Origin of the sequence: Pseudobacteriovorax antillogorgiicola, from assembly GCF_900177345.1 — a bacterium.
Taxonomy (GTDB): Bacteria; Bdellovibrionota_B; Oligoflexia; order Oligoflexales; family Oligoflexaceae; genus Pseudobacteriovorax; species Pseudobacteriovorax antillogorgiicola.
This window is the reverse complement of record NZ_FWZT01000020.1, coordinates 57,672-115,342: the sequence shown is the minus strand read 5'-3', so window position 1 is coordinate 115,342 and position 57,671 is coordinate 57,672. Positions and strand designations below refer to the sequence as shown.

The 57,671-nt window shown below is 45.8% G+C and carries 51 protein-coding genes (2 of these 51 cut by a window edge); 24 read left to right on the top strand and 27 right to left on the bottom strand.

Annotated features, from left to right (window positions below):
• Positions 1 to 270, top strand: partial view of a response regulator transcription factor gene (locus tag B9N89_RS22615; RefSeq protein ID WP_132322815.1) — the 3' portion only. 219 nt of this gene lie to the left of the window's left edge; the window shows 270 of its 489 coding nt (coding positions 220-489); its start codon lies beyond the left edge, outside the window; it ends in the stop codon at positions 268 to 270.
• 27 nt (positions 271 to 297) lie between these two features.
• Here B9N89_RS22615 and B9N89_RS22610 read toward each other — a convergent pair whose 3' ends face one another.
• Together B9N89_RS22610 and B9N89_RS22605 are read right to left on the bottom strand one after the other, a co-directional pair.
• Positions 298 to 744 carry a MarR family winged helix-turn-helix transcriptional regulator gene (locus tag B9N89_RS22610; protein ID WP_200820770.1) on the bottom strand — a complete coding sequence of 149 codons (447 nt, stop codon included), beginning with the start codon at positions 742 to 744 and terminating at the stop codon, positions 298 to 300.
• A gap of 69 nt (positions 745 to 813) precedes the next feature.
• Positions 814 to 1,242, bottom strand: coding sequence for an organic hydroperoxide resistance protein (locus tag B9N89_RS22605; RefSeq protein ID WP_132322817.1), 429 nt, complete (start codon positions 1,240 to 1,242; stop codon positions 814 to 816).
• A 190-nt stretch (positions 1,243 to 1,432) separates the two neighbouring features.
• Here B9N89_RS22605 and B9N89_RS22600 point away from each other — a divergent pair, with 190 nt between their 5' ends.
• Positions 1,433 to 2,437: an NADP-dependent oxidoreductase gene (locus B9N89_RS22600; protein WP_132322819.1), complete on the top strand. Its 1,005-nt coding sequence runs from the start codon at positions 1,433 to 1,435 to the stop codon at positions 2,435 to 2,437.
• Between the two features lie 209 nt (positions 2,438 to 2,646).
• Positions 2,647 to 3,294 carry a hypothetical protein gene (locus B9N89_RS22595; protein WP_132322821.1) on the top strand — a complete coding sequence of 216 codons (648 nt, stop codon included), beginning with the start codon at positions 2,647 to 2,649 and terminating at the stop codon, positions 3,292 to 3,294.
• Between the two features lie 76 nt (positions 3,295 to 3,370).
• Here B9N89_RS22595 and B9N89_RS22590 read toward each other — a convergent pair whose 3' ends face one another.
• Positions 3,371 to 3,772, bottom strand: coding sequence for an ATP-binding protein (locus tag B9N89_RS22590; RefSeq protein WP_234996149.1), 402 nt, complete (start codon positions 3,770 to 3,772; stop codon positions 3,371 to 3,373).
• Positions 3,773 to 3,816: 44 nt separating this feature from the next.
• Positions 3,817 to 4,245, bottom strand: a complete 429-nt coding sequence (locus B9N89_RS22585; RefSeq protein WP_132322825.1) for a hypothetical protein — start codon at positions 4,243 to 4,245, stop codon at positions 3,817 to 3,819.
• Between the two features lie 381 nt (positions 4,246 to 4,626).
• On the opposite strand from B9N89_RS22585, the gene B9N89_RS22580 reads away from it, so the two are divergent.
• On the top strand, positions 4,627 to 4,914 hold the full coding sequence (locus B9N89_RS22580) for a hypothetical protein (RefSeq protein WP_143478246.1): 288 nt from the start codon (positions 4,627 to 4,629) through the stop codon (positions 4,912 to 4,914).
• A 22-nt stretch (positions 4,915 to 4,936) separates the two neighbouring features.
• On the opposite strand, the gene B9N89_RS22575 is transcribed toward B9N89_RS22580, so the two are convergent.
• Together B9N89_RS22575 and B9N89_RS22570 are read right to left on the bottom strand one after the other, a co-directional pair.
• Positions 4,937 to 7,087 carry a TonB-dependent receptor plug domain-containing protein gene (locus B9N89_RS22575; RefSeq protein WP_132322829.1) on the bottom strand — a complete coding sequence of 717 codons (2,151 nt, stop codon included), beginning with the start codon at positions 7,085 to 7,087 and terminating at the stop codon, positions 4,937 to 4,939.
• 205 nt (positions 7,088 to 7,292) lie between these two features.
• The gene (locus tag B9N89_RS22570) at positions 7,293 to 7,733 is read right to left on the bottom strand and encodes a hypothetical protein (RefSeq protein ID WP_132322831.1); all 441 of its coding nucleotides are present in this window, start codon (positions 7,731 to 7,733) and stop codon (positions 7,293 to 7,295) included.
• Between the two features lie 107 nt (positions 7,734 to 7,840).
• On the opposite strand from B9N89_RS22570, the gene B9N89_RS22565 reads away from it, so the two are divergent.
• On the top strand, positions 7,841 to 8,824 hold the full coding sequence (locus tag B9N89_RS22565; protein WP_132322833.1) for a hypothetical protein: 984 nt from the start codon (positions 7,841 to 7,843) through the stop codon (positions 8,822 to 8,824).
• Positions 8,821 to 9,252 carry a hypothetical protein gene (locus B9N89_RS22560; RefSeq protein WP_132322835.1) on the top strand — a complete coding sequence of 144 codons (432 nt, stop codon included), beginning with the start codon at positions 8,821 to 8,823 and terminating at the stop codon, positions 9,250 to 9,252. The genes B9N89_RS22565 and B9N89_RS22560 overlap by 4 nt, the downstream gene beginning before the upstream one ends.
• Here the strand turns inward: B9N89_RS22560 and B9N89_RS22555 are convergent.
• The 5 genes from B9N89_RS22555 to B9N89_RS22535 all read right to left on the bottom strand — a co-directional run bounded on the left by B9N89_RS22555 (position 9,249) and on the right by B9N89_RS22535 (position 14,578).
• The gene (locus B9N89_RS22555; RefSeq protein WP_132322837.1) at positions 9,249 to 9,515 is read right to left on the bottom strand and encodes a hypothetical protein; all 267 of its coding nucleotides are present in this window, start codon (positions 9,513 to 9,515) and stop codon (positions 9,249 to 9,251) included. The two genes, B9N89_RS22560 and B9N89_RS22555, sit on opposite strands and share 4 nt — an antisense overlap.
• 234 nt (positions 9,516 to 9,749) lie before the next feature.
• Entirely contained in the window at positions 9,750 to 11,111 is a 1,362-nt protein-coding gene (locus tag B9N89_RS22550) for an amidase (protein WP_132322839.1), read from the bottom strand.
• 103 nt (positions 11,112 to 11,214) lie between these two features.
• Positions 11,215 to 12,147, bottom strand: coding sequence for an AraC family transcriptional regulator (locus tag B9N89_RS22545; protein ID WP_132322841.1), 933 nt, complete (start codon positions 12,145 to 12,147; stop codon positions 11,215 to 11,217).
• 140 nt (positions 12,148 to 12,287) lie between these two features.
• The gene (locus tag B9N89_RS22540; protein ID WP_159455564.1) at positions 12,288 to 12,773 is read right to left on the bottom strand and encodes a GNAT family N-acetyltransferase; all 486 of its coding nucleotides are present in this window, start codon (positions 12,771 to 12,773) and stop codon (positions 12,288 to 12,290) included.
• A gap of 356 nt (positions 12,774 to 13,129) precedes the next feature.
• Entirely contained in the window at positions 13,130 to 14,578 is a 1,449-nt protein-coding gene (locus B9N89_RS22535) for an aldehyde dehydrogenase family protein (RefSeq protein WP_132322845.1), read from the bottom strand.
• Between the two features lie 342 nt (positions 14,579 to 14,920).
• On the opposite strand from B9N89_RS22535, the gene B9N89_RS22530 reads away from it, so the two are divergent.
• Together B9N89_RS22530 and B9N89_RS22525 are read left to right on the top strand one after the other, a co-directional pair.
• Positions 14,921 to 20,884, top strand: coding sequence for a protein kinase domain-containing protein (locus B9N89_RS22530; protein ID WP_132322847.1), 5,964 nt, complete (start codon positions 14,921 to 14,923; stop codon positions 20,882 to 20,884).
• Between the two features lie 295 nt (positions 20,885 to 21,179).
• Positions 21,180 to 21,845 (top strand): zinc metalloprotease, encoded by a 666-nt coding sequence (locus B9N89_RS22525; protein ID WP_132322849.1) that lies wholly within the window; start codon positions 21,180 to 21,182, stop codon positions 21,843 to 21,845.
• Positions 21,846 to 22,077: 232 nt separating this feature from the next.
• Here the strand turns inward: B9N89_RS22525 and B9N89_RS22520 are convergent, their stop codons facing one another.
• Entirely contained in the window at positions 22,078 to 23,799 is a 1,722-nt protein-coding gene (locus tag B9N89_RS22520; RefSeq protein WP_132322851.1) for a hypothetical protein, read from the bottom strand.
• A gap of 247 nt (positions 23,800 to 24,046) precedes the next feature.
• Between B9N89_RS22520 and B9N89_RS22515 the strand changes: the two genes are divergently transcribed.
• From B9N89_RS22515 to B9N89_RS22505, 3 genes are all read left to right on the top strand, one after another.
• Entirely contained in the window at positions 24,047 to 25,720 is a 1,674-nt protein-coding gene (locus B9N89_RS22515) for a cache domain-containing protein (protein WP_132322853.1), read from the top strand.
• Positions 25,721 to 26,316: 596 nt separating this feature from the next.
• On the top strand, positions 26,317 to 26,886 hold the full coding sequence (locus B9N89_RS22510; RefSeq protein WP_132322855.1) for an ATP-binding protein: 570 nt from the start codon (positions 26,317 to 26,319) through the stop codon (positions 26,884 to 26,886).
• A 249-nt stretch (positions 26,887 to 27,135) separates the two neighbouring features.
• Entirely contained in the window at positions 27,136 to 27,723 is a 588-nt protein-coding gene (locus tag B9N89_RS22505) for a hypothetical protein (protein ID WP_132322857.1), read from the top strand.
• Positions 27,724 to 27,767: 44 nt separating this feature from the next.
• Here B9N89_RS22505 and B9N89_RS22500 read toward each other — a convergent pair whose 3' ends face one another.
• The 5 genes from B9N89_RS22500 to B9N89_RS22480 all read right to left on the bottom strand — a co-directional run bounded on the left by B9N89_RS22500 (position 27,768) and on the right by B9N89_RS22480 (position 32,582).
• The gene (locus B9N89_RS22500; protein ID WP_132322859.1) at positions 27,768 to 28,313 is read right to left on the bottom strand and encodes a 2OG-Fe(II) oxygenase; all 546 of its coding nucleotides are present in this window, start codon (positions 28,311 to 28,313) and stop codon (positions 27,768 to 27,770) included.
• Entirely contained in the window at positions 28,297 to 29,481 is a 1,185-nt protein-coding gene (gene grrM, locus B9N89_RS22495) for a cyclophane-forming radical SAM/SPASM peptide maturase GrrM/OscB (RefSeq protein WP_132322861.1), read from the bottom strand. Before grrM ends, B9N89_RS22500 begins: the two co-directional genes overlap by 17 nt.
• A 42-nt stretch (positions 29,482 to 29,523) precedes the next feature.
• The gene (locus tag B9N89_RS31960) at positions 29,524 to 29,970 is read right to left on the bottom strand and encodes a hypothetical protein (RefSeq protein WP_132322863.1); all 447 of its coding nucleotides are present in this window, start codon (positions 29,968 to 29,970) and stop codon (positions 29,524 to 29,526) included.
• Positions 29,971 to 30,021: 51 nt separating this feature from the next.
• Positions 30,022 to 30,849 (bottom strand): hypothetical protein, encoded by an 828-nt coding sequence (locus B9N89_RS22485; RefSeq protein ID WP_132322865.1) that lies wholly within the window; start codon positions 30,847 to 30,849, stop codon positions 30,022 to 30,024.
• A 278-nt stretch (positions 30,850 to 31,127) separates the two neighbouring features.
• Positions 31,128 to 32,582, bottom strand: coding sequence for a hypothetical protein (locus B9N89_RS22480; RefSeq protein WP_132322867.1), 1,455 nt, complete (start codon positions 32,580 to 32,582; stop codon positions 31,128 to 31,130).
• Positions 32,583 to 32,808: 226 nt separating this feature from the next.
• On the opposite strand from B9N89_RS22480, the gene B9N89_RS22475 reads away from it, so the two are divergent.
• Genes B9N89_RS22475 through B9N89_RS22450 form a run of 6 tightly spaced genes read left to right on the top strand, consistent with a single transcriptional unit; the run spans position 32,809 to position 38,713 of the window.
• Positions 32,809 to 33,888, top strand: coding sequence for an ABC transporter ATP-binding protein (locus B9N89_RS22475; RefSeq protein ID WP_132322869.1), 1,080 nt, complete (start codon positions 32,809 to 32,811; stop codon positions 33,886 to 33,888).
• Positions 33,881 to 34,963 carry an ABC transporter ATP-binding protein gene (locus tag B9N89_RS22470; RefSeq protein ID WP_132322871.1) on the top strand — a complete coding sequence of 361 codons (1,083 nt, stop codon included), beginning with the start codon at positions 33,881 to 33,883 and terminating at the stop codon, positions 34,961 to 34,963. The genes B9N89_RS22475 and B9N89_RS22470 overlap by 8 nt, the downstream gene beginning before the upstream one ends.
• A 1-nt stretch (position 34,964) precedes the next feature.
• Positions 34,965 to 35,858 carry a carbohydrate ABC transporter permease gene (locus B9N89_RS22465; protein ID WP_132322873.1) on the top strand — a complete coding sequence of 298 codons (894 nt, stop codon included), beginning with the start codon at positions 34,965 to 34,967 and terminating at the stop codon, positions 35,856 to 35,858.
• A gap of 54 nt (positions 35,859 to 35,912) precedes the next feature.
• Positions 35,913 to 37,631 carry an ABC transporter substrate-binding protein gene (locus tag B9N89_RS22460; RefSeq protein WP_132322875.1) on the top strand — a complete coding sequence of 573 codons (1,719 nt, stop codon included), beginning with the start codon at positions 35,913 to 35,915 and terminating at the stop codon, positions 37,629 to 37,631.
• Positions 37,628 to 38,428 (top strand): carbohydrate ABC transporter permease, encoded by an 801-nt coding sequence (locus B9N89_RS22455; RefSeq protein ID WP_132322877.1) that lies wholly within the window; start codon positions 37,628 to 37,630, stop codon positions 38,426 to 38,428. Before B9N89_RS22460 ends, B9N89_RS22455 begins: the two co-directional genes overlap by 4 nt.
• A 12-nt stretch (positions 38,429 to 38,440) precedes the next feature.
• The gene (locus B9N89_RS22450; protein ID WP_132322879.1) at positions 38,441 to 38,713 is read left to right on the top strand and encodes a DUF2160 domain-containing protein; all 273 of its coding nucleotides are present in this window, start codon (positions 38,441 to 38,443) and stop codon (positions 38,711 to 38,713) included.
• 58 nt (positions 38,714 to 38,771) lie between these two features.
• On the opposite strand, the gene B9N89_RS22445 is transcribed toward B9N89_RS22450, so the two are convergent.
• Positions 38,772 to 39,197, bottom strand: coding sequence for an Rrf2 family transcriptional regulator (locus tag B9N89_RS22445; protein WP_132322881.1), 426 nt, complete (start codon positions 39,195 to 39,197; stop codon positions 38,772 to 38,774).
• 168 nt (positions 39,198 to 39,365) lie between these two features.
• Between B9N89_RS22445 and B9N89_RS22440 the strand changes: the two genes are divergently transcribed.
• Positions 39,366 to 40,505 (top strand): globin domain-containing protein, encoded by a 1,140-nt coding sequence (locus B9N89_RS22440; RefSeq protein ID WP_132322883.1) that lies wholly within the window; start codon positions 39,366 to 39,368, stop codon positions 40,503 to 40,505.
• 59 nt (positions 40,506 to 40,564) lie between these two features.
• On the opposite strand, the gene B9N89_RS22435 is transcribed toward B9N89_RS22440, so the two are convergent.
• The gene (locus B9N89_RS22435) at positions 40,565 to 40,831 is read right to left on the bottom strand and encodes a hypothetical protein (RefSeq protein ID WP_132322885.1); all 267 of its coding nucleotides are present in this window, start codon (positions 40,829 to 40,831) and stop codon (positions 40,565 to 40,567) included.
• A gap of 213 nt (positions 40,832 to 41,044) precedes the next feature.
• Between B9N89_RS22435 and B9N89_RS22430 the strand changes: the two genes are divergently transcribed.
• Positions 41,045 to 42,367 carry an aspartate kinase gene (locus B9N89_RS22430; RefSeq protein ID WP_132322887.1) on the top strand — a complete coding sequence of 441 codons (1,323 nt, stop codon included), beginning with the start codon at positions 41,045 to 41,047 and terminating at the stop codon, positions 42,365 to 42,367.
• 21 nt (positions 42,368 to 42,388) lie between these two features.
• Here the strand turns inward: B9N89_RS22430 and B9N89_RS22425 are convergent, their stop codons facing one another.
• Genes B9N89_RS22425 through B9N89_RS22390 form a run of 8 tightly spaced genes read right to left on the bottom strand, consistent with a single transcriptional unit; the run spans position 42,389 to position 49,869 of the window.
• Complete coding sequence (locus B9N89_RS22425) at positions 42,389 to 43,045, bottom strand: peptidylprolyl isomerase (RefSeq protein ID WP_132322889.1); 657 nt, start codon at positions 43,043 to 43,045, stop codon at positions 42,389 to 42,391.
• A complete protein-coding gene (locus tag B9N89_RS22420; protein WP_132322891.1) occupies positions 43,042 to 44,397 on the bottom strand; it encodes an FAD-dependent oxidoreductase in 1,356 nt (451 codons plus the stop codon). The genes B9N89_RS22425 and B9N89_RS22420 overlap by 4 nt, the downstream gene beginning before the upstream one ends.
• Positions 44,384 to 45,655, bottom strand: a complete 1,272-nt coding sequence (gene kynU, locus B9N89_RS22415) for a kynureninase (RefSeq protein WP_200820769.1) — start codon at positions 45,653 to 45,655, stop codon at positions 44,384 to 44,386. The genes B9N89_RS22420 and kynU overlap by 14 nt, the downstream gene beginning before the upstream one ends.
• Positions 45,656 to 45,682: 27 nt before the next feature.
• Positions 45,683 to 46,681 carry an amidohydrolase family protein gene (locus B9N89_RS22410; protein ID WP_132322895.1) on the bottom strand — a complete coding sequence of 333 codons (999 nt, stop codon included), beginning with the start codon at positions 46,679 to 46,681 and terminating at the stop codon, positions 45,683 to 45,685.
• A gap of 12 nt (positions 46,682 to 46,693) precedes the next feature.
• The gene (locus tag B9N89_RS22405; RefSeq protein WP_132322897.1) at positions 46,694 to 47,200 is read right to left on the bottom strand and encodes a 3-hydroxyanthranilate 3,4-dioxygenase; all 507 of its coding nucleotides are present in this window, start codon (positions 47,198 to 47,200) and stop codon (positions 46,694 to 46,696) included.
• 10 nt (positions 47,201 to 47,210) lie between these two features.
• Complete coding sequence (locus B9N89_RS22400; RefSeq protein WP_132323009.1) at positions 47,211 to 47,621, bottom strand: RidA family protein; 411 nt, start codon at positions 47,619 to 47,621, stop codon at positions 47,211 to 47,213.
• Between the two features lie 12 nt (positions 47,622 to 47,633).
• Complete coding sequence (locus B9N89_RS22395; RefSeq protein WP_132322899.1) at positions 47,634 to 49,076, bottom strand: aldehyde dehydrogenase; 1,443 nt, start codon at positions 49,074 to 49,076, stop codon at positions 47,634 to 47,636.
• A gap of 13 nt (positions 49,077 to 49,089) precedes the next feature.
• Positions 49,090 to 49,869, bottom strand: a complete 780-nt coding sequence (locus B9N89_RS22390; protein WP_132322901.1) for an SDR family oxidoreductase — start codon at positions 49,867 to 49,869, stop codon at positions 49,090 to 49,092.
• A gap of 224 nt (positions 49,870 to 50,093) precedes the next feature.
• Here B9N89_RS22390 and B9N89_RS22385 point away from each other — a divergent pair, with 224 nt between their 5' ends.
• The 5 genes from B9N89_RS22385 to B9N89_RS22365 form a co-directional block, all read left to right on the top strand.
• The gene (locus tag B9N89_RS22385) at positions 50,094 to 51,884 is read left to right on the top strand and encodes a coiled-coil domain-containing protein (RefSeq protein ID WP_132322903.1); all 1,791 of its coding nucleotides are present in this window, start codon (positions 50,094 to 50,096) and stop codon (positions 51,882 to 51,884) included.
• Between the two features lie 263 nt (positions 51,885 to 52,147).
• On the top strand, positions 52,148 to 52,684 hold the full coding sequence (locus tag B9N89_RS22380; protein ID WP_200820768.1) for an NUDIX hydrolase: 537 nt from the start codon (positions 52,148 to 52,150) through the stop codon (positions 52,682 to 52,684).
• Positions 52,685 to 53,024: 340 nt separating this feature from the next.
• Positions 53,025 to 54,635: an ABC-F family ATP-binding cassette domain-containing protein gene (locus tag B9N89_RS22375; RefSeq protein ID WP_132323013.1), complete on the top strand. Its 1,611-nt coding sequence runs from the start codon at positions 53,025 to 53,027 to the stop codon at positions 54,633 to 54,635.
• 72 nt (positions 54,636 to 54,707) lie between these two features.
• Positions 54,708 to 56,765 carry a hypothetical protein gene (locus tag B9N89_RS22370; RefSeq protein ID WP_132322905.1) on the top strand — a complete coding sequence of 686 codons (2,058 nt, stop codon included), beginning with the start codon at positions 54,708 to 54,710 and terminating at the stop codon, positions 56,763 to 56,765.
• Between the two features lie 382 nt (positions 56,766 to 57,147).
• A protein-coding gene (locus B9N89_RS22365; protein ID WP_132322907.1) for a hypothetical protein crosses the window boundary here: on the top strand, positions 57,148 to 57,671 show its 5' portion. It continues 271 nt past the right edge of the window; 524 of the gene's 795 nt are visible here — the first part of the coding sequence; the start codon lies at positions 57,148 to 57,150; the stop codon falls past the right edge of the window.

Genomic DNA, 57,671 nt, shown 5'->3' with positions numbered 1-57,671 from the left:
GAGGAAACTATCAAAATTTTTGGTGAAGAGTCCATCGACATTGTCGTTCTCGACTATATGCTACCAGGCATGAAAGGCGACGAGGTCGCCCGCCGCTTGATCTCTTCGGGAGCCACATGCCCGATAATCTTTGTCAGTGGTGCTGACCCTGAAATTCTCGCTGCCATTGACTTTAACGGCGAACTCATGGCAAAGCCACTCAGCTTCGATAGACTCGGGGCCGCCATCCGACGCCTCACTCAGACCGATTCTGAGCACCAAGCCTCGTAGCATAGCCGTCGATTCCCGAAACCCAAGTTATGGAGAGCCACAGGTCTTGCTGACAAAGGCTTTCAGAAGCTCTTTCAATTGTTCGATGTAATCTTCGGTAAGTTCCAACTCACAGCTCATGTTGACAGGGATATCTTTGGCAGCATCCTTGAGCTTTTGACCTTGTTCAGTCAGACGAATGCGAATTTCCCGTTCATCGTCCACCGATCGCTCTTTGATTAAAAAGCCCTGTGAGGCGAGACGCTTCAACATGGGGGTTAACGTTCCTGAGTCGAGAAATAAGCGGGAGCCGAGCTGCTTGAGAGGAATATTGTCCTCTTCCCATAAAACAAGCATCACCAAATATTGGGGATAGGTAATGCCAAGCTTGCCAAGAAAAGGTTTATAAGCTTGGACCATACCCTTTGAGCTGGCATAGAGCAGAAAGCAAAGCTGCCGATCAAGTTTAAGGTTTTCGTAGATGTCGTTATCCAAACCCAAGCTCCTTCAACTATGTCCTGCCCTCTTCGAGGATTGCGGACGGGGTTCTAAAACCCCTTTTTATTAAACTATTTTCTCACCTTTATGAAGGATCGATATTCCTATGTTACCCCTGGTGGCGTTTGAATATGGACAAACGACATGGGCTTTCTCGATTAGGTCCTTCGCTTGGGCTGCCTCGATTCCTTCTAGGAATAGGTTTAACGTGATTCCAACGTTAAAGCGACCGTCGTCAAGAGTGTAAAGAGCCACCTCAGCTTCAACCTTACTTTCTGCAATCTTGACCTTTTCTCCTGCCGCCACGTGAAGAACAGCATTTTCGAAGCAAGCGGCATATCCGGCGGCAAAGAGCTGCTCGGGGTTTGTAGCCTTACCACTGCCGCCAAGGCTCTTCGGCAGACTGAGGTCAACCTTCAATAGACCATCTTCGGACTCTACTTTCCCATTTCGGCCACCAGTTGTAAAAACTTTGCTTGAGTAAACGGCTTTCATAACTTTTCTCCTTGAGATTAATATCTGAGGCAATTAAATTGCACACAATATATTCGGACAAAATATAGTTTTGTCCAAGTACTTTTTTGCGAGGTGCCACACTTTTCTTGTAATTGGCCCTTGCGATCTGAGGGCAGACCCCGTAAAACTGCCCATATATCAACAGCTTATTTAGGCGAAGGAGAGATCTATGACGTACCTCAATAAACACTTCAAATTAGCCCGACGGCCCGAAGGCATGGCGAAACAAGACGATTTTGAGATGGCTGAAGCTCCTGTGCCCGAGCTGAAAGACGGCGAATTCTTAATTCAAACGGATTATATCAGCCTCGATCCTACCAACCGCATCTGGATGGCTGATATTGACCAGTACATGCCTCCCGTACAAGTCGGAGAAGTGATGCGAGCTGGTGGCGTGGGTACAGTGATTGAGTCTAAGCACTCTGGCTTTGAAAAAGGCGATATCGTCAGTGGCATCATCGGTTGGCAAACCCATGCGGTCAGCAATGGTGATTTCGTTCAGAAAGTTCCTCCCCTAGGCAATGTTCCAAAATCAGCTTTGCTTGGGCCATTAGGGATGACTGGGACCACAGCCTATTTCGGCCTCCTAGATATCGGTAAACCCAAAGAAGGAGAAACCATCGTTGTCTCTGCGGCGGCAGGAGCTGTAGGAACCGTCGTTTGTCAGATCGCCAAGATCAAAGGCATGCGAGTGGTTGGCATTGCCGGCACTGATGAGAAATGCAAGATGCTGGAAGACGAGCTAGGTGTCGATGGCACCATCAACTACAAGAAGGATGATGTTGCTGGTAAGCTCGACGAGCTTTGCCCCGATGGCATCGATGTCTACTTTGAGAACGTCGGCGGTGAGATCCTGGACGCCGTGCTTCCACGCATGAACTTGTTCAGCCGGATTCCACTTTGTGGTCTCATCTCATCCTATAACGCTGAGAAACCAGTTCCTGGCCCTTATAATTTCTCGCAGCTTTTGATGAAGCGAGTCACGCTCCAGGGTTTTATCATCTTGGATTATCAAGAGCGCATGGGCGAAGCTGTTAAAGAACTTGGCCAGTGGATGATAGAAGGCAAGATCAAGCATAAAGAGACTGTTGTTGAAGGTTTTGAGAAACTACCTGAAGCATTGAACATGCTCTTCACTGGCGACAACGTTGGTAAGTTGATGGTTAAAGTTTAAGATCAATGGCAAGGGAAGCCATTTGGCTTTCCCTTCTCCCACCACTACTGAAGCACCCTTGAGTCCAGTAAAAAATAATGCCACTATTGCATAATTTAATCCATGACTTCATTTCAACAATTCTAAACGAATCTATTAACTAAAGCGTTGAGTTAATCTCCTTAAAGAACTATTTAAAAAATAGATAAATACTAAAGAGGACATTAACAATGAGACGTTTTTCAACACTACTAGCGCTTGTTTTAATTAATTCCTGCGGCGCTGAGACTCAGCACTCAAGCCCAAGTGGCATAGCTGACAACAGTAATCTGTGGCCCAATCCAGGAGCGATTCCTGTCTGCTTCACCAATTCTGCAGATCACCCTGCGGTTGCTTTGGATGTGCAACGTCGTGTCACTCGGAACTACAATCAAACCCAGAACATTCGATTCACGGGTTGGGGAGAATGCGATAACAACACACCTTCACCAGCGATTCGCATCGGTCTCACGCCAGTGGATTTTTGGACACTCATTTTCATTGGCAATGTTACCGGGTGTAGCCAGCTAGGGCCTGGCGTTGATAGTTTTAGTGACTGTACGGACATCACCCCTGCTGATAACTTCAATATGTTTATTGACCCCGCCCAGTACGTGGGTACCGACGTTCACGAGTTTGGTCACGCACTCGGTCTTCGCCACGAGCATGCTCGGACCGATGCCCCAGTAAATTGCCAAACTGGAGAATCAGCCCCTGAAGCGGGGCACATTGTATACTTCGGAGACGACTTCGATAGTGATTCCGTCATGGGATATTGCAATGGCACCAACGACCTCTCAGCTGACGACATTGCGACACTCGACGCCTTGTACCCCTAAAGTGCCACTGGTAGAGGTGAGCCATAGCCCTAGGACATCGCTGTATGCTTAGTCACTAGTCAGTTTGAATCCGGCTTTAGTCCTGCTGGATGACAAAGTAGCCCCTAGGGATAGCTATAACGAAGCTAAAGACCGTAAACTGATCACACCCATAATCCTCTGGGCGAAGCTTTATGTGAATGGAAGCACCGTGACTCTCCAGAGAGTTGCGGACAGCATCCATGCCGATGCCTCGCCCGGAGACATGATTCACTTGGTTTTTTGTCAAAAACCCAGATTGAAAAATAGCATGCGCGAGATCTTTGCTAGTCAACGCAGCGGAACTGGGGTTCATCTTTCGACGAATCTTCTCAATGTTCAAGCCTTGACCATCATCCCAAACCTCAATCACCAGATTCTCCTCCGATGGCCTTAACTTGATGAATATTTCTCCTGTTACGGATTTACCCTTCGAACGTCTACAGTGAGGTGATTCAATACCGTGATCTAAAGAGTTCTTGAAAAGGTGAATAAAGATTTCTCTCAGGAGATGCTAGATCGGTGAATATCAGGAATGACTCCTGGAGGCCCTAAAGAAAATACAGGCTGGCCGCCAATCAGTACTTTGTGAACAATCGCAATTTCACGAAAAACGATCCCAATTTCTGAACTCACATCAGGCAGCAGGACATGCAGCCTGAACGTCGGGACCCCATTCTTAGGCTGGGTAGACGGTGCCAGCGATTGATCCCAGGTATTGGGAATGACTCTGTAGTCCAACCGGTCTGAAATACTTGTTTCGTCATCGTCTCTAGCCCAATAAAATCCATATTCGCCCTTTAGGGTAAGAACTGGTTTTGATAGCAGGTCCCATTCGGTAAGGTCTATGACTCCTTGTTTCGCTGCTAGATTCCCCTGTGCTAAGCTCGACCACCCTGTGATAAACCAGATAAAAATGATTCTAAAAAACATTGCGTGTAGGTCTCCTAGGGCACAACGCATATTAGAAAGCGCTTTCGATCAGACTGATTAAGTAATTAGTCTAAATCGGAGTAGATGGATCAGACTAAAACAGTTGTTCAACATCCACCAATTGATTAATACAATTAATTACTTATGTGATATCTTACTATTAGTAAAAGACTAAAGTATAGAACTGGTCATGCAAAGAGGCCCTGCTTACTTTGACATTTCTTAAACATTCAGCCTTAACGCAATTAGAGACAACGATTTGCTCCAGCTTCAGCCCTAGGGTCAAGCTGCAAGCAAATCCGTTGGCTCAATCCCTATGAGGAATTACCGATAATCTGAGGAAGGTCAAAGAGAACAACATACAGCACAAGGGTGCCTTCGGTGTACACTTCGGCGATACCAGTTTTCATTTTCGTTAAGCAAGCCTTCGACTCCAAAGAAGTGAAGAAGGTCATTGAAGAATGGCGAGTCGAACAAGACGAGCTTAGGCGCCTTGTATGTCGTCGCCTACTAGAAGTTGGAATCTACGATGTAGAGCCGATCGATACCAGACACCTTAAAATGCATATCATTGATATTCTGCTCAATGCCCCAGAAATCATCAAAATCGTCGATGCTGCGGAACGTCGCGAGCGGGCTTTGGCCCGCACGAAGAAGTCCTATGATTGAGAACGTAGCTCGCCACCTTACGCTACCAGCTCCCCCGCAATCCGATAACATATTCACGGCCCTGCAAGGGCCCCCAGGTATGGAAATTATCGAAGTGAGCATGAGTCTCATGCCAGTGCCAGGTAGCTGGGCTATCACCCCAGGATGTCTGAGTAAAATCCAGAAGGTTCGTCACGCGCAGCTTCAGCTCAAAATGAGAGCCCAAAGGCAGTTGATATCCAAGATGGGCCAGAACATAGCCAGGCACCTGGGTCGACTTGGGCTCTGATACTTGGCCAAACTGATCGCTAGTAACGTCGGTGTTATACACGTTGAAGTGCTCATCATAGCCATATCGAGCCAGGTTACGAGGCCCCACATATGTGACCTGACTATCAAATTGACCCCAGTCATGTTTTAAGGAGGCATCCAACGACGCTTGGAACTCAATGGCTGCTGTGGGGAGCTTTTCCGCATAGCTATCACTAAAAAGGAACCTCTCCACTCCTATTTGGACTTCCGTATCATGGCTGGGCTTACCCCCAAAGAACCAATCGAACGCATAAATTTCAAAATTTTCGTCGGCGTTAACAAACAGGATGGGAAGACCCTGCGAGATGCGGTCAATGCCGTAGGACATATTTTTGAGCTTTGTATAGTGAGCACTCCAGGTGCTAAACCATGCAGGATAGTTTAAGCTAAATGCATAGACTGCAGATTCAGCCCGCTCTATTTCATCAATGTCGACCACGAAACCATCATGGCTGTTGCCATGCTCAGACTCGAACAGGGTAAGTGGTGGTCGGTAGCCTAGGCCTATAGCTAGTCGCGAACTAATATGCTCCGTGTGGTCTACCAAGGCCAACATACGGGGTGCCACAACCTGTTCGCTTAACTCCTCTCCAAGCTCACGCCAGCGGACGTCCAGCTGATCAGTTCTGAGTGCCAGATTGATCATAACATCAGAATTTACCTGCCATTCATCCATGAGGTAGACTCCACGACTATAAAACACGAAGTTATCGGCACTCAAAGGAGGGCTGCGATCCACATAGAGTGCCTGAGAAAAAGACGTCATGCGCTGGTCCTTGTAATCGACCCCGAGGGAAAGGAGATGATCCCCTACCAGGTGCCGATAGGTCATGCTAGCAAAGTCAATCTTATCTTCATTATTGTAGTCAAACGCATGGGAGTAGATCCCATCTTGGTTTTGCGTCGTTTGGGAGGCCATCACTGCCAGTGAGGCCTCATTACTAAGGCTAAGGTCCCAGCGCAGGGCCCGCTCTGAGCGCTTCACCTCGATCAGTTCGGTGATGCGATGGATATCGCCGATATAGTCGAGCCTCACATCTCCAGCATCAAAGTCCGTTGTCTCGGCTTGAATTGGTGAATAGGCATTTGGTTTAAACCCTTCGGTATTGCCACCAATGGTTTCAAGGCTTGACTGGGAAACGCGACCACTCAATCGTGAATGACTGCCAAGATCGACTTTAAACTGACCACTCACAGCTCTTGTGCTTCTTTGGGGAGATTCCGCGACGTGGTTGTCATCGATATCCCAGTGAGGGGAAAAGCCATCAAAAACTGTAAGCATCAGGTGTCCGCTCTGCCACACTGCAGACCCAAGGATGCTCGTCTGGCGACTCCCAGCAGAACCCTGTTCAAAATCAAAGCTGATAGAGTCCCGTACCGGTTCCTGGCTGATGAGATTGATCGCCCCACCAATGGACTCCGCAACCTCCAACGAGGCGCCGGCACCGCGATGAACCTCTATCTTTTCGATTCCTATCATAGGAACTGCGTCGATCCCGTAGAATGACGACACTGTAGAATGCATCGGGAAGCCATCGACTAAGATCGTTGTATGCTCTCCCCGAAGACCGTTGATCGAGATTCGCTTCGCCCCGCAGTTCGCGCAAAACATCTGCGTATCAACACCTATGGCCTGACGAATGGCATCAGCCAAGGTTTGTGCTCCGAATTTTCGAAGACCATCCCCGCTTAGCACTTCAGTTTTTGCTGTGGCGTCCTCCTTCAGCTCTTTAGTCAAAGGCTCAATGCGATCACTGACGACTTCGATCACTTCGAGGGGCTCGTCTTTAGGAAAATCCCTTTTATGCTCTTCATCATTTTTTGGATTAGCTATGAGAGGCGGGCAAAATATCAAACTGAACAGAGCTAGAAACTTATTCATGATTCTCCGGAAACTCCCGCCCCATGGAGAGACAGGAGTTGTAGATCAAAGTAAAGATGAAACTGCGAAGGAAAAATTAGTTGCAAATACTGGTATTAATATGCATCCGCCAGTTGCTAGGGAGCCCAATAAATTAAGTCATAAATACACACTACTATTGGCATATATTGAGCCACCTGTTCCTTCGCAGCAGGTCAAAACAAGGTTAGAGTTCCATCAACCCGAGGTTATAGCATCCATCGGTATGAAAGTGATCATCATGGGGCCATCTCACCAGATATTGGCTCGCACCTGAGACGCTGGCATCTTGGTCGAAGAATAGAGCGAACTGACTGCCGTTCTCGTTCGAAGACAAGACTCGCTCTGAACCTTCCGTTAAAACTACCTCAAATTCGCCTGGTACTTCGGTCCCATGAGCAAAGCTAGTCTCAACTAATAATGTAGTATTCCCCTCTTTATCAACAGATTCTTCGATTATTCCTAGGTAACAGGCTTCCCCATCAAAATCTTGGCCCTCCAAAACCAGCGCAAACTCATCAAAGTCAAATTCGCCGCCATGGTCGTGGTCATGATCGTCTGAAGCTAGTGCTCCTGTGCTGAAAGCTAAACTAACACTGCCAATGCACAAAAGATGTCTGATAGACATATAGATCTCCTCGTTTGGTTTTAACCTATGCAAATCAAGATTTGCAAACATTTGCATTAGTGTGTATAACAGTGTTTCTTAAATGACAAGTGGGGAGTAGAAAACTTATGAAAACTTTTGTTCTGGCTTTTGCAGCATTGGCTATTTCATGCGGCAGTGATAACGATTCTAAAGACAGTCCTCCAGCGGAAGTAGGAAACAATGCCGATGCCAATGATAGCGACGAAGATGCCAATAAGAAATTACAAGATGAACCTGAGAAAGGAGAATTGCCACCATCATTTTCAAGCTGGGATCAGGTGAATGAGGTGGACCCTGTTGCCGCAAGTCAGTTCGTCTTCTCAGGAAGCAACCCCGTGTTCGCATCTGGCGAGCAAGGCAACTCCTGCCAAGTCTATCTGATGGGTAAAACCATAAATCCAGTGAGTCAGCAGACTCAATGGATTATTCGCAGTTCATTCAACCACGACGGTGATGGCCACAGCTATTTTCTAGTGGATTTACCAAATGAATTTCAATCGGTGGTAAGTGCAGAGCTTGCCGATGGAAGCCAGATTGCCCTTGGCTTCAACGGAAACGTCTACCATTCAAGCCAGCTTTCTTATGCTAAAATTAAATGGCTTCACGGCAATCACTTTCATACGGACCAGTGCAAAGAGCTTTCCATTAGCAAAGGTCTCATACTACCAGAAAATGTCGATAGTATTGACCAGATCAATGCTCTTGACCCCAGCACCAATCACCTCACACACTTCAAGGGCGAAGATCCTTTTGGTATTTTCAATGGAACAGATCCCGAGTGTCACATCTACCTCGTAGCTCATGAAAAACTAGTCGATGGTGAAGCCTTCTACTTTCGATCTAGCTTTAACCATGAAGGACACTCACATGATAGTTTCAAAGTCACATTGCCACAAGAAAGTGATGAAGATTATCTGCTTGGAGAGGATGAGAAGTCTCCAGGCGCCTGGTTAAAGATATTCGGAGCCGATCAACAACAGCTACTTGACACCATGACAGAGGTTAGAATTAAATACGCTCATGATGATCACTTTGACAATGGTACATGCGAGACGCTAGCTAAACAGTGATTAGAGAATTTGCACTTCAAATAGCATTATATACGATACCTACGGCCATTTCAGCCGCTCAGGTATCGATAAGTGTGTACGACTATCAGCAAAAGGTAAGCTTCCCCTTGCAGCTTAACCTTAAATCTGGTGAAGTACTCGTTGTATTCAAAGAAGACTGTCTTCCTTGCAGGCAGCAGCTTCGCGATCTACGCTGTCTGTCTAGGCAAAGAGTTAAACTTCTTGGCGTAGGCCAGGACAGGTTAAAGTTAAAGCAACTGGCTTCCGTTGCTGACTACATCCGGCTATATAACGCGAGCTTTAAGGCTGCTAGTGATGCTGGCATCACTAGCAGCCCTAGCATTCTGTTTAGAAGCAGAAAGAGGAAGAAAAACTTGATTATCTCCGGTTACATTCCATGTGAAAAGTTAGCTAGAATTCTAGGCTAGCCTTTGTATTCCCAAAACAGCTCCATAGACGAGCCATATGCAGTTGCCTTCCATTGACCGACAAGCCTCTTAAGCCTTTGATCGATACGATCCACGAATGCACGCTCGAACCAGCGCGACTCCGCCCATACAAAGTTTTCCCTTTGCTGATGATATGCCAAGACAATGCTTTCTGCACTTCTCCCTTTCGGCAGTCCTTGAAAAATTGCCACCGCCTTCTCTATCTTTAAGACCTCTGAATCTTCACCAAGGTCCTTTAGCATGCTACTGTCTGACAGTTCAGATAGGGTCTAGCCGCTCGCTAAAGAGCCCCAGAAGCCTTTCTGTGATCCTATCTCAAGCTCAAAGGCGAAATGGGTAAAGTCGTGATAAAGAAGACTTCGGATCTCGCATACCTTAGCTTCTTGACGACCATCATCCCTCTGGATACCAAGCTCATACTCGTAGTTGTTAATCTTCTTAAATGCTATTTTTATCTCAACCTCCTAAAACTATCTTCAAGTAAGCAGTTGATAAGCTAGGTTCAATAGGTCTTCATCCCGCCCTGCAGAACTTGCAAACTGGCTTCCGATAGGTAATCCCGAGCTTCCTACTCCTATTGGTAGAGACATTGCCGGAGCCCCTGCAATATTATAGAGTACAGTAAATCCAGCTAGGCTTTGGGTTCGCGTCATTAGCAGCTCAGGGTCCAAGTCTGGGGATAGATATCCTATTGGTCTAGCTTCGCCGGGCTGTGTTGGACTTAGAACCATATCAACCTGCTGTAAAAAACCCGTCATCATTATGTGGGTTTCCTTTAGAATCTTAGCTAGTGTAACCAATCTTTCTGAACTGGTCCCTTGAAACTTGTTCATCACCCACAATGTAAATGGCTCCAAGAGCTTGTCATCAATCGGTGACGGGAGAAAGGGTGCCATCATCTGTGAGATATTGTCGATAGCAGATCCTGCAAACGCAAAAAAAGCCTCGCCAAGCATCTCTGCGTCCACTTTCGGGCTAGGTAACTCCACAAGTTTGTGCCCCAAGTCTCGACATCGACTGATAGTCTCCTTGAGTACCCGTTGTGCATCCATCGGAGCTGGGTTGCCAGAAGTGTCATCAAGATAGTAGCCAATGGTGTACTGGATCTTGCGAGGCCCACTGACATAACCGATAGGCGCGTAGATGCGACTCTTGCTCGTGTTTTCGGTAATGGCAAGAAATTGCGCACTATCGCGTACTGTTCGGCTAATACAGTGGTCAACCAATAACGGAATAGGATAGGGCTCAGGGGCCATCAAAGCGGACCGACTTCTGCCATGACTGGGCTTAAACCCAAATAATCCGCAGTGGGATGCAGGAATTCGAATCGAACCTCCTCCATCGCTAGCATGAGCCATGGCTACCATACCAGAGGCCACAGCAGCAGCGGCCCCGCCACTAGATCCCCCTGGAGAACGAGACAAGTCTAAAGGATTTTTACAAACCCCCTCTAAAATACTCTCGGTGCTACCGAGCAGACCAAACTCAGAGGCCGCTGTCTTGCCAATACATATCAATCCAGACTGATCAATGGCTGAGACATAGTCTGGAGCTTCTGTCGCCATGTGACTAGCGAACAGCCGTGAGCCAAACGAGTTTCTCATCCCCGGATAAGGCAGCAGATCTTTGATAAGAAATGGAACCCCCGCAAAGGGCCCTTGGAGGCGCTGGCTAGACTTCTCCCAAGCAGTTTCCATAGCTACGGAACAAACTGCATTGATCGTAGGATTTTTTGCTTCAATCACTGCTAGCACAGCAGCCATCAATTCTTTTGGATCAAGATCACCGTTTCTAATGGCTTCGGCCTGCCCTATCGCATCTAATTTTAAAAAGTCCATGAGAATCTCCTAGCTTCAATTTCTTGTCACTAGAAGTTTCGGGGATTCAGTTGAAAAAGTGGTAATCCTAGGCTGCGGACTTGGTGATCCCAGAATGCTATCCCTATACCCTACTGATATGACGCCATAATTCCTGAATATAGGGTGCTCGATCGGGTGGTAGCAGGTGATCAACCACAGGAAAATCTGTTGGTTCGTAGCCACTTCTCGGCAACCATACTTTTGAAAACTCAATATACTGATCAAGCACAGCCTCCGGTGGCCCTTTGCATGAAAAGACTGCAAATCTGCCGCCAGGAATCGTTGTTCTAAGAAATGGCAGAGCCTCTAAGCCAGGTTGATACCTAAGGCAAGCATCGTAACGGCATTTTTCTTTTGGAAATAGCGCAGGATGATCATGGCAAATGGCAAAGCGATCAACTTGCTCACTTGGCAGGTTTAAATCCTGAAGATAGTCTTCAATCTCTTGCCAAAGACCCTGGACTCCTTCTATCTCGTAGCCCTTCCGACTCGATAGAAAAATGACATCAAAGGGCTCTACCATTGTGATCTTAAGGTTATCTTCGACATTTCGAAACCGAACCTTCAAGCCCTCTTCCGTGGGGTGAGGTTCATCGGTAAACATCTCCTTAGAAACAAGCTCTTTGCTGTAGCGATCTTGAAGTTTTCCTGGCTTCTTTGGGGGCTTGACAATGAGATCACGAATTTCGCTTGGTCGAACTCCAAAAAATCTCTCGAATGCCTTCGAGAAGTTAGAGAGAGACGAGTAGCCATATCTGAAAGCGATATCCGTTAGATTTACGTCTCTGCCATAAGCAATTTTTATTGCGGCTGTTTCCAGTTTCTTGCGGGTTACATATGCACCAAAACTTTCACCCACTTCATCTTTAAATAGTCGTTGAAAATGATATTCGCTGTAGCAAGCTATCTTAGCTGCATCCGCTACGGTGATGCTTCGACTGATATTATCTCTGATAAATTCAATTGATTTTTGAATGCGAGCTGAACTTTCTGATATCGGCCTCGACCATTTCATTTATGTTTCTCGATAGTGATATTATTAAGGAGAGCATAACCTTCCGTACTGCGTTACGCTCAAAAAATACTCGTCAGGTACTGATTGTACTATCTCCTCGTATTTTTTAACCATGCCTTGTCCGGAAGGTTATGCTCCCCTTAATAGTTCTGACAACTTTCGTAGAAACAAGTCTCGTCATCCTCTCTCACAAGGCTCATACCGCAGCGCTCCAGAGTCTTCTGAGAGGCAATATTGGTACGATCACATTGAGCTAAAATCTTTTGGAGTTTCAGCTCATGGTGCCCATAGTCGAGTAATGTTCCAGCAATTTCGGATGCAAAACCCTGCTGCCAATACTTCTTTCGAATCATAAAGCCTAACTCAGGGGCCTGATCTTCAACATACCTCATCATAAACCAGCCTACGAGTTCCTTGTCAGCTAAGTGTTCAGCTCCCCAAACCCCTAAATTTCCTTCGAGAGCCTTCCACGCCTCTAACTTCTCGGCAATTATATCCTCGGCCATTGGTTTTCGCCAACCTGTGTGCTTCACGATATCATTGTCCTGCATAAGTTCTATGAGACTGGTAAGGTCTTCTGTGACTAGGCCTCGGAGTCTTGTGCGAGGTGTCTTGATATTGCGCATAAACTGGTTTCCTATTAAGGGGAGCATAACCTTCCGAACTGCGTTACGCTCAAAAAATACTCGTCGCTGTACTTATTGTACTATCTCCTCGTAATTTTTAACCAAGCCTTGCCGGAAGGTTATGCTCCCCTTAATCGATGCGAGCTAAAGCTTCTAAACGACTTGACCCTTCCACCATTAAAACATTGAGACTATAAATGCTAGAGGTATTATGTGCGAAAGCACATTGAAATTTTGACGCAGAAATGGGACTGAAGCGAGATTTCGAAAAAGCAGTGAGCCAGGCAATAATCCGGAATCGCTCACTGCAAGTTATCTATTGTTCATTGATCACATGATTGAACTGCTAAAAGCCTTTACTTAGGCTGTAGAGCCGCCGCAATCACCAGATCCGCAAGCTCGCCATAAGGAGGATAGAATGCAGCTGTGATTCCACCTTCACCCGCCTCAAGCACACCCTTGCCATGAGAAAAGTTTTTGAATCCTTCAAAACCATGATGGCAACCCATGCCACTAGCGCCCACCCCACCAAATGGCAACGATGGGATCGCTGCCTGGAAGGCCGCCGAGTTCACAGCAAAACCACCAGAGCAGGTACTTTTCATAACTTTCTCTGCAATCGCTTCATCTTTTGTAAAAAGATAAGTGGCCAATGGCCGCTCTTTGTCATTGATAAAAGCAATGGCTTCATCGATCGATTTATAGGTCTTAATGGGAAGAATTGGCCCAAACACTTCTTGTTGCATGACCATCATATCATCCGTGGGCTCAATAACCAGTGTGAATGGCATCTGGCACTGGCTACGATCAAGAGGGTTAGCGTCTTTATTCAGTTCGACCACCTTTGCATTTTTCTTTTTCGCATCCGCAACGTAGCCTTGGAGACGATCTAGATGCCTTTCATTAATGATTCCAGGAACCTTTTCTCCTTGCGCAAAGTCAGGAAGCTGCTGGCTGATGTACTTAGTGATAAGGGAAATGAAGCTATCGAGTTTGCTATGAGGAACCAAAGCATAATCAGCCGTCACACATAGTTGACCATTTTTAATCGTCTTGGTTCCTAAGATTTTGTGAACTGTTTCTTCGTTGACACTATCCTCTGTAACGATTGTGGGATTTTTGCCACCTAATTCCAAAGTAAGAGGGGTCAGATTCTGAGCAGCTGATGCCATAATCTTCTTGGCAACCTCTGCACCTCCCGTATAAATGAGATGATCCCAGGGCTGTGACACAAACTGCGCCGCGAGATCGGGGCCCCCAGTGCAAACAGCTACCTGAGACTTATCAAAGGTAGCAGACACCATTTCCTCAATAAGCTCGCTACTTGCGGAAGACAGTTCTGACGGCTTTATCATGCATCGATTGCCAGCAGCGAGAATATCAACGAGTGGTCCGAAGGTCAGATCAAAGGGAAAGTTCCAAGGAGAGACATTAGCGACCACACCGAGAGGCTGGTAAAGAACATAGGCTTTTGAAGCTCCGAAAACATCGGCGTCTAGTTCCCTATAGCTAGGCTTCATCCATTCAGCAAGGTTCTCACGAACATGGCCAATTCTTCCCAGGGTACCAAAGACCTCCACCAACATGGTGAGCTGATGAGGGTGGCACTTACAATCTTCTTTCAGGGCATCGATCACTTTGGGGTGGTACTGAACAAACATGGCTTCCAACGCCCCAAGCAATTCGAGTCGCTCTTCAAGGCTTGGATACATATTCTTTAAGAATTCTTGCCGCTGAAGCTGAAACGTTTGCTCCACTTCACTAGCCTGTCCGTTTTCTTTTCTAAGTGGTACAGCCGAAGACATCTCATTCTCCTTAGGTTAGATTGGTCGATTTTCGCGATTTTACTGCAAAGGATCTCAACAAACGACGTTGAGCTAGGACTCATATTTTGAATGATTTTAACCGAAGCCCAGACTGATCATATCAAATACATCTCTGATGTTTTTGCCTAGTTCGCCTTATGATTTGAAATCAAGACTCCTGCAATTACAAGCCCCAGCCTTGACGGTTACTTCGGACAGAAATCAGAATCAAAATAGCCATAGTAGGGTAATATATTTAATCTTTTTATGGATGCCTCCGATTTTCTAAATATCAATTCATAAGTTCCGAACACCAAGCCAATGGAATAGTTTGGAATCGTTATGCTTAAAATCGAAGGCTTCCAGTTTTTCGAAAAAATATATGAAGGTAGCCAGTCTATCGTTTACCGTGGTCACTCCGACCAAGGTTTACCCGTGGTTTGCAAGACTCCCCTCTTAGAATACCCTAGCGCAGAGGAGATCAAATCTTTTGAGCGTGAGTTTCAAGTGGTAATGAGCCTAGACCACGAAGGAGTCATCAAGCCACTCGATCGAGTGACGTTCTCGAACTCAATTGGTATCATCATGCCTGACCTGGGCGGCTCCACCCTAGCAAAGAAGATAAGTACCAAAACACTCAAGCTGGAAGATAAAATATCCATTGTACGTCAAGTCACTGACGCTTTGAATCATATCCACGGCCGGGGGATCATTCATAAAGATATCAATCCATCAAATATCTTAGTTAGCAATGACTTGAAAGCCACGATCATCGATTTTGGAATCTCTAGCCAGCTAGCTAGTGAAAAAGTAGAGTATTCCGAAGTGAGGGACATTGAAGGCACACTCCACTACCTATCCCCGGAACAAACGGGGCGTATGAACCGCAGCGTCGACCTCCGCTCGGACCTCTATTCCTTAGGAATCACAATGTATGAAATGTTTTCAGGAGAAAAGCCGTTTTTGGGTGAGAACTTGATTGAACTGATTCACTGCCACATTGCAAAGTCAGCCATACCATTGATCCAGCGAAATCAAGATATTCCTGAACCAGTTTCAGCGATCGTCGAGAAATTGATGAATAAAGATGCCGATGATCGCTATCAAACAGCCTGCGGTCTGCTAGCTGATTTAGCTCGCCTACAAGAGCAGTTATCAGCAAAGAAAAAACTAACCGCATTCGAATTAGGCCAAGATGATTCAAAATATCGATTTGAAATCCCACCCAAGCTATACGGACGTGAGGAGGAGATCGAAGCAGTAACACTAGCCTTGGACAAAGCCTTCCAAGGAGCAAGTGAACTATTGCTTGTTTCTGGCTATTCGGGTTCGGGAAAGTCTGCCCTTATAAACGAAACCCATCGTATGATGAGCCATGTTGATAGGTACTATTGCCGTGGTAAATATGACCAATTCAACCAGAACGTTCCTTACTCTGCGTTCGTTGAAGCCCTAAGTTCACTCATCAATCAAGGGATTTTAACTGGCAGTGACGAGGAACTTGCGAAATGGAGGAATCGGCTCACAGAGTCTTTAGCTTCGAATCTAGACCTCATAGCGACTATCATCCCTGAACTTAGGATGGTTGTCGATGTCAAATCAGTCACAGGTAATAATATAAAGGATAGTGAAAAACGGTTTCATTTTGCCCTTCTAAACCTGATTCAATGTGTAACAGAAAATCGCCCCTTAATCCTGTTCTTGGATGATCTCCAGTGGGCAGATTCGTCTTCAATAAATTTAATCAAGGTATTGCTCAGTGATCCAGACTTAAAGTCTGTTTTGCTGGTCGGTGCCTATCGAAGCAATGAAGTCGACTCCCTTCACCCTGTTTCAAAGCTCAGAGAGTCTCTCATGGCCACGGGACGAGCTATTTCAGAACTTTGCCTGCGGGAGCTCGATACCGAAGATGTTTGTAGACTCCTTGTTGATACTTTGGACTCAGACAACGAATCAGTTCGCCCTCTGGCAGATATTCTTATTCAGAGGACCGAGGGAAATCCATTCTACATCAACCAGCTTTTGATAGCTCTCCATGAAGACGACATCATCAAGTTCGACAATCAAAATCGAAAATGGATCTGGGATAATATGCAGATTCAGCAACAATCGGTGACAGATGATGTTGTCGATCTGATGCTGAAAAAAATCAATCGTCTCAGTGCTGATGGCAAAAGCTTACTAACTCTCGCATCATGCATCGGCAATCGATTCGATCTTGAAACCCTGATTATCATTGCAGAATCCTCATTTGACAAAGTCTATAAAACAATCTGGGAAGCTATCGACTTGGGTCTTGTCCTTCCTGCAGACCAAAAATACAGATCTGCTACGGAAGCAAATGCTAGCCAGGTATGGTTCAAGTTTTTGCATGACCGTGTGCAACAAGCTGCGTACACCCTTTTATTGGATCATGACCGAAACCTTGTTCATTTAAAAATCGGTAGGCTTTTAGCCAATCAACTAGATGAGAATAAGAATCTATTTGAAGTGGTAAAGCACCTCAATAAGGGTCGCGACTTGATAGATGATCGCGACGAACGTCATCGTCTCACAAAGCTTAATCATCTTGCTGCCAAGCGTTCCAAGTTGTCGGCTGCCTATCATTCTGCTGTTGATTTTCTACTTATTGCAAAAGAGCTGCTGGGCTCAACTGCATGGAACCGCAGCTATGACGATTTTCTAGCTTTGAACTGTGAACTACTAGAGGCCTTCTATTTAGATGCTCAGTATGATGAGGTTCATCTACTTAGCAAGGAAATCATTCAAAATGCAAAGAGGCCTCTTGATACAGTAGACGTCTACTATATCGAACCCCTCGCCTATGTATCTGAATCCCAGCCATTGGAAGCCATCAAACTTGGCCTATCTGGTCTAGTCAAACTAAAGCTTCTGCCTAAAGAAATCAAAAAGGATCGCTTTGCGATACTGAAGGCGCTAAAAACCACGGGCTGGGCCTGGAAAGGCAAAAAAATAATAGATTTTGTTGATCATCAAGAACTATCCGACCCTAAGAAAGATGCCATTGTAAAAATTCTAGGGCGACTCATGAGCGCTTGCTATTTTGCAGATCCCAAGCAACTTCTTGTAAATACATGTTTGCAGGTAAAAATTGCAATCAAAGATGGAAATAGCATTCATTCTAGTAAGGGCTACGTAACTTACGGAATGATTCTTTCACGCTTGGGTAACCTTAAAGATGGCTACCAATTTGGTAAACTAGCTTTTCAGCTAGCTCAGAAACCTGACTATGATAGCATTGTTGTGGAAATCACATTCCTTTTCAACTGTTTTATACGACATTCTCACGAGCCCTTGCGAGATTTCGTACCTTCTCTTGAAGACAACTATCGACGAGGATTGGAAACCGGGGAGATTGAATTCGCTGCCCATTCATTGCACAACTTAAGCATGTTGCCTTTTATATACGGTGAAAATCTCAATACCCTCGTCAAAAACATGGAAAAATATACCGGAATCATTCAATCCAAACTCCATCAAATAACGTCTAGGGAATTAAACCTTCCCTTCTGGCAAGCCTATCTTAACCTCTTAGGCGACTGTGAGGACCCCTTTATACTTAAAGGCAAGGCCTACGATGAAAATAAAATGATTCCCATCTACAAAGAGAAGAAACACAACGTATGCCTTTACATGACCTATCTGGTCAAAACCATAATTTCCTATCTGCTCCACGATCGAAAGGGAGCCCGGCGAAATGCAGACCTGACCAAAGAATATCTCACATTTTTAGGGCACCCGAATCATCTGATGTTCTATTTTTTTGACTCACTGATTTATATCGACGATATTGATAACACACCATCCAAGTTAATTAAGAAAAACCTTGAAAGACAGGTTCGCTCAAACTTAAAGCTACTCCATCACTGGGCAAAAACAGCCCCCTTCAATTACATGCCAAAAGCTTTGATAGTGGAAGCAGAGCTTGCTCGGGTCAATAAGCGCTACGCGAAGGCAGAGAAGCTTTACGAGCAATCGATGGATATGGCTCACGAAAATCGATTTTTGCTGGACGAAGCCATCGCCACCGAACTTACATCTCGATTCTGGCGCGAGAAGGGCAAGGCTAAGATTGCAAACATGTATCTGCATGATGCCTACACCCTTTATCAGAAATGGGGCAGTCAGTCCAAGCTAAGACAATTGGAAAGCCTGCCATATGAAATAAATTGGCAAAAGAAAACGCCTCACCTCACGATTACGAATCATCGTTCCACAGAGAAAATAGGCTACGCTTCTATCGACACCTCCACTGTAGTAACGGCATCCCATACAATTGCGAGTGAGACTGATTTAAATGAGATCATCAAGCACCTTATGAAACTAACATTAGAAAATGCAGGTGCACAGGAAGGCTATCTGATTTTAAGTGAAGACGGCGACCTAAAGCTTAAATCCGTAGCAAGAACTGGCGAAGAAATTCATGTTGAGAGCCTTGACAAGTCCGTGAAGTTAGTCAGCTACCTCCCTAAATCGATCATCAATTTTGTGTCTCGCTCAGGTAAACATCTTGTCATCAATAATCCTGCTGACGACAGCGATTTTGCCCATGATCCATATATCTTGGAGCATAAGCCCAAGTCTATTCTTTGTCTCCCCATCCTATTTCGAACTGAATTGGTGGGAGTAGTCTATTTAGAGAATAAATTAGCTATAAGGGCGTTCACTGACAGAATGGTCACGGTACTATCGATCTTAGCCACGCAGGGTGCAATTTCAATTACCAACGCCAGACATGTCGAGAATCTTAAAAACATGGTCGAAAATATTCAAGATTTGGTTGATGAAAAAACTCGCCATATCAGTAGTGTAATGAGACATATCCAACAGGGAATCTTCACAATTCTACCCGATATGACAGTCGAAGAATTCTACTCTGATTATCTTGAAGCAATGTTCAACGAGCAAGACCTTAGCGGCAAGAACCCAATTGATTTACTCGCGAGGTCGAGTCTATCAAGCGATGAGATATCTCGGATTGAGACCTGCCTCACAAATAGCTTCGGCGAAGACTCCTTGAGTTTCGAGGTCAATATGAGCCATTTCCCCCGAGAAATTTCCATGGATTCGAAGATTATTGAGCTTGATTGGCAGAACATCGTCGATGAACTTGATAATACCGAGAAAGTCCTTGTGGTGGCACGGGATGTCACCGCTATTAGAATTCTTGAACAGGAGACTCGTCAGCAGAAAGAAGACATGCTCCGTATAGAAGAAATATTGGCCCATCCAAAAGAGAAGGTTAAGAACTTTTTCGATGAAAGTAGAAAATACTTAAAGACTATTCAAACTACGATTTCCAATGAGAGTCTATCAGAAGAAGATGCTCTACGCACAATATCTATAAATTATCACACGCTCAAAGGCCTTTCTCGATCACAGAACTTTAAGTCTATGGTCGATAAGATCCACGAAGCAGAAACGTTTTGCTCCAAGATCATGAATGGCACTCACACTTGGAGCAAGGCTAGACTTTCGGAAGATTTTGAAACTGTTAGCCAAGCGCTGGAGCGCTACATCACTCTATATACAAAAAAACTAGGTAATACGGAAAGCATTCAGACTGGAATTGACCGCAATACAATCGTAAAGGCCCTTGAAATCATTTCCAGCCAACCCTTGGAGCGAAGACTTGAGGCGCAAGACCTTGAGAGAACGCTCCGCTCCTACTGCTATACGTCGTCCCAAGTTCTTTTTTCTGAATTAGCTGCTCCGATAGAAAGTTTGGCCAAGGACCTTAAAAAAGTCACTCCTATCATCGAAGTTTCCGGTCCAAGGATTGAATTCGCTCCCGATACAGCGCAACTGCTCCGAGGTGTTTTGGTTCATCTTATTCGCAATTCCTTAGACCATGGAATCGAGCCACCAGAACTCCGAACAAAAGTAGGAAAACCCGCCCAAGGCAAGATTCACGTCCACCTTGAAGTCCACGATCACGGCCTATCGATTCACTACCACGACGACGGCTCAGGATTAGATATTGCCAAAATCAAAAAACTGGGTGTTGATCGCGGGCTCATAGAGAAATCTGAGCATGATAACCAAAGGATTGCAAATCTCATTTGTGAAACTGGTTTCTCCACATCTGACACGGTGAGCGAAATATCCGGCCGAGGCATTGGAATGGATGCTATTAAAACAGCTATCGAAGATTCTGGGGGTCAGTTTTCATTGAAACTTGCAAAGCCCAGCTTAGATGTTAACAAAAATATCCCATTTGAAGTTATCGCTACGATCGACGGCTCCAAGTTTGTTGCTGAGAATTATCGTTTGAAGGCCGTATAAGAATAGGCTTCTAGCCGGCATTCACCAAGCTAAACCCATCTAAACCGACCCGATAATACACCTCACCTCACAATTGCTCCTGCATAGACATGCCATTAATACGTTTCACTACCATATCTATGTAAGCCATTATGGCTTTTCGTTGCTGCCTAAGTGAGCATAATTTTAAATATAGCCTAAAACCTATAATAGTTATCTTAAAATAAACCTTGAGATAGTTACCAATTAGAATTAGTTTCAGATAACTGGCTAGCCAGCCAGACTTGAGTTCAGATACAAGAAAAGGAAGAATGACATGAAATACCTATCACTATTGACAGCATCGGTTTTGATGGTCGGTTGCGGCGCAACCAAACACAAGGGGCATTCTGCGCTTGATAGCGTCGCCGACCTATCCGCAGTTTGGTCGGACCCAGGTCCGATTCCGGTGTGTTTCGTAGATACTAGAGCCGATTGGCAACAATATCGTGATTTAGTGAAAGATAACGTAACATCGAACTACAACAGAACTAAGCATATTCGTTTCTCAGGCTGGGGCTTCTGTCCTCAACGCTCTTCTGAACCGACTATTCGGATAAAGCTGGGCAATCCCATACCTATGGGGAACGGCAGTGTGATGGGTTGTAGCCATATTGGGCCAGGCCCCGACTCATACAATGTTTGTGAGTCTCTATTAAGCAACTACAATGGCAATGGCTTTAACATGTATATCTTCCCTTTGTCTGAAGGAACTGATGTCCATGAGTTTGGCCATGCTTTGGGGATTCGTCACGAGCATGCCCGCACCGATGCTCCTACCCGTTGCAGTACTGGAGAAATAGCTCATCATGGTGGCAACATTTTCTACATCACTGAAGATTATGACTCAGAATCTGTTATGGGCTACTGTAATGGAACATCAGAGCTATCTGCTGGAGACATCGCTGGTCTCGACGCCCTTTACGATTGGGCTAGGCAGTAAGACCTCATAAAGCAAGGACTCGACGCAACGTCGGGTCCAAACTAGTGCTTAGTCACATTGAATCCTCGGCGTTGTTGTCTTCGTCTCTCAATCGTCGCTGTACGGGAGTACTAGCTCCTCAATCATTCCTCGACGCCTAGCCGAGAATCCAATGTGACAAAGCACTAATGCTAGTTTAGAGTCTTCTCGGCCCATTCAAGAAATAGTGCGATTGACAACTAAAACCTCGGCCCTAATGAGACAAGGAGACTTCCAACCAAAGAAGCTCTCTTAATCGCTGTTCATTACACTTAAGTGATATTGATTTCCCTGATAAAAGACCTAGCTCCACTTGCTTCCGTTTTTCACAGGCTATCTTCAACTTAGTAGTTAGATTCTTCGAGCCAAGCTCCTCTCCTTCTATTTTTATGATCTGATATTCTTTCCCCTTTAATGTGTTGCAACGAGTTGGGTGACCCATCACTATAAACATACCTCGTTGAGACCACATACTATAATAGCCACCGCAGTCCCTTCGCATAAGCTCCCTAAAAATCCCGCGATGATAAGCTTGTAAAAAGCTAGGGCTTGCCCTATCTGGTCGTTCAGCAACTGTAATACCAAGATCGCTCCCCATCTTCTTGATGTGTTCTACCTGCTGCAATTGGCCTTTGATTGATGCAAAAGCTGCTATGTCTTGGGCTAAAGTTGCCAGATTATAGTCTTCATGTAGAACTTTGGCAAAGGTTTCCCAACCGTATCGAAAATCTTGTTCACTAGCCTTCGCAAACACTTTCTCAAAGAGGTTGAAAAGATCCTGGCTGGGATCGACTTGTTTAATGCCTAGCTCCATCATCCACATCATCGCAGAACCACATTTATAATGGGCTTGGAAGCCATTGCGCGTAACATCTTCAAGAGCTTTACCCCTCAGAATACTGAGACAGGTATTAAGGTCTTGAAGATGCCGATCCCAAAGCTTGTTTTGATCGTAAACTCCCTGGAAATAGAGCGCTCGATTTGCAACTGCATCCGCCCCACCCTCCTTGATCCAGGTTGGCGTTGTATCATAGACTCGAAAAAGCTTGCCATTCCACAAATGTGCTGCTTCGTGGGCCACTAACCAATGAACTTCTTCAGAATCTCTAGCATCTTCAGAATCAAATGGTCCTTGCCAGCTTAGCTGCACCATCTGCGGCAGCGTTCCCCCGGAGCTGCGTTTTCCAGAATGATCTGGGTTGTAGTTAAATAAAACCGTGGGAACATACCCTAGACTATGGCCAAACTTTTCCTCATAAAAAGAAAAAAGATTCGCTAGCTGTGGCTCAAGAGAGCTCTTAACCTTAGCCGGAAGGGCGGGATCAAGAATGCTGATCATTGACTTGGATTCCAATGGTTTCTGAGAACCAAAATAGATATAGGTACCGTGGAGAGATTCATCTTTCCAACTAGCTTTACGATGAAAAGCCTTACCGTTGATCGCAATATAGTTGTCACTATGGGCTGTAATCGCAAAGGTCATCGGCAGGAATGGAAATTCCTCATCTTTCAAATTCTCCAATGTAATTTCGTCTATCATCACATTGAGATGGCCTGAAAATAGAACTAAACCTCCATCTGTAAAGCTCCTAAAAAATTCATAATCTTTAAATAGAGCTTTATCCATCACTTTAAACTCAACGGTGAAGCCCTGAAACGCCTCACCATCCATGCTGATGATCCGCTCTACGCCGCTATCCTTAACAATTTTTAATGTACTCGGGCTAATATCCCAAAGCTTATGTCGAAATAGGTTAGTATCCCTTTGAAAAACTAAGGACTTTACTGCGAAAGGTAGTCTATATTGGGCTGTCCAGGTAGTCCCGGAAGACTGTTTTAAGTCAATAAGAACTGTCTCTTCAATTTGGTCTGAAGGTTTTATAGTTTGGCATGACCATAGTTGAAAACCTAGCAACAAAATAATCAGTAATCTCATTTTTAGGACCTACCTATCATTACTTAACAAGTCGCACGTAACTTAGACTTTCAAGATTAAGACTCAGGTAAGTTAAGTGAAAAAGAGCCGAAACTGGCAAGGCCTCGCTAGGCTCGCAACTGCCGCAGCCTTGACCATGGTTTAGAAACTTGCCAAGCTTGATGATATTGGAAATCTGCCTCAACAGGTGACTTAAGTTCGATCCAAAAGAGCCGATAGCGGGCTAAAGATAAGAGCTGGAGAAGTATTGGGTAAATATAAACACCACACAAAGAGACTTGTCCTAGAGTTCCTACTAGCGATCTTAGGTGCTATACCTTTCATTCTCATTTTCTTTCTAGTGACTTCACCTCGAAGTAACCTGATGATTCAGGAATCCCAGTACAACAAGCCTAAGGTAGCCATCGATATTGCATATTCTGTACTAGAGCACTTCCATAGACTCGCACAGAAAGGTGAGATAAGTGTTCAAGAAGCGCAGAACCAAGCTAAGAAGGTACTACGTGACTTTCGATACGAATCCCAAGAATATATTTGGATCAACGACTTGACTCCCACCATGATTCTTCATCCTATAAAACCCGAACTAGATGGCCAAGACCTTTCAAATATCAAGGACCCTTCGGGTGTTCAAATTTTTGTTGATGCGGCTGCTATAGCTAAGGAGAAAGGAGAGGGATGGCTCCAATACTCTTGGCCTAAACCAGGCCACGATAATCCAGCTGACAAAATCAGCTACCTGAAGGCTTTCAAACCTTGGGGTTGGGTTTTAGGTAGTGGTGTCTATATTGATAACGTTCAAAGTGCGCAGGCTGATTTTCTCGTAGAGAACTTACAAGTTTTAGGCTTGGCAGTATTCCTTTTACTTTTCATTGCACTTGGGTTAAGTATGCGGACGATTTACAAGTTTATCATTCCTGTCGAAGATTCTATAAAAGTTGTAATGGAGGCAAGCCATCAAGTCTCAAGTGACTCACAGAGGATGAGTAAGTATTCCGATCATGTAAAATCTGAAGTAACCTCCCAAACGTCTGCTATCCATGAATTCAATCAAACCATAAATAGCGTCTCAGACAATGCTTCGAATGCAAAAGATACTGTGAGAGAAGCACAACAGCTAACAGAGGAGTTCATGAGTGACTTCGATCGCTCTAAAAACCTTATGTCGGTGCTGAGTCAGGTTCTTGATGAGCAGTTTCAAAATGAATCACAATCCATTCAATCTAACAATCATATCATAGATACTGTAGAAACTTTCAGAGGCAAATTCGATGAAATTTCTAAGGCAGTCAAGTCTATAGAAGAAATAATATTCCAAACGAAGCTACTATCGTTCAATGCTTCCGTTGAAGCTGCACGGGCAGGTGAAGCAGGAAAAGGGTTTACGGTCGTTGCTGAGGAGATAGGAAATCTAGCGAACACAACTGGTAAGTCTGGCGCTAAGATTTTAGATCTAGTCCAATCCACATTGGGTTCGATCGACGAAATGGTAAATGGTTTAAAAGAAACCAATAATGGTATCGAGTCAAGGTCAAGGGAGATTTCTCTTAAAACTCAAAGTATTTTCCAGGAGTTTCATGAAGTCTTCAATGTCCTCACGGAAAAGAACTCTAGCATTCAAGACTACCAGACCAATTCCGGAAAAGAGGTCTCTTCGGTCTCTCTATCTATGGTTGAAATGACAGACACAGCTAATGCTATTAGTCGTTCAAATCAAACGAACCAGAACCAAATTAATAAGGTAGCCGTTATTGCTAGTAACCTTGATCGTAGAGCTTCCATTCTAAGGGAAGAAGTCGAAACACTAGCACGCTTCCTCAAGCTAAATATCTCGAATAGTCTACAGGAAGAGCCAGCAAATCAAGTTGATGAAAATTCGATGTCGCAAAATCATGATCGCAATCTTCCCCTAGCGGGTTGATTTTAGTATTGACTCTACCCCTTCTCATATAGCTTCGATTAAGCACTAAAAATCTGACCGTTGGATAGCTGAAAATCAGATTTTTCCTTGGTATACATTTTCCGTCGAGATACAAGCCAACAGGTTTACGATGGCGACAGTAGGCAATAAATACCTATATAAAAAACAGCTATAGGTCGATAGAAAAGGGCGCAGAACTGGAGTTTCTTCGATTTCGACAATGTTTTGCATATCGACAGACCGAATATTGGATTTATAAACACGATGACCTCAACAAAAAACACAAAAGTCTTAACCCTAATATTAATCAGCTTGGCTTTGACAAGTTCAATAGCATATTCGAAGTCATTCACCAAGTCGAACTGATTCTAGCTCAAATTGCTGAATTAAGTTCGATTCTAGAGAAATACCTTGAACAAGTCCATCTCATCTATGGTGATGTAGAAGACAAAGCACAGATTGATGTAAATAGGATTCTTAAGATTGCCCAAGGAGCGCTACATGACCCCCGAGATGTCATAGCTAGAAATATTATTCTGCTAACCCACAGTAACCTTGAATCCTGCTTGGAAGATTCCCTTAGATCTATAGTTAGCTTGGCTCGGAAGCTAGGTAAAAATGTTCCAGAGTTTGTATTTGTTGGCGATGACTACTTGATTCCCTACGAACTCAATAAAATTATGCAACGAGTATTCACCCACCTTCTTCGTAACTCTATCGATCACGGAATTGAAGGCCCGAATGAGAGAATATATGATGGGAAGCCACATTCAGGGCGGATCATTTTCCACATAACCTATCAGGATAATGTACTTTCAATTCGATACGAAGACGATGGGAGGGGCTTAGACATTAGTAGTCTCAAAAAGACAATCAAGATTGATAACCCAATTCGGCAAGATATTATAGAATCCATATTCACAAGTGTGACGAGCACATCTGCCTCGATAACAGACATTTCAGGAAGAGGTATTGGGATGGCGGCTGTACGATCTTTCCTAGAAGATAGTGGCGGCTCTATTGAAGTTGATCCTAAGGAAATCAACTCGGCCTTCCAGCCCGTTTTCTTCACTATTACTATTAAACCCAAGCAAAAACTTAAAAACATCCGCCACCTCATCGGCTTCAACCCGAGATTTCAAAACAAACAAGCCCGGGGGTTCTAAGACATCAAAGATCTTTTATCCTATGTCTCACCGCACCTTCACTAGAGGACATTTTAGCCTAACATTGTTCCATACACAGAGGGTCGTAGGTACTTATACCTGGTCTATAGAGTCGACAATCACCAAATAAACAATTTGTACCCATGTTTCGAGTTCAAACATAGTTTTCGCTTTGTATTCAACTCAACGTGGACAGTAAAGTAGTGGAGACGAAGCAAAACTCAAACAATCAAAACAAGGACGTATCACATGAAACTCAAAAGGATTACTCAAGTAACAACCATCATGGCACTTTTTTTAATCATCGGAAACACCCAAGTACTGGGCAAGGCCTGTAACAATCAAAGCTTTGACGACTTTTACGAAGCAGTTCAACATGCTGGGGCAGGAGACCCTGCCTATGTTCGCTACGATAAGACCCCTGACAACTACGGACCTTTTACCAATGACTGTCTTAACCCCTATGCTAACGGCACCTGTATCGAAGGATATGGCAAGCGATACAAGCTAATCGCAACGTCTGGAGTAACTAAAAAATGGAGCGCGGCAGTATGTATCAAAGTTCGCCAAAACAATTACTGGTACAATTACGAGCATCGAGTCTTCGATGACGACAATCCAATTTGGTTCGGTCCTCGGGTTAGCTTTCAGTATAAGGACTCAGATGGAAGGTGGCGTTTGCTAAAAGGAAATAATGGTAAATTCGCGTCTTGGAATGTGCAAGATGGTCTCTACTGGTATCGCTGGAAATGGTCGTCCAACACCGCACGACAGTATCGGATCGCCATTGAAGAATCCATGCTATTTGATGAATATGATATTGCTATGGATTGGTAGCAATAAAGTGCGACTCTAGCGGTCGCACCTCTCAGCGTCTCTGCTCAAATATACATCACCTGGGCTCTTAGGATATATTTGCTGTCGGAAGTCAGAACCTGGCTTTCATGGACTAAATCCTGTGGAAATATGAGTGCAGAACCTAAAGCTGGCTGAAATAATAAACCTAGATCAGGAAAATAGGTGCCTCCTCCCTTGCAGTTATTAAGATAGATCACGACTGTAAAGTAGCTAATCCCACCGTCTTCATCTTCGGCAGCTCTATCGGAATGAGGAGGAAACCTATCCCCACGTTGATACCAGAACAACTGAGCAGTAGGCTCAAAGAAGCCTTTCAAACGACGGCCTTTAATTCGAGAAGGAACCCAAGGGCGAACCAGCTCCCAAACCATGTCACATAGATCACTGGGAAGGGAATAAATCAATCGTTGTCCAAAATTAGATGCGCGCCATCGATCTTCTTTATGAGCCAAAGCAATGATTCCCGAGCATTGATTCTCGGACAGGATTCCAGAAGTCAGAGCAGGTTTTAGAAAGAGTTTCTCAGAACCCCCCAAGGGCGAGGAATGTATCTCAGCCCCCAACAACATGGGTCACCTCCTCACTCTTCGGGTGCTCCAAAATAGATTGATCTATTTTCTCTCCCAATAGATCCATAACTCGTTCCATTGCTACATCAACCACAACTTTACGGCTCATCCGACAATGCATGGTTTCAGTCGATTCAAATGTCCCGTTCTCAAACAATTTATTGGAAGGAGCGCCGCCACCACAGAAATGAAAATAAGAACACTCCGACTGACAGTTCTTAACCCCTTTCAATATATCGTTGGCCATTCTGTTGAACTTCTTATCAGACAACTTTTCCTTGATCGACTCCTTGAGAACATTCCCAATGAGGAAGTCGCCATACCTAGGGTGTTTCATACCGAGTAACTCTGGGCTATAGGTCGACATATTGCCGTCGATGTCCACATTAAGAATGCTCAGTGGACGATTTTCCATAGACATCGTTGGACGCTTCTTTACGATTGACGTCATGATAGCTTGATGTGCTTGGCGAAACTCACGAACATAGTTCACATTGCCTATTTCAAATGAAAGATCATGCAATACTTTCAAGAAACCCTTGTATTCATCCTCTGAAATTCCATTCATGCTGGACTCTTCGTGAACACCTTCCACCTCTTCCACATTAAAGGCAATGGTGTCGGCACCCAAACCGTGTAAATAGCGAAAGATTTCTTCGGGCATACTTAAAGAGTCTTTTGTGACCACAGATATTGTATGAAAGCCGTAGTCATTTTTTTTCATGCAGCTGATAGCCTGCTCGACACGACTTGTTGAGCCTTGGCCAGATTTCATGATCCGAAAACGATCATTCAAATCAGGAGGACCGTCAATGCTGATCCCGACACTCATATTGATATCTTTAAAGAGTTCACACCACTGATCTTGAATCAGTGTTCCATTGGTCTGAATACAGTGCCTCAGTTTAGTTCCCGAAGGTAGTATGTCTGAAATTATTTTGTGGGCCTTACGATAGAAATTGATTCCTGCTGCTAATGGCTCTCCAGCATGCCACACGATCGACAGTTCTTCACCGACTATATCAAGTTGTAATACCTGTTCGACTGCCTTCGCAATCACATCATCACTCATTTTTTTCTTTACACCCTTATCAGGGAGATAGCAGTAGGTACAGTCCAGATTGCAGAAGGGCGTTGCCTGTAATATTAGCAAACGAAGTGGTCCCATAGGTTCTCCTTTACTCAAGAGAGGCGTGAGCCTCTCTACTTATTAGTACTTATTCCAATCTTGCCAATCGTTCCAATCGCTCCATTTATCCCACTTATCCCACTTATCCCACTTATCCCACTTATCCCACTTATCCCACTTATCCCACTTATCCCACTTATCCCATTTATCCCACTTATCCCAGTCACTCCAATCAGCCCAATCCGACCAGTCACTCCAATCGGACCAATCGCTCCACGGCAAGACAATGTCGGCCCAGTTCTCCGTTTCTAAGTTACTGCTAATCTCTGGTACCTGATCTGAAAGCGCATTGATCAACTTATCCGCATCTGAGATGGATGGAGCAGCAAGGCCTTGACTGTGAGTTACTGCGATTGCTAGAGCCAATAACTTCGCTCTTTTGATCGTATCCGTGCAGGCTGCTGCCATACTCAAAATTTTTCTGACCCGAATCTTGATTTGATTCTTGTCAGAATTTTCATGATTCATGCTTTAACTCCTCGTTTTAGAATTAAAAAATATAGAAGGTGAATCATTCACCTACCCAACTCGAACTAGGATTAAAGGTTCGGGACGCGTATAACCTGATTGTTGCTTGTGAGGACGATAAAAATTGCCGATAACGACGTCATCGACTCGTGTCTTCTTAAAGAAAAGCTGAAGCAACTTTCCTGATTTTTTGTTGTGAGTGAATATTATTAGCGAGAAACCCTGTTTTGTCTTTTCAAAGGATTGAATCAATCCATCGAGAGACCCTTGAAGCTGAGAATTCATCAACACGGCTTTATTTTCATCCATAATTTTTAGCTCCAGTTCCCCTCGCAGTGGCTCCTCTACAGAATCTATATGCAGAGCTAGCTTGACAATCCAAGCGCTAATGTCATCAAAATTGATAACCCCCTCGTAGAGGCCAGAAATATCTGGCTCTATTTCCTTAATCTGCTTAAAATCCGTTTGTCTAAATGAGCTAAAGTCTTGAAGCTGATGGGTACTCAAGTATTCTTCAATGGAAGCTATATCCAATGCTTGCAAAGCGCGAGCACCCACGAGGTCTCTTAGCACACGAGAGATCAGTTGTTCCTTTTCCAAAATGAATTTACTAGGTTTAGTGGCTTCATTTTGTCTCGAATCTTGGTAGTGCTTTGGGTGAGATGAGTATGCCGATTCCGTGGCTGTATCAAGACGGACTTGCTTCAGCCCTTCTTTGGGATTGCTTGGAGGCGACGTGGCTATCGTTTTACTTGAAGATGTCTCTGAAAAATCATGATCTACATTATGGACCAATACCTTATCATCAGGGCCAATAAGTAGGCCAATCATAAGTGCAGATCCCACTAGGGCTACTGCCCCAAATAAAAGGGATTTCATATATCACTCTCTACGGTGAATTTTTAATACTCACTGGAATACATAAGGTCGAAATCTAAAGAAAGACTTAAAACTATGTAAAAAGACCCTTACAGAACGATGTCTGCGATCAAAGAACACATCGATAGGTTTCTTGTTCGAGCCTCATTACTAGGTGGGGATTTGCGCAAACTAGAGTACCAACCTTATTCGTTTCGAAGAATAGGGACTATTGAGTTAAAAAAATTTTCCACAATTTCCTACTACCATTTCGTTTCTAAGATCGACGTAATGGTAACCTAAGGATTAACATAGGCACATCTGAATCCTGTCTTCCTGTCCGATTCATGGGGGCTTAATCGGAGATCTGCCTGAAACAAGCCTGCACTAGACCAATCACCCCCTCGCCTTAATGCACCTCCCACACCACCTAAACCGGGGATGTACTGACCTATAGACGGACTCGAATTCCATGCCTTGTCCCAATGAGAGCTACTTTCAGAAACTGGTACTAACGCCTCCTTAGGGAGTGACGGAGAGCCTTCCACCTCCGAGAATAGTAAACTACGATCTCCTGGGTGTGGCTTAGCGGTCGCCTGGTAATCCACCCACTCTGATGCATTACCGGAAAGATCCCAGATTGATTCACCCGTACTGAGAGTAAAGTAGCGTCGCTGTGAAACGGGCCCAGACTCTTCTGCGAGACATGTTCCATTTAGATATGCTTTGTCTGGGGGAACTACTGTACACACCGCGGATGGATTACCACTTGAGTGCCCTTGAATCAGCCCATCGATCCCAGCAATACCACCAACCCAGTTGCTATCAACACTAGCGATATCACTTGCTAAGGTCATCCACTCTTCGTTTGTCAAAAGATGAAATCCCGGTCCCAAACTTTCACATCGCTTCTTAGCCTGATCTTGACTGAGATTGAGCCATGGAGTGCGATAGTGAAATGAAATGGGCAGCGAATCTTCGTCTTTAGCCTCGTATTTCATGACACAAAAGCTTGTGGTTCCATAACTACTATTCCCCGGCACTTTTATCCAAGAGTCAACTCCTCCCCAAAAATCCCCTCCCGTTCTGGTCAGACAGTCGAAATTCGGTTGACCAGGATTTGGGTCGGGTTTCGGATCAGGATCATCTCCATCATTCTTGTACAGGGTAAGCATCAGACCATTCAACAGAATCGGATCGTTCTGAGATTTGAACTCAAACTCTATTGTGGAATCATCCTTAACATCGAAAGGTATCGAGTCTAAGTTCAGCTTTTGGTTAGGTATAGTTTTTTCAATCTGAGATTTGTAGTGTTTTTTTGAAGTACCGGACCCGGATTGCGAAATACTTACTTCATGGCTCATAGATTGTCGCGCGTCAAACATGGGGAACTGAATATCATATTGTCCAAGCGGCAGTCCTTTGAGATCTATTTCAAGATGCTTACAGACGCAGATGGAGTCTTTAATCAGGTGATAGAAAAACGACAAAAAACCGCCATCTCGTTCTACAAAACTAAAACCACAGCTGCTTTTAAGGCGAATTGTAAGAGGATTAAAATGAAAGGCATCGGGATAAGTCTTGCTTGCACTAAAAAGCCTCTTCGAGCTACCGATCCAAGGATACCAGAAGTCTTGGTTTCCCGATTTTAAAGGGCCAAAATCAATTTCTAATCTTACATCTTCTTGCTTATTAGCCATTAATTGTGGGGATACAAAGCTAGATCCAAGTATCAATGGCATAACTATTTTCATTCATTTCTCCAGAAATCCATTTTAATGGGTGTTTTTTAGCTTTAGTATCGATCATTTTTTTGAACGCTAGATGGCTCGTTTAAACATGGCTATGAAGTATTCATCAATCTTTAAGCGAATGAATGTAGCACCTAGAGGAACGTCTATAGACCATAAGATAATTGATGAGCAATTGATACGTCTGTGCTAAGTTTCCTGAACTTTCACTCAAGGAAAAAAGAAATTCATGGAACTTTCTTTAAATGACATGGTTGTCTTTAAGCATCAGAAAACCCTTGCTCCAATCAACCTCGAATTCTCCAATAAGGAAATCAATGTAATATTGGGTCCTTCAGGTTCTGGAAAAACACAGCTGTTGCGAACCATCGCGGGCTTACAGCAACCATACAGAGGTAACATCCTTTTAGATGGAATCAACATCAAGAACACTCCGGTGCGCAAAAGGTCAGTAGCTTTTGTCTACCAGGAGTTTATCAACTATAGCCATCTTTCAGCTTATGACAACATTGCTGTTCCACTTCGGCAAAAACTCAAGCTTCCTCAAGAGGAGATTGAATCAAGGGTCCATGAAGTTGCTGACATACTCAAGATCTCGGATTATTTGGAAGCCCGACCGAACGAGATGAGTGGTGGCCAGCAGCAGCGTTTGGCATTCGCAAGAGCGCTGGCCCAAAAACCAAAGCTACTTTTGCTCGACGACCCCTTTGCCAATCTTGACTTTCAACTAAAGCAGCATCTAAGGCAGTTTCTTCGTAAGAGTAGTCGCGAGTGCATCGTCATCTATGCTAGCTCCAATGCTGAGGATAGCCTCGCTCTATCAGCAAGAACCACTGTCATCGATCAGTATCAAACCGTTCAACAAGGGCATGCGAGAGAAGTGACTCAGTTTCCCTCTCATCTTTCAGTTGCAAAATTTTCCTCTGAACCAGCCTTTAATATTTTAGAAGGACAAAAGACTGGAAAATTCTTCGTGTCGATAAAGGGATTCAAGCTGGATCTTGGTCATAAAGGCGATCTCATTCCCGAGGGACCTTGCTATCTAGGTATATCACCAGATAGAATCCATCGCGCAGAGAGTCTCGACTCTCCCAGTGGAAAGGTTGAGTTTGTAGAGCCTTCGGGTCATCTTAACCAAGTGACTTTGAGTACCGAAGAAAACGAGGTCATCGTACTTCGTGTCTCTCAATTGGAGGAGATTCGAGTTGGTTCTAAATTGCATTATGCAATCGATTTAGATTCTTTATTCTTCTATTCAGCAAATGGACAATTAATACTAGCCCCACAGGAAAACGATTCTTATGGTTGATATTAGAGTTGAGGGAATTGGTCATTCCTATTCAAACGATAGTGATTGGGCTTTGAGACCCTTTCATTTTACCTTCAAATCTGGAGTGAAGTATGCCCTTTTGGGCCCTTCAGGCTGTGGAAAGACGACTCTCCTCAATATACTATCGGGGCTCCTTAGCCCTAGCACGGGAAAGATCTTCATTGGGGATGCAGATGTAACACATAAGAATTGTCGTCACAGAAATATCGCTCAAGTATTTCAGTTTCCGGTCGTTTATGAGTCCATGACCGTTAAGCAAAACTTGATTTTCCCAATCCGGAGAACGTTCCGCAAACTAGCACGAGACCGGCAAAGAGTTGATGAAGTCATTAAGGTTTTAGAGCTAGAACCCTTCTTGAACCTTCAATCGAAGAGTCTTTCAGGATTTCAAAAACAGCTGGTCTCTTTGGGAAGAGCACTTGTCAGAAGTGATGTCAATGGGATTCTATTAGATGAACCTTTAACGATGGTCGATCCTCAGCGAAAGCAAGACGTTCGCAGAAAGATTGTAGCCTCTCAAGAAAAGTTTCCGCAAACGATGATTCTGGTGACCCATGACCAAAAAGAAGCCATGAGCTTTGCGGATGAAGTCATCGTGTTAAATCAGGGAGTGGTTTTACAGTCTGGAAGCCCACACGAGATTTACAACTCCCCCCAAGACCCTTTTGTGGCCCAGTTTGTAGGTAGCCCAGGAATGAATATTCTTAATGGTGATATAGAACAAGGTAACAAAGTCTTACTATCTGATTCTAAAGATATTTGGTCCCTTTCAAACTCTAAAGCTGGCAGCGACTGTTATCTAGGAATTCGTCCCCATCACATAAAACTTGGGCATCATCCTGATGGATTCACTATTCGGAATAGAGTCGACGATGTTGAGCTAGGATCTCATGGCAAAGCCATCAGAATCGCAAGCCATGGAATTCAGCTTCTCGTGCCCTATGATGAGCCTATAAATCAAGGTGATTCCATCGATGTAACTCTACCATTCGAAAAAATCACGATATTTTCGAAGAAAGTCCAATACTCTAACCTCTCGGCACTATGGAGTTAATATGTCAAGCGAGAAGCAAAGCAATCAGAAAGCCTGGTTCCTGGTCGCGCCGGTATTCCTTATGCTTGCTTTTACAACGATAATACCTCTTATGACTGTGGTGAATTATTCAGTTCAGGATATTCTTGGACCTTCACAAAGAGTCTTTGTCGGATGGGAGTGGTTTATCGATGTGATACACAGCGAAGAGCTTCACGGTGCCTTTGGAAGACAGCTGCTCTTCTCTCTAGTCTCACTCATGATCGAGATCCCTCTAGGGATTTTTATCGCAAGGTTCCTTCCTACCAAAGGTGCAGGAGTCTCCATATCTTTAGTCATTTTAGCAATGCCCCTGCTAATCCCTTATAACGTCGTCGGAACCATCTGGCAAATTCTCGCACGATCCGATATTGGTCTATTAGGAGCTACAATCCAACACTTGGGCATCGACTTCAACTATGCAGCAAACCCTTTTGATGCCTGGCTAACACTCATGCTACTGGAGGTTTGGCATTGGCTACCTTTGGTGATCCTTTTAGTATATTCAGGCCTTCGAAGCATACCTCACAGCTATTACCAAGCGGCCTATATAGACCGCGCGACGGACTGGGATATTTTTCGGTTTATAGAACTACCAAAGCTCAAGAATGTCTTGGTTATCGCCTTGATGCTAAGGTTCATGGATAGCTTTATGATCTACACCGAGCCCTTTGTTTTGACGGGAGGAGGTCCTGGTAACACCACAACCTTCCTTAGCCAGTACCTTACTCGCTTAGCGGTGGGACAATTTGATCTCGGAATTGCGAGTGCATTTTCATTAATCTACTTCCTTATTATCCTACTGGTGTGTTTTATTTTCTACAACCTAATCATGAATTCACCCGATGAGCATAAGAAAGACGCTAATCCTCATTAGAATAGAAAGATCTACTTGATCCAGCTTTAACCTCAATATTGAAAGGACGAGCCTATGAAGATCTGTTGGATATCAACCTTGGGAGTTGCACTACTGGGGAGTACTCTCGGATCAGCTGAAACAATTGATAAAAAAATTGATAAATGGCTGAGCAGCGAGTTTCATCAGAGTGTACTGAGCCCCAAGGAGCAGAAAGAAGAGCTTCTTTGGTTTCACAACGCATCTAAACCTTATAAAGGGATGACGATCAAAGTTGTTTCGGAAACCATTGACACCCATACGTATGAATCCAAGGTCCTCACGAAAGCGTTCGAAGATATCACCGGTATCAAAGTCGAGCATGACCTGATCGGCGAAGGTGATGTCATTGAGAAGCTTCAAACGGAGTTTCAAACCGGTCGTTCAATCTATGACATGTATGTGAATGACAGCGATCTTATTGGAACTCACTCCAGAAATGACTATGTCGTTGCCCTCAGCGATTTTATGAAGAAAGAGGGAAAGTCAGTAACTCTTCCTACCCTAGATATTGACGACTTTATTGGTAAGAGTTTTACAACTGGTCCTGATGGAAAGCTATATCAACTCCCGGATCAGCAGTTTGCCAACCTCTACTGGTTTCGTTACGACTGGTTTCAAAAGCCCGAACTCCAAAAACAATTCAAGGAGAAATATGGATATGATCTAGGTGTACCAGTCAACTGGTCTGCTTATGAAGATATCGCAGACTTCTTTACCAACGTCGTCAAGGAGATTGATGGCAAGAAAGTTTATGGTCACATGGACTATGGTAAGAAAGATCCATCGCTAGGCTGGCGTTTTACTGATGCCTGGCTGTCAATGGCGGGAACTGGAAGTAAAGGACTTCCTAACGGACTGCCCGTGGACGAATGGGGAATTCGCTCTGAATCTTGCCACCCTGTAGGGGCTTCTATGGATCGTGGCGGTGCTGTCAACGCCCCGGCATCCGTTTATGCACTAAGCAAGTACATCGATTGGATGAAGCAATACGCTCCCCCTGAAGCTATGGGGATGACTTTTTCAGAAGCGGGTCCGGTACCGGCCCAAGGCCAGATTGCACAGCAGATTTTTTGGTACACAGCGTTCACCGCAAGCAGCCTAAAGAAGGGCCTGGATGTCGTCAATGAGGATGGGACTCCCAAATGGCGAATGGCACCTTCCCCTCATGGCCCCTACTGGGAAGACGGTATGAAATTAGGCTATCAAGATGCTGGTTCTTGGACGATGCTCAAGCATACCCCTCTAAAGCGGCGTCAGGCGGCCTGGCTCTATGCCCAGTTCACCGTTTCTAAAAGTGTATCTCTTACAAAGTTCATTCACGGCTTGACTCCCATTCGCGAGTCGGACATCAATTCACCTATCGTAACAAAGCTTGCCCCCAAACTCGGAGGCCTTGTGGAATTCTATCGGAGTCCTGCTCGAACATCGTGGACACCAACTGGCAACAATGTACCTGACTATCCTAGACTTTCCCAACTCTGGTGGCAGAATATTTCCCTTGCCATCAGCGGCGAGAAATCTCCCCAACAAGCCATGGATCAATTGGGAACCCAAATGGATTCCGTTCTGAAAAGGCTACAGCGTGCGGGTATGAAGCGCTGTGAACCGAAATTAGCGAAGAACCCTAAGGGTAGTGAGTATTGGCTCAAGCAGCCCGGATCTCCTAAACCAAAGCTAGCAAATGAAAAACCCAAGGGCCAAACGATACCTTATGATCAACTTCTTAAGCAGTGGCAGGAATACTCTCATTGAAGGTTAAACGTATCGGCATACTGATCGGCTACTTTCTTTTTGTATTGATCCCGATCTACTGGCTACTAGTCATGTCGTTTAAAACAAATGAAGAGATATTGGGAGGCCTGACTCTCATCCCAGAAGTTTGGTCGCTAGAGAATTATCGCATTATTCTCAGCGACCCGAGCTGGTACCAAGGTTATATCAATGGTCTCCAATATGTTGTCCTCAATACCATCATTTCCTTAACGCTTTCTCTGCCAGCTGCTTATGGATTTGCGCGCTATCGGTTTTTAGGGGATAGGCACCTATTTTTTTGGTTGTTAACGAATCGGATGGCCCCTCCTGCGGTGTTCCTCCTGCCATTTTTCCAACTGTATTCTACCTTGGGAATGTTCGATAGTATTTGGGCTGTGGCTCTCGCTCACACGCTGTTCAATATCCCGATTTGCGTTTGGATTCTCGAAGGGTTTATCTCTGGGGTCTCACCTAAAATCGATGAGATGGCAAAACTTGATGGCTATCGATTCGATCAGTTCTTTATCCGGGTGCTTATTCCGCAAATACGTTCTGGAATAGGAGTCGCTGCATTTTTCTGCTTCATGTTTAGCTGGGTTGAGCTACTGCTCGCCCGAACTCTGACATCAGTGGACGCCAAGCCCATTGTCGCGATGATGACTCGCACCAAGGGTGCCGCGGGGATGGATTGGGGGCTTCTAGCAGCAGCAGGGTGTTTAACCATAGTGCCTGGAGTGATCGTGATATGGTTTGTGAGAAACCATATTGCCAAAGGATTTGCTCTGGGTCGTGTTTAAAGGAGGTGACAGATGCTTAACTGGATGGCTTGGACCACACCTACAGCATTATTTTTTCTTTCGATCGCCCTCGGCATAGGTGCCATGTGCCTGTGGCAATTCAAAGAACCAACAGTTATACGACAAGGAGTTTTACCGTTTCCCACAACGAGAGGCGATAGGTTTTTCATTGCGCTGCTTTCAGCTGCATTTTTTCATATCTTCGCGATCCTAGCCTTTAGAGACCCCAGTTGGGGGACTCTAATAAGCTTGCTAGCCATCTATCCTATCTTTAGATGGGCCTAGCCACGGCAATCATAGGTCAAAGCCGATGTTTGGGCCATGCAAACCTTGACATCGGCTTTTAGGAGATGAGTATGTCTCGCAAAGAACCAGGCCTCCGCACCATATCCGCTAGGGTATACTTATCCAACACGTCAAGATAAGCCTTCATAGCTTCCGCGAAAACACCTCTCAGGCGACAGACACGGACGATAGCGCATGGCGGATGTTCACAATCAAAGGATGAAAGTGTGGCCTCTGTTTGCCGGATTAAATCACCAATCCGAATGTCGGATGGATCTAGAGCTAGCCGAACCCCACCATTCTTTCCTCTGACAGTCTCTAGATATCCAAGTTGACCGAGACCGTGGACGACCTTCACAAGATGATTCTTTGAAATATTGTAGGCCTCACAAATCATGTCTATTTGACTTAATTCACCCGTCCGCCTCAAAGCGACATATATCAGTACCCTCAAGGAGTAGTCGGAATATTTCGTCAGTTGCATATTCGAACCTCACAAACAGTAGCGCTTGATTATTAGCATAGTGGCTACTTCGGAACAAACGATCTCAAGCTGCAAAGAAAATTAGGTACTCATCTGGACATCTTATAAAATGTATTTTATATACATCTTTGTAAAGATACATATCATATACATCTTTAGGAACATATCATGACCCCAGAGCAAATCACCGACATCGAACGATCGATTCCATTTCTAGAGCGGTATGGCCTAGACATCACCAATCATTTCTATCAGAGCCTCTTCGAGAAACATCCGGCACTCAAATCAGTATTCAATATGAGCCATCAACGAACAGGGAATCAGCCCAGGGCTCTGGCGTCTTCCATATTGGCCTATGCAAAGAACATAAGAAACCCTGACAAGCTATTAGCTCACATCCGCTTGATAGCGGAGAAGCATGTGAGCGTGGGCGTCAAGCCAGAGCAGTATTCCGTGGTTGGCAGCCAGCTTTTAGAGAGTATCTGCACAATCCTGAATCTAAAGCCTGCTGATTCGATCGTCAGAGCTTGGCAAGTCGCTTATCAAGAACTTGCTGAGATATTCATCGAGGTAGAAGCTAAAATTCGTCGCAGATCCGACTCAGAACAGGACTTTACAAGCTTCAAGATATTAAAAATTGTTGAAGAAAGCCCCCTAGTACGATCAATTTACCTGAGTCCAGCCAACGGCAAGGTACCGCAATTCATCCCGGGTCAATATATCAGCTTAAAGCTCTCAGCAAGTGATGGGAATATGGGCCTGATTCGTCAGTATAGTTTAAGCCATCCCTGGCATCCTGAATTTCTTAGAATTAGCGTAAAGAAGGAAGTGAAAGGTAAGCACAGGGGCCAAGGGTCTCATGCTGTTCATAGTTGGCAGGAAGGCGATATGGTGGAATGCAGCCAGCCATGTGGCAGTTTTTGCCTATCCCAAGACCAGGCTCACAAAGTATTTTTAAGTGCGGGGATTGGCATCACTCCCCTTCTCTCCATGGCACTCAGCCTTGAAACCGACGATTACACATTAATCCATTGTGATCGAGACCAAAGTTCTGTCCCCCTTCTCTTTGATAGTCAACTAAGCGGTTCTGTGGAGCTATTTTTAGAAGATGCCACGGATCATGGTGAAGCTCATACTGGCTACTTGAACTTGGACACAGTCTGGAACAAGAAGTTTGATGAAGCTGATTTTTATATCTGCGGCCCAGTGCCATTTATAAAAGCTCAGGTTCTAAAGCTCAGAGAAAAAGGTATCGGGGAGCAGCAAATCAAATTTGAGATGTTTGCCTCTTTGGATGAGAGCTTTTAGGGCCTCTGATGGTACCCAATCTATTGGATCAAAGCCTGGGGCCTTTGGCCCCTTCTAAGTCAGATCTCTAAGCACTCGTCGGGAGCGTTCTTGTAGAGACAAACTGTTAGGTTCTTACCCAGTGGGCCACTGGGGCTAGTGCCTACGTAGTTATAGTCTGTAGGGCACTCAGCGGCAGGAATTCTCAGAACAGCAGGCTCAGGAAGCCCTATACAGGCTTGTAGATCCTGAGAGTTGCCCGTGCTCACAGTATCACTGTCATCGTCATTGGAACCACAGCTCAAAGCCAGAAGACTAAACGTTAGAAAGCAAGTGGCACGGATCATAAGAATCTCCTATCGTCGCTTTTGTTATTAGCAGTATACGCAACACTATATTTATTTCACATGGTACCTAAGCAGACTCTACTAAGTCAACTTTCACTCGAAATCATTGCGATTTTGCCCAAGAAAACCAAACCCCAGAATAAGTTATTTGCGGACAGATTCTGCTGTGCTAACACCTTAGCAAGTATTTGACCCACCTGAAGAGGAAATCTCATGAGCCGCATCGTTTGTAAGTTTGGAGGCAGCAGCCTAGCCGACGCCAAGCAATTCAAGAAAGTACAAGCAATACTCGCTGCTGATAAACGTCGAACTATTATCGTCCCGTCAGCCCCTGGCAAGCGAAGCCCTGACGACGCCAAGCTTACAGACCTTCTCTATCTTTGCCAGCAAAGTGCCTCGGTGGGTACAGATTTTAGCGAGGCGTTCAATCTCGTCCGCGACCGCTATCTGGGAATTGAGGCGGATCTGGGGGTCAACGGCCAAATGGCAGATCACCTGGAGCAACTAAAAGGAAAGATTCTAGAAGGGGTCAGTCGAGACTATATTGCCTCTCGGGGTGAGTATCTCAATGGCCTGCTGATGGCTGCGTTCTTAGATGCTGAGTTTGTAGATCCTCATGAGGTGATATTTCTTAATCCTAATGGAACGGTCAACCCAGAGTCTTATGAAAAGCTGCGGGCAAGACTTCAAAACGAGAGCAAACGCTACGTGATCCCCGGATTCTACGGTTGTGATAACGCTGGTCAGATAAAAACGTTTTCCCGCGGTGGCTCAGACATTTCGGGAGCCATTGTCGCAAGGGCGATTAATGCCCTGATCTACGAAAACTGGACGGATGTTTCCGGTCTATTGATGGCTGACCCCCGGATTATCGCTGACGCCAAACCCATGGAAGAAGCCACATACGCCGAGATTCGGGAGCTGTCATACATGGGTGCAAGCGTCCTTCACGACGAGGCAATCGCCCCGGTGCGTGAGGTGGGGATTCCCATTGCCATCCTCAACACCAACAAGCCTGAGCACCACGGCACACGTATTGTCAGTAAGCTTAGCCCTGAGATCGAAAAGAATACGGAAATCGCGGGTATCGCTGGCAAGAAGAACTTTGTCATGATCAATATTGAAAAGAACCTCATGAACAAAGAGATAGGCTTCGCATTCCGACTGTTTGGAATTCTTGAGCGGCTTGGGATTAGTTTCGAGCACTGCCCCTCCGCAATCGATAGCATGAGCGTCATTCTTGAAAGCTCTCAATTGGAAGGCAAGACCGACCTGGTTATGGAAGAGATCAAACGTACTTTGCGACCGGACCGGCTCGAACTTGTGCCCCAAATAGCTTTGATTGCGGTTGTGGGAGAAGAGATGGCGAAAACCATTGGAATCGCTGCAAAAGTCTTCGAAGCTCTCAGGGATGCTGGGGTCAATGTCAGCCTTATCAACCAAGGAGCCAGCGAATTAAATATTATCGTCGGGGTTGCCCCCGAGTTCTATGAAACAGCCTTGAACGCCTTGTATCGCTGCTTTGTCAAAGAGTAAATAAAGTGTGGGGCATCTGCCTCACGACTCACCATCTTCGAACATGCCAGCTTCTGTGATAACCACTGGAACTTTAGTAGCTCCATCCAAGCCATCTGCTGCTTGCTGGGTCATTTGATCGATCACCGCATCCCCTTCTAACACCTTGCCAAACACCACATGGCGGCCATTCAACCAAGGAGCGGGCGCTAAGGTGATGAAAAACTGAGAGCTATTGGTGTCTGGCCCCCGGTTTGCCATACTTACAAGACCTGCACGATCGTGAGGGATCGCGAAACTTTCGTCGGGAAAGGTGGCTCCGTAAATGCTTTCACCTCCCGTACCATCACCTTTGATAATGTCCCCTCCCTGTACTACGAAGCCTGGCACGATTCGATGGAAACTGCTGCCAGTGTAGTCCAGAGGTTTATCAGCTAGGCCAAGTCCTTGCTCGCCGGTGCTAAGAATCCGAAAATTCCGCGCTGTGGCTGGCACGTTGTTGCCAAATAGGCCAATCACCACGCGTCCTGCAGGTTCATCATCGATACTTATGTCGAAATAGACTTTTTCAGTTACTGTTAGTTTTTCAACATCAAGGAAGTTCGGCTGCTGCCTTTGCTGGAACGTCGGGCTATCGCTGCTTCTATCACAGGACAGCAAGAATGAACAAAAAACAAAGGCAAACACAGTCCTGATCATAAGGCACTCCTCAATTGATGTTGGTTTAGATAATTCCTAGCAAGAGTTTCAGCATTTTGCCAGTCAATTTCTCCCAGGCTTTGAGCATTACCCACAATTTGCTTCACGAGGGTTTTTTGCTCTTGGCCTTGCTCTAAGGCATCATCGTATGGAACCTCAGTAAACGTCACCAAGCTGTATTCCGTGCGAAATCCTGGGATAAGGCCTTCTAAGCTATTGAGAACGGCTTTTTCCAAAAGAAATTTCTCATCGGCAACATGATCCTGCATCTCCCAGAAATTTTTCAGTGCTAGCTGAGCAATCGCATCAGCTTGAGGTTTCCGGTTTTGGACAAAATCTGGAAGCGCGTTCTGCCACTGGAAGCCATGGTTTTTGAGGTTTTCGAAGAACTGACGACAGGACTCCAACGCACAATTCATTCCTTGACCGTAGAAGGGTACGATGCCATGGGCTGCATCGCCCATCAACACTAGATGGTCCTGCCAATGCCAGGTATCCAAACGGATGGTGCCCAAGACTCCGGTGGGATTACTAAAAAACTCTTGACCCAGCTCTGGGATCATGGGCAGGGCATCAGCAAAGTTCTGCTCAAAAAAGCTTTGTAGGGCATCGGAGGTGTCCAGAGACGAAAACCCTGGGTTTCCTGTGTGGGGTAAGAATAGAGTGCCTGTAAACGTTTTATCTGGATTCGGTAGGGCGATCAGCATAAAGCGGTGTCTTGGCCAGATATGCAAGGCATGTGGCTCAAGGGCAAAGTTCCCCTGCATCGGCGGAACTGTCAGTTCTTTATAGCCATAATCCAACATCTCAGCTTGGAAGCGCCCGGTTTTTTCAAGCAAGCTTTTGCGCACCATGGATCCTGAGCCATCGGTACCCACCAAGCGTTGGTAGGGAACTTGCGAGCCGTTGTTAAGCCTCAGCATCTTCTGGTCGAGATCTACCGATTCAACGCCCGAATCGAAATGAAACCGCACCCTACCCGTGGCTTCCGCTCGGTCGAGCAACAAGCGATTCAGGCCGCTTCGAGATACGGAATAGATCCCCTCCCCAGCCTGAGCCCCATAAGTTTGAAAGGTTTCTCCACCACTCTCCTGGTGAATTTGCCGACCCTTCATGGGAATTAATAGGGCCTCCACCTGCTGACTTAAACCCACAGCAGCCAAAGCCTCTAGGCCACGCCTTGAGATTGCCAGGTTGATCGACCGCCCTCCGCCAACATTCTCCTGCCGCATATCTGGTCGCGATTCGTAGAGGTTTACGGTCACACCGGCCTCGGCAAGAAGGGTCGCAAGGTAAGCACCTGCTAGACCAGCACCGGCAATCGTCACAACCTCTGACTTAGCTAAGCTCATGAACACACTCCTTCAGAATCGAGACAAATCGAAACACATCCTCGTAGCTGTTATAAAGGGGCGTTGGGGCGGCTCGGATGATATTTGGCTCGCGGAAATCGCAGATCACTCCTCGTTGCTTCAAGCGTTCAAGAACATCACGACCACCTTTTGGAATACGAAACGAAAGCTGAGCCCCCCGCTCATGGACCTGGCTTGGGGTAATCACCAGGTCGCGACTGCCAAAGGCGTCGACCACCATATACTCAAGGTACGATGTTAAACACTCGCTCTTGGTTCGCAGTTCACTCATGCCCGCTTGGTCGAAGATCTTTAGGGACGCTAGCAAGGATGCGAGCTGAAAGATGGGAGGATTGGAAAGCTGCCAAGCTTCCACCGATGGAATCGCCTCAAAGCTAGGCTCCATCTTGAAGCGCTTCTCCTTGCTATGGCCCCACCAACCTTCAAATCGCGGCAGATTGCCCTTCACATGGTTCTCGTGGACAAAGCACCCTGCAATCCCTCCCGGCCCGGAGTTGAGATATTTATACGAACACCACACCGCAAAATCGACTCCCCAATCATGGAGACGCAAGGGAACATTCCCAGCGCCATGGGCCAGATCAAAGCCCACCTTAGCTCCCACTGCATGACCTTTTTGGGTGATCGCTTCCATATCGTAGAGCTGGCCGGTGAGATAATTTACTCCACCAATCATAATCAAAGCAAGTTCGTCACCCAGTTCTTCAACTTTGGTTAGAATATCTTCCGTGCGAAGCAAATGCTCACCGGGCCTGGGTTGCAGCTCTTCGACCACCTGGTCGGCATCAAGCCCATGAAACCGTGCTTGGGAGGCCACCGCATATTGATCCGAAGGGAAAGCCCCACCCTCGATGAGAATCTTCCTTCGCCTACCTTCAGGGCGATAGAAAGAAACCATCATCAGGTGAAGATTGACTGTGAGGCTATTCATACAAACAACCTCGCAAGCATTGCCGCCGACGACTTTGGCCATGGCATCGGTGAGGAACTCGTGATAGTGAACCCAGGGTCGCTCTGCTTCGAAGTGCCCTTCAACTCCGTGCTGCGCCCAATCTTTAAGCTCCTGTTCGATCATTGGCCGCGCTGTTTTGGGCTGAAGCCCCAACGAATTACCACAGAAATAAAGGACAGGCTCACCCTGGTGCGTCGGGATATAGAACTCATCCCGCCACTTATGGAGAGGATCATCCTGATCCATTCGCCTCGCAGTTTCTAGAGAATTTTGAAAATCTTGCATGGTGATTGCCATCCTTTCCTATCCGACTTATACACCCAGCCAGTCGCGGGCATTTTTGCTTAACAACTTCACTTTCTGTTCATCACTTAAGGTCGACATCCCTGCGATCATCGTGCCTGGCTCCAACTCTCCCAGTGGGAAGGGATAATCGGACCCGAGTGCCACACGATCGTCCCCCACTATATCCATGATGTAATGCAAAGCTTTGGGGTCGTGGACCAGGGAGTCGAGATAGAACTGCCCCAGGTAATCTCGCGGATTTTTCGGGTTATCCACAGCACATAAGTCGGGTCTGACGTTGAAGCCATGCTCGATCCTGCCGATGGTCGCTGGAAACGACCCTCCACCATGAGCAAAGGCAACTCTCAGCTGCGGCAGTCGTTCGAAAACCCCACCGAAAATCATGCTGCAAATCGCTCGGGATGTTTCCGCTGGCATCCCCACCAGCCATGGCAACCAGTAGTCTGGCATCTGATCCTTGCCCATCATATTCCATGGGTGCACAAACACGGCGGCACCTAAGTCCTGACATGCTTCGAGAACTGCGAATACCTCAGGGGCATTGAGGTTCCACTCATTGATGTTAGTGCCAATTTCGATTCCTTGAAGTCCTAAGTCTTTGACCACCCGTTCCAATTCGGTGATCGCCAGATCAGGGGCTTGCATGGGCAAGGTTCCCAGCCCGTAGAATCGATCGGGAAAGCGCTGCACCACCGATGCAATGTGATCGTTGATAAATCGAGCAACAGTTAGGCCGTCTTGGGGCTTTGCCCAATAGCTAAACAACACGGGTATCGTGCTGAGCACCTGTTTGGTGATTCCAAATTTGTCACATTCATCAATTCGCGCCTCCGGGCTCCAGCAATTGTGTTGGATTTCCCGGAAGAAGGTACCATCATCCTTGATCATCCTTGCACAGCAAGGCTTATGGTGATCCAGCTGAATAAAGCCACCATAGCCAAAGCGCTCCTGAAAATTAGGAATATCAGCAGGCATGATGTGGGTGTGGATATCGATGCGTTCCATAGCGGTCAACCCCTAGTCCTTGGTATTTTTGTGGCCACACTTCTTGCAAATGCAATTTTCGTCCTTGCTATAGAAGGTTTCAAAAATCGGCGGCAATTGCTTGACAATATCAGTCAGAAAGAAAAAGTGATCGTAAACTTTGGCTCCACACTGGTCACAATACCAGATGAAGCCATCCTCTTCCCCAGATCGACGCTTTCTCTCGACCACCAGGCCGACAGTGTTCTCAGACCTTTGGGGAGAGTGTGGAACCCGAGGCGGCAAGAGGAAAATATCTCCTTCGCGGATGATCAAATCATTGATCTCAGCCCCCTCCCTCACCTTCAAAATCATATCCCCTTCCAGTTGATAGAAGAACTCTTCAGATTGATTGACGTGAAAGTCTTTTCGCTTGTTCGGCCCGCCTACCACCATGATGATAAACTCACTGTCTTCATACACACAGCGATTGCCAACCGGCGGCTTCAGGAAGGCACGATTATCATCGATCCACTTTTTAAAATTCATTGGCGCTAACATGATCGTCTCCTTAAATCGTGGCGATGCATTTAAGTTCGATAGCAATGGGGGTTGGCAGAGAATTGATTTCCACAGTGGTACGGCAGGGCTGATTGTCCCTAAAGTACTCGGCATAGATCCGGTTGTAGATCTTAAAATCGTCTTTCATGTTGGTCAAAAACACCGTGACATCAACCAACTTATCCCAGCTACTGCCAGAAGCTTCCAGGATCATCCGAACATTGTCGAATACTGAGCGACACTGAGCCTCAATATCGTAGCTGGCAATACGCCCATCACCGTCCAGCTGAACGCCAGGAATCTCTTTGCTACCTCGCTGTCTTGGCCCCACTCCCGAAAGGAATAGTAAATCTCCCACCTGACGGGCGTGGGGATAGAGGCCTACAGGCTCAGGGGCTTTATCGCTGTTATGGATACTCATCTGTTTCAAACCTTATTTATAAGAAATGCAAATGTTTTTAGCTTCCGTAAAGAAACGCAGGGCTTCCCAACCACCCTCTCGCCCGAGTCCTGACTCCTTCATTCCTCCAAAAGGCGTGCGAAGATCTCGATTCATCCAAGTATTCACCCAAACAATGCCTGCATCCAACTTTGCTGAAAGTCGATGAGCCCTATTTAGATCTTGAGTCCATAGAGAGGCCGCGAGACCATAATTGGTGCCATTGGCGATTTCAAGAGCCTCCGCTTCATCTTCGAAAGGAATCAGTGTTACCACCGGGCCGAAGATTTCTTCTTGATTGGTACGAGCTTGAGGCCCAAGACCTTCGATGACCGTCGGCGCAACAAACCAGCCACCCTCGCAGCGGCCGTCTCCCGGCACGGAGCGACCGCCACACAAGACCCGACCACCTTCCTGTTCAGCAGCCGCAATCGCAGTTAATACTTTTTGATAGTGAGCCTTAGAAACTAGAGCGCCCTGGTCAGTCTCTGCTCGAAGTGGATCACCGACCCGAAGCTCAGAGACCAGCTGAACAAAACGATCACGGAACTGCTCATAGATTTCAGACTCCACTAAAATTCTTGACCCACACAGACAGATCTGACCTTGATTGGCGAAAGCAGCACGGACACTGGTATGCACGGCTTCATCAAAGTCGCAGTCGGCAAATACGATATTCGCGTTCTTGCCCCCCATTTCTAGGGAAACCTTTTTAAACTGACTGGCCACAGAAAGAGCAATTCCCCGGCCTGTTGCAGTTCCGCCAGTGAAGGAGATCGCCTTAACGTCAGGATGCTCGCACAAGGGTGCTCCTGCCTCAGCTCCATAGCCGTGCACTAGATTGACAACTCCAGGAGGCAATCCCGCAACCTTGAAAGCATTGCCTAAAAGAAATGCTGTGTAAGGAGTTAGTTCAGAAGGTTTTGCCACCACCGTGTTGCCAGCCGCAAGAGCTGGAGCGATCTTCCAAGTTAAAAGGTAGAGCGGTAGATTCCAGGGAGAGATGCAAGCTACCACACCCAATGGATCTCGTCGGGTCAGGTTGATTGCCCCTTCCCCGTGATGGGACTCGCTCGACTTGGTGCGAGCAGCAGCCGCAAAGAATTCGAAATTAAGGGCACTGCGGGGTATATCAACACCTCGGGCCAAGCTTAGAGGCTTGCCGTTGTCTTGGCTTTCGGCTTGGGCGAACTCCTCGGCTCCATCGCGAATAAACGCCGCAATAGAACTCAAGTAATTGGCACGCTCGTCAGGGCTGCAAGCCGCCCAAGCTGGTGCCGCTGCTTTGGCGCTTTCTACCGCTAGCCCCACATCGGCAACAGTAGACTGGGGTACTTGGCTAAACACCTTACCAGTAGCAGGCTCAAAATTGTCAATGTACTTGAGGCCAAGTGGCTGCCGGAACTCGCCGTTAATAAAATTTTGAATTTGAATCATAGCAAACTTCCCCTTAGAGGCTTCCCGTTCGGCCACCGTCGACGGGGATGGACGCGCCGTTTACATAAGCAGCAGCTGGGCTTGCGAGAAAGGCCGCAACCGCAGCGACCTCATAATCCTTACCGAAGCGAGCGGCAGGAATCGTTCCTTTCATAGCCGCTACAACGGCATCTTGGCTTTTACCCTGTTTTTCAGCCTGTCCTGCAATAATCTGATCTAGCCTTGAGGTTTCAGTAGCGCCGGGGAGGACGTTATTAACGGTAATGCCGTGGGAGGCAACTTCGTAGCTTAAGGTTTTCGCCCAATTGGCAACCGCTCCCCTTGTGGCATTGGACACTCCAAGGCCTTTGATAGGAATTTTGACAGATGTAGAGATAATGTTGATAATCCTGCCAAAACCGGCGTCTTTCATACCAGGCAAGAGCACACGGCTTAGATTGACGTTTGCTAGAAGATGTCTTGTATAAGCCGCTAGAAATGCGTCATCACCTGCATCCTGAATGGGGCCTCCAGGGGGGCCTCCGCTATTGTTAATCAAGATATGGATGGCACCGTGGTTTTCAACAAACCCATGAACCGCGTCTTTGAGTTCTTGGGTTCGGCCGTGATCGGCTACCAGAATCTGGTGACCGTCACCCTCTAAGGACGCAACTGTGTCCCTCAATTTGCTTTCATTGCGCGCTAGGGCAATGACCTGACAGCCCAATAGAGCTAGTTCCTGCGCCACAGCGCGACCTATCCCTTGGGATGCTCCACACACGAGCGCTTTTTTTCCGGAGAGTCGAAGATCCATAATTAGTCTTCCTTCGTTTCTGAGTATTGGAACTTTGGCCGCCTAAGGTAGCAGATTATCCGGCCTATGCCCAGTACCAAAGCCCCGCAGGGATCGAATGGCGGTAAATTGCGATTTCCATTAATACTGGTTATGGTTAGTTGGATGGGATAAACTTGCCTATTTCTTCATCTATAGACTTGCCGACACACACTTCACGTATACGAATTCATTTAGGAACCAGCATGGCACAAGTCCTTGGTCCATACGCAAAGAAATTTCTCCGTAATGTGAAAGCTCACAGTTTCCACTATGGAATTGTTCTGCTTTGCTTCCTGCTCCTGTTCTTCATGACGGCGTTTCGCCTACCTATTCTCTTAGAAAGTCAGCAAACAGCACAGCGAATCAAACAGATGGATCAGCTCTTCCCTCTTATGGATAGTTTCCAGCGAGAGATCATCCTTGCCACCAAGGATCCCTTGAGTGCTGAAGAGAAAAGCAAGCTTGAATGGGAGCGAAGCAACTTACAAACATTGAGTCAGCAGATTGTCCTTGAAGATGAGCAGGCCTTGGCCCTGTTTCAGATGTTTACTGAGAAGTTAATCCAGGGCCGTAAGCTTCTCGATCAGAACAACAATCGGGACCAGTTTCACGATTTCTTTAAAGGTGCCCAAGAAGATCTTCAAAATCTTAGCCACCACATTATCACGCTGATCCCCCATCGGGAGGCTCGGGTACGATTTCAAGGTATTCAGCTCATTGAAGAGCTTCGCTCCATGGTCGGCGACCAGCAAGGTTCCACCGACGATCTTGATAACTTTATAAAGTTTAAGACAAAACTCAACCTGCTAGCCCAACTTCTCAGCCCTGGGGAGCAGCAAGGCCTCGAAAATCTCCGACAAGCCCACCATTGGCTCATTCTTGACAGCAATCAAGGATTGGCAACCTTCAGCAATGCCCCTTCCCAATGGGCTTGGGCTATTCGTGAAGACTTCAAATCACTGAGGCAGCACCTCATTACGAATCTGGTTCGTCAGATCACAACCCAAGAAGTCAAACAGTCGGGTCGGATTCTTATCGAGTTTGGCGGCATGATCTGCTGCCTAACCATGATTGGTATCATGGTTCTCTGGCGATCCCGCCATCATGAGCGAACCTATCAAGAAAATAATGACTTAAAGATACTGATAGCTGACCAAAAGAAAGACACCGACCGTATGAGCCGTAATAACTTGGCGATTCGCCACGAACTGCTCGACACCCAGCAAAAGCTAGAAGATTCGCAGCGAGAGCTTCAAAATCACCAAAACGAAATCGCACAAAAGAACGAATCAATTACTAAACTACGGCTGAGCCTTGAGGAAAGCCAGGAGGAAGCCAAACGCAGCCAAGCCATCCCCAAGGATTGGCAACAAGCTCGTGATGCCCAAAACCTCACCATTGCAAACCAGGAACAAGAACTTCAGCAGCTCAAAGAGCAAGCTTTAGAAAACCAAGAAAACTTACAAAACTACAAAAATAAACTTAGTAAAGTCTACAATCTGCTAGTGCCCGATCAAGGCAGGCAGACGATGGACGACTGGGATCAATTCGACCCAAGTGAATGGCTACAACTCAAAACGTCTCGCGCAGAGTCCCTAGAAAAACATCTCATGCAACACAAAGAGTCTCTTGCTGCTACAGAGCAGAAACGAGAGCAGGCTGAAACTCGTTGCCAAGAACTTATGCGACAGTTAAAAAATACAGACGATGAACTTAAGCGACTGAAGCACTATAGGATTATGGCAGAAGACACCATCAAGAGTAGAGAGCTAGCTATAGAGGAACAAGAAACTCGATACCGTCAAAGTTATGACGAGTTAGAGAAAACCAAAGTTCAGTTGCAGTCTGAAATCCAGCGTCGCCAAGACTTAGAGCAACAGGTCGATCGTTTCTACTTCGATCTCGGCCAGCACTATCCCCATCTACTGAAAGATACTCCAGAGCCGAATTTGCACGAAGCTCTGGCTAGCATTCTCGCTAATCGCAACTCGTAGTACAAAAGAGATATCATGCCCAAAAATGCCCTTATCACAAAAGGCAATTCATAGATCGGCAACAAAGTTAAGCCTCCATAAAGCTTTTTACTGGCTGGTTCATTCTATATTTATAAACAAGAAAAACTCACCGTCGAGGAGGCCGTGAGAACCGCTGAGTGTTTCGAGTATTGCCATTGTCTTGATCTTGCAATTACAGTCCAGCACATGACCAACTGCTAAAATCAATCGCCCTCATAAGGCACTCACCAAAAGAGGTATTTATGTTAAAGCACGCTCTACCAATGGCTATTATAGCGAGTATCATCAGCTGCGGAAGCGACACCAGCGAGTCCGACAACACAGCTGCTGACCAAATCCAGGTAATTGATGGAACCCAATCTCAAACTCTAGCACAGACTCGAAGCTCTGACTGTACCAATCGGTTGCAAGACTGGTCTCAAGGCCCTGCTGCCTGTGTGGTGATCCGCGATAACCGCGCGCTACTCGTTCGCGTGCCTTATGGTAGCAATCCAGGCTGGGATTTTCCTGGTGGCTATAACAAAGGCGGTGAGTTTGCATGCCAAACAGCGGAGCGTGAAACTTGTGAAGAAAGTGGTTACGCAGTCCGTGCTATCGGCAAGATAAGTTACAACGTCTTTCTTTGTGAAGTTGTCGCGAGCAACGCCTGCCGCCAGCCTGTAGATGAAGGCTTTTTAGAAAAAGGCTGGTTCAATCGTAATGATATCGAAAGGCTTTCCTATCGCGGTGGTAGCTGGGGCGATAAAAAGGGCATTCTTCGCTCAAAATTAGGCTGGTAGACTCGATCTTGGCGAAAAACTCAGACACGCTACGGTCCGTCGCCAAATTTCGAGATCGATATTGATAGGCAGCTCACATAGTAGAGAAGTCTCCAGGATTCGATTCTGGAGACTTTTTTATAGCCACATTGACTTACCAAAGATGATAGAAGCGCTGTTACCAGAGAATTACCTCTCCGATCTCTGCGATCCGCCATTATTATGGATTGCGCCGAGCCATATTTTTCATAAAAATGAATCTAAACACCAATTTATTATCCGCGAAACCTGTACAAATTGACCTTCAGAGTTTATAGTAGCGAGCTTTGTCGGTTTGGACGCAGAAAAGGATCTTATTTCCATGATTACAACACAGGACCTATCCCTCAATTTCGGGAACAAAAAGCTCTTCGAAGAGGTCAACATCAAATTCACTCCTGGCAACTGCTACGGGGTTATAGGCGCTAATGGGGCTGGAAAGTCGACCTTTCTCAAAATCCTATCGGGAGAAATCGAACCGACAACGGGTCAGGTATCCATCGGCTCACGGATGCGCATGTCTGTGTTGAAGCAGGATCATTTTCAGTATGACGACGAGCAAGTTTTGCAGACCGTGATGCTTGGCAACGAACGCTTGATGACCGTGATCAAAGAAAAAGACGCCATCTACGCCAAGGGCGAGTTTAGTGAGGAAGATGGTATTCGCGCGGCAGAGTTAGAATCAGAATTTGCCGAAATGGGAGGCTGGGAAGCCGAATCTGAAGCAGCAACCCTACTGAGTGGTCTTGGCGTTAGCGAAGAGCTTCATCAGAAAAACATGTCGGAGCTTAAAGATAAAGACAAGGTAAAAGTCCTCCTAGCTCAAGCTCTTTTCGGCCAACCAGATATCCTCCTCCTTGACGAGCCTACCAACCATTTGGATGTGATCGCCATTAAGTGGCTGGAAAACTTTCTATTGGACTTCGATAAGACTGTTATCGTTGTATCTCACGATAGACACTTTCTAAATCAAGTGTGTACTCACATGGTCGACATCGACTTCCGCAAAGTGAGCCTCTATGTTGGTAACTACGACTTTTGGAAGAAGTCCAGTGAACTTGCCCTAACACTGCGCTCCAACGAAAACAAAAAGCGCGAAGATAAAGCTAAGGAGCTTGAAGCATTTATCCGACGTTTTAGTGCTAACGCTTCGAAATCCAAACAAGCTACGGCAAGAAAAAAGCAGCTTGAAAAACTCACCTTGGACGACATCCCTGCCTCGACAAGAAAATACCCCTACATTAAGTACGATCAAGAGCGAGAAGCTGGTGATATCCTGCTAGAAGTTAAAGGTCTAACAAAAGAGATCAACGGCGAAAAAATTCTCGATGACGTGAGTTTCGAAGTTCAAAAAGGCGATAAAATCCTGCTTGTGAGTAACTCTGAACTTGCTATCTCGACTTTGTTTGAGATCTTGATGGGACACGTTGAGCCAGACGATGGCAGCTACCGATGGGGTGTGACCACCTCCCAGTCTTATATTCCAAAAGATTTCAATGATTTCTTCGAAGGTTGCGACTTAAACCTGATCGACTGGCTCCGTCAGTTTTCAGAAGATCAGTCGGAAAACTTTATCCGGGGTTTCTTGGGCCGGATGCTTTTTTCGGGGGAAGACACCAAGAAGCAGGCTAAAGTCCTTTCTGGAGGGGAGAAAGTCCGCTGCATGTTATCTCGCATGATGCTTCAGAATGCCAATGTGCTTCTTCTGGACCAGCCCACCAACCATTTGGACCTTGAATCCATCACGTCTCTTAACAACGGCTTGATCGAATTTAAAGGAACGGTTCTGTTTGCGACTCACGATTTGGAGTTCGCAGAAACTGTGTCCACCAGAATTGTAGAAGTTGGAAATAAGGGTGTTACATTCCATGATGTGAGCTTTGGCCAATATGTGGAAACTCGCGGTGCAGAGCTAGCACAAATGCAAAGTTAGAGAATCCTTCTAAACCTCTCTTGACTTTTTGCCGAGGATTCTCTCGGCTCATTGTCTAGAGGGGGGACAGAAATGCTTACGACAAGCCAAGGGGCAGTTCGCCTTTTCCAATCAATCACTATTCTTAGTATCACTAGTATTTTCACCCAAGGGTGCGCCCAAGGCCCGGAACTGCTTAACAAGCGAACACCAGCGGTCAGTAGAGATCTGGCGTCCACAGCAGCTCGGCAAAGCTATCGGATTGTGAAGTCCTTCGACTCCACAACTGTCGGTGAAACTGAGGTTGAGTTCAGTGCCAGCTATCGAACAGCCAAGCAGTCCATAGTTTTAAACCGCAAGTACGAAGTGGTGCAGCAAGACTTTCAGCAGATCACACGCCCGGCTCACCGGGACGACTTTACCCAAGGAACCCTTGGCAGCCGCGCGGAGGAGGCCTTCTCGCAGAACGACTTCGGAATCCTAGACCTTCTTATCATTGTCGACAACTCTCATTCCATGCAAGAGGAGCACGAGAAGCTTGCAGTAGAGCTGCCGTCACTCCTAAGCAAGGTTTCCGGTAGCGATTGGCAGATCACAATAACGACCACCGATCCCGCAGATGGCTGCTTTACAAAAATAATAAGAAAAAGTGATCCCGAGCCAGAAGCCGATTTCGCGAAAGCAATCCTAGATACTGGAATCGCAGGCACAGGGGATGAAAGCGGCTTCTTGCAGATTGCTAATGCCTTGAACTGTTCTGGTGAATGGCTAAGAGATAATTCCAATTTAGGAGTTCTCATTGTAAGTGACGAAGATAATTGCAGTGATGGCACTCTGTGCGCTAACGATGAATCTGAAAGTGCGGAAGTCGATTACGTCACCGAGAAGCTAGCAGCTTACCGAACTCTGGGGGAAGACGTTCGGATCTATGGCTTGTTCTGGAAACCCACTGACACGATTGACCAATGTCCATCAGCTTTTCGTCCTGCCTACCTTTACCAGGAGCTAGTTCGCCAGAGTTCTGGTACCAGCGGATCGATCTGCGACAGCGACTATGGACCTACCTTCTTAAGTATATCTGAAGATCTTTATGGCAAGCTAAAATACCAGTTTCCATTGCGGGAAACTCCCTTGCCAAAGTCCGTGGCGGTGCTTGTTAACAATGTGGAATTCAACGATGGCATCGTGATCGATGGTAAAACGGTTCGCTTCAACGAAGCTCCTCCGCGCAATGCTAGCATTAAGATCAGCTACCGCTATGGGGAGTCGAGTATGAAAGACAGTTTTACTCTTAGCTCCGAACCAGATCTGGCAACGCTGAGCGTCACCGTGGATGGAAAAGACCTAGAAAGCATTGAATTCCAAGTCATTGGCACCGAACTCCATTTTAAAACACTCCCGGGAGAAGGCTTGGCGATCGAAGCTCAGTATCGCGAGAACATCCCCTTGCCAAGCGACTACGCATTATCCCATCAGGGTGAGCTTAAAGACCTTAAGGTCCTCGATGACAATCTACAACCTATAGCCCATAGCCACGATCAGGTAAGCGGGATCATTCGCTTTCCCAGCCCTCCCTTGGATAGCGTCCGATACTCCATTAGCTACCAGGTTCCGGGAGATCCAATTCTCAGCTATCCATCGGGATTTAGCGAAGATCACCTCGTGATGGACCTATATGCCTTTGACCCCAGCGATGAAAACCGCACATGGGAAGTAGATTATCAGGACAAAGCCTTTCATTTTCAAATTGATGAGTTCCAAGAGAACCGGAAAATCACTATTCGCTATCGGGACCCCAGCGATAGCAATAAGACCTTCACTCTTCCTCAAGCTCCTTTACCCGAAACAGTCATGGTTAAGGCTAACCAAGCAAGCTGTGATGGTAGCTCATTTGTACTTGAAGGTAGCACGATCAAGACAAGCTGCCCCATGATAGAAGGGGAGACCTTATCCGTTCGCTATCACTACATTATGGATCATCGCCAAGAGTTTGAAATAAATGGGGTTAAAAATTTAGAAAAGAGTGTTTGGACAGTTTTTGTTAATGATAAGCCTGAAAGTAATTTTAAGCGGCAATTAAATAGAATTACATTCGATAGACCACTGCCTCTTCAAGCTAAGATCCGGGTCGAGATTTTAGGAAAGATATAGCGTCACTCGTGGGTTTATTAATTATTAAGGGGAGCAAAACTCGACGATATTTAATGGAGCGTGATCTTGGATAGACGGCCTTATCCCAGATCACCGCCTAGCATGGGGTTTATCAAGGTTTTACATACTTTTAACTGGACATATCAATCCTCGCTATACACCCCCTTGTCATTGACGCAAGTCCCTGCCCAAAAAAAATTGCTTACGTTAAAGTCATGTAAAAATCCTGATGTCTGCCCCATTATTCTGGCTAATGCGCTACGATTCCTTGCAATTTTCGTTGACTTTGGGATCATGCTTACATTACAGATTTAAGTAGCCTATCCGAAAACATTGAAAGCTTTTTCGCCTCAGCACACAGGCGACTCATGGAGGATTTATTATGAGTGGGATGGTAACTAAGGAGCATTTTCCAGAGCTAGATCCGCTAAGGTATAAGGCTTACCAGTTTTTATCTAGCCTAGAGATTGAACCTTTAATCGAAGATTACACCGGCGTCGTCAGTATCGATCTTGCCAATGCATCTGGTGACGAACCTATTTCCTGGTACAAGCAGGCAAAGAAGATTAAGCGTCTCATCGCCGCTAGCGCTGATCTAAAGCTCCAAGCTTTGGGCTGCATTATTCTTTTGGAATCGCAGCTCTGCGAATATGCTGATATCGAAACTGAAATTGAAACTGTGTTCTCAGCTCTATCTGGTGGCCACTTTGAAACCACCTGCTCACGAGTTGAAGATCGAGCTTTAGCTTGCCTTCATGGCCTGTACCTGGCTCACCTTTGCGATCGCGAAGACGAATTTCCAGACTGCCATCGATATTTAGAGGCAATGCTAGTGCAAAGGGGATTTAACCACTTTAGCAAGAAGATTCACGCCCATATTTTTCTCTACTATTTTTCCCGGTTGAT

Bases quoted from the DNA above. Each gene is read 5' to 3' on its own strand.
- B9N89_RS22605 (WP_132322817.1), bottom strand. From the start codon at position 1,242: ATGAAAGCCGTTTACTCAAGCAAAGTTTTTACAACTGGTGGCCGAAAT.
- B9N89_RS22600 (WP_132322819.1), top strand. From the start codon at position 1,433: ATGACGTACCTCAATAAACACTTCAAATTAGCCCGACGGCCCGAAGGC.
- B9N89_RS22595 (WP_132322821.1), top strand. From the start codon at position 2,647: ATGAGACGTTTTTCAACACTACTAGCGCTTGTTTTAATTAATTCCTGC.
- B9N89_RS22585 (WP_132322825.1), bottom strand. From the start codon at position 4,245: ATGTTTTTTAGAATCATTTTTATCTGGTTTATCACAGGGTGGTCGAGC.
- B9N89_RS22575 (WP_132322829.1), bottom strand. From the start codon at position 7,087: ATGAATAAGTTTCTAGCTCTGTTCAGTTTGATATTTTGCCCGCCTCTC.
- B9N89_RS22570 (WP_132322831.1), bottom strand. From the start codon at position 7,733: ATGTCTATCAGACATCTTTTGTGCATTGGCAGTGTTAGTTTAGCTTTC.
- B9N89_RS22565 (WP_132322833.1), top strand. From the start codon at position 7,841: ATGAAAACTTTTGTTCTGGCTTTTGCAGCATTGGCTATTTCATGCGGC.
- B9N89_RS22555 (WP_132322837.1), bottom strand. From the start codon at position 9,515: ATGCTAAAGGACCTTGGTGAAGATTCAGAGGTCTTAAAGATAGAGAAG.
- B9N89_RS22550 (WP_132322839.1), bottom strand. From the start codon at position 11,111: ATGGACTTTTTAAAATTAGATGCGATAGGGCAGGCCGAAGCCATTAGA.
- B9N89_RS22545 (WP_132322841.1), bottom strand. From the start codon at position 12,147: ATGAAATGGTCGAGGCCGATATCAGAAAGTTCAGCTCGCATTCAAAAA.
- B9N89_RS22540 (WP_159455564.1), bottom strand. From the start codon at position 12,773: ATGCGCAATATCAAGACACCTCGCACAAGACTCCGAGGCCTAGTCACA.
- B9N89_RS22535 (WP_132322845.1), bottom strand. From the start codon at position 14,578: ATGTCTTCGGCTGTACCACTTAGAAAAGAAAACGGACAGGCTAGTGAA.
- B9N89_RS22530 (WP_132322847.1), top strand. From the start codon at position 14,921: ATGCTTAAAATCGAAGGCTTCCAGTTTTTCGAAAAAATATATGAAGGT.
- B9N89_RS22525 (WP_132322849.1), top strand. From the start codon at position 21,180: ATGAAATACCTATCACTATTGACAGCATCGGTTTTGATGGTCGGTTGC.
- B9N89_RS22520 (WP_132322851.1), bottom strand. From the start codon at position 23,799: ATGAGATTACTGATTATTTTGTTGCTAGGTTTTCAACTATGGTCATGC.
- B9N89_RS22505 (WP_132322857.1), top strand. From the start codon at position 27,136: ATGAAACTCAAAAGGATTACTCAAGTAACAACCATCATGGCACTTTTT.
- B9N89_RS22500 (WP_132322859.1), bottom strand. From the start codon at position 28,313: ATGTTGTTGGGGGCTGAGATACATTCCTCGCCCTTGGGGGGTTCTGAG.
- grrM (WP_132322861.1), bottom strand. From the start codon at position 29,481: ATGGGACCACTTCGTTTGCTAATATTACAGGCAACGCCCTTCTGCAAT.
- B9N89_RS31960 (WP_132322863.1), bottom strand. From the start codon at position 29,970: ATGAATCATGAAAATTCTGACAAGAATCAAATCAAGATTCGGGTCAGA.
- B9N89_RS22485 (WP_132322865.1), bottom strand. From the start codon at position 30,849: ATGAAATCCCTTTTATTTGGGGCAGTAGCCCTAGTGGGATCTGCACTT.
- B9N89_RS22480 (WP_132322867.1), bottom strand. From the start codon at position 32,582: ATGAAAATAGTTATGCCATTGATACTTGGATCTAGCTTTGTATCCCCA.
- B9N89_RS22475 (WP_132322869.1), top strand. From the start codon at position 32,809: ATGGAACTTTCTTTAAATGACATGGTTGTCTTTAAGCATCAGAAAACC.
- B9N89_RS22470 (WP_132322871.1), top strand. From the start codon at position 33,881: ATGGTTGATATTAGAGTTGAGGGAATTGGTCATTCCTATTCAAACGAT.
- B9N89_RS22465 (WP_132322873.1), top strand. From the start codon at position 34,965: ATGTCAAGCGAGAAGCAAAGCAATCAGAAAGCCTGGTTCCTGGTCGCG.
- B9N89_RS22460 (WP_132322875.1), top strand. From the start codon at position 35,913: ATGAAGATCTGTTGGATATCAACCTTGGGAGTTGCACTACTGGGGAGT.
- B9N89_RS22450 (WP_132322879.1), top strand. From the start codon at position 38,441: ATGCTTAACTGGATGGCTTGGACCACACCTACAGCATTATTTTTTCTT.
- B9N89_RS22445 (WP_132322881.1), bottom strand. From the start codon at position 39,197: ATGCAACTGACGAAATATTCCGACTACTCCTTGAGGGTACTGATATAT.
- B9N89_RS22440 (WP_132322883.1), top strand. From the start codon at position 39,366: ATGACCCCAGAGCAAATCACCGACATCGAACGATCGATTCCATTTCTA.
- B9N89_RS22435 (WP_132322885.1), bottom strand. From the start codon at position 40,831: ATGATCCGTGCCACTTGCTTTCTAACGTTTAGTCTTCTGGCTTTGAGC.
- B9N89_RS22430 (WP_132322887.1), top strand. From the start codon at position 41,045: ATGAGCCGCATCGTTTGTAAGTTTGGAGGCAGCAGCCTAGCCGACGCC.
- B9N89_RS22425 (WP_132322889.1), bottom strand. From the start codon at position 43,045: ATGATCAGGACTGTGTTTGCCTTTGTTTTTTGTTCATTCTTGCTGTCC.
- B9N89_RS22420 (WP_132322891.1), bottom strand. From the start codon at position 44,397: ATGAGCTTAGCTAAGTCAGAGGTTGTGACGATTGCCGGTGCTGGTCTA.
- kynU (WP_200820769.1), bottom strand. From the start codon at position 45,655: ATGCAAGATTTTCAAAATTCTCTAGAAACTGCGAGGCGAATGGATCAG.
- B9N89_RS22410 (WP_132322895.1), bottom strand. From the start codon at position 46,681: ATGGAACGCATCGATATCCACACCCACATCATGCCTGCTGATATTCCT.
- B9N89_RS22405 (WP_132322897.1), bottom strand. From the start codon at position 47,200: ATGTTAGCGCCAATGAATTTTAAAAAGTGGATCGATGATAATCGTGCC.
- B9N89_RS22400 (WP_132323009.1), bottom strand. From the start codon at position 47,621: ATGAGTATCCATAACAGCGATAAAGCCCCTGAGCCTGTAGGCCTCTAT.
- B9N89_RS22395 (WP_132322899.1), bottom strand. From the start codon at position 49,076: ATGATTCAAATTCAAAATTTTATTAACGGCGAGTTCCGGCAGCCACTT.
- B9N89_RS22390 (WP_132322901.1), bottom strand. From the start codon at position 49,869: ATGGATCTTCGACTCTCCGGAAAAAAAGCGCTCGTGTGTGGAGCATCC.
- B9N89_RS22385 (WP_132322903.1), top strand. From the start codon at position 50,094: ATGGCACAAGTCCTTGGTCCATACGCAAAGAAATTTCTCCGTAATGTG.
- B9N89_RS22380 (WP_200820768.1), top strand. From the start codon at position 52,148: ATGTTAAAGCACGCTCTACCAATGGCTATTATAGCGAGTATCATCAGC.
- B9N89_RS22375 (WP_132323013.1), top strand. From the start codon at position 53,025: ATGATTACAACACAGGACCTATCCCTCAATTTCGGGAACAAAAAGCTC.
- B9N89_RS22370 (WP_132322905.1), top strand. From the start codon at position 54,708: ATGCTTACGACAAGCCAAGGGGCAGTTCGCCTTTTCCAATCAATCACT.